Origin of the sequence: Streptomyces olivochromogenes, assembly GCF_001514115.1 — a bacterium.
Classification (GTDB): Bacteria; Actinomycetota; Actinomycetes; order Streptomycetales; family Streptomycetaceae; genus Streptomyces; species Streptomyces olivochromogenes.
The window spans coordinates 173015-229453 of sequence record NZ_KQ948463.1; the positions used below are offsets into that span (position 1 = coordinate 173015).

The 56439-nt window shown below is 71.7% G+C and carries 50 protein-coding genes (2 of these 50 only partly in view); 29 read left to right on the forward strand and 21 right to left on the reverse strand.

The genetic code is table 11. From position 1 onward, the window contains the following. On the forward strand, window positions 1-1844 hold the 3' portion of the coding sequence (locus AQJ27_RS31055) for an autotransporter (RefSeq protein WP_067375761.1). Its footprint begins 274 nt before the window's first position; the window shows 1844 of its 2118 coding nt (coding positions 275-2118); its start codon lies off the left edge, out of view; it ends in the stop codon at window positions 1842-1844. A gap of 20 nt (window positions 1845-1864) precedes the next feature. On the opposite strand, the gene AQJ27_RS31060 is transcribed toward AQJ27_RS31055, so the two are convergent. After that, window positions 1865-3664 (reverse strand): leucine-rich repeat domain-containing protein, encoded by a 1800-nt coding sequence (locus AQJ27_RS31060; protein WP_067375763.1) that lies wholly within the window; start codon window positions 3662-3664, stop codon window positions 1865-1867. Window positions 3665-3711: 47 nt separating this feature from the next. Further along, window positions 3712-4941 (reverse strand): aminoglycoside phosphotransferase, encoded by a 1230-nt coding sequence (locus AQJ27_RS31065; protein WP_067375765.1) that lies wholly within the window; start codon window positions 4939-4941, stop codon window positions 3712-3714. A gap of 78 nt (window positions 4942-5019) precedes the next feature. Between AQJ27_RS31065 and mmuM the strand changes: the two genes are divergently transcribed. The 3 genes from mmuM (at window position 5020) to AQJ27_RS31080 (ending at window position 8006) form a co-directional block, all read left to right on the forward strand. Beyond that, window positions 5020-5982, forward strand: coding sequence for a homocysteine S-methyltransferase (gene mmuM, locus AQJ27_RS31070; RefSeq protein ID WP_067375767.1), 963 nt, complete (start codon window positions 5020-5022; stop codon window positions 5980-5982). A 183-nt stretch (window positions 5983-6165) separates the two neighbouring features. Next, entirely contained in the window at window positions 6166-6450 is a 285-nt protein-coding gene (locus tag AQJ27_RS31075; RefSeq protein WP_133257668.1) for a hypothetical protein, read from the forward strand. Further along, entirely contained in the window at window positions 6447-8006 is a 1560-nt protein-coding gene (locus tag AQJ27_RS31080) for an amidase (protein ID WP_067375771.1), read from the forward strand. The genes AQJ27_RS31075 and AQJ27_RS31080 overlap by 4 nt, the downstream gene beginning before the upstream one ends. Here AQJ27_RS31080 and AQJ27_RS31085 read toward each other — a convergent pair. From AQJ27_RS31085 to AQJ27_RS31095, 3 genes are all read right to left on the reverse strand, one after another. Then, the gene (locus tag AQJ27_RS31085; protein WP_079065381.1) at window positions 7945-9582 is read right to left on the reverse strand and encodes a carboxylesterase/lipase family protein; all 1638 of its coding nucleotides are present in this window, start codon (window positions 9580-9582) and stop codon (window positions 7945-7947) included. The two genes, AQJ27_RS31080 and AQJ27_RS31085, sit on opposite strands and share 62 nt — an antisense overlap. A gap of 90 nt (window positions 9583-9672) precedes the next feature. Then, window positions 9673-11025 (reverse strand): NRAMP family divalent metal transporter, encoded by a 1353-nt coding sequence (locus AQJ27_RS31090; protein ID WP_235613797.1) that lies wholly within the window; start codon window positions 11023-11025, stop codon window positions 9673-9675. Next, window positions 11022-12368, reverse strand: a complete 1347-nt coding sequence (locus AQJ27_RS31095) for a magnesium transporter MgtE N-terminal domain-containing protein (RefSeq protein ID WP_067375773.1) — start codon at window positions 12366-12368, stop codon at window positions 11022-11024. Before AQJ27_RS31095 ends, AQJ27_RS31090 begins: the two co-directional genes overlap by 4 nt. Window positions 12369-12864: 496 nt before the next feature. On the opposite strand from AQJ27_RS31095, the gene AQJ27_RS31100 reads away from it, so the two are divergent. The 4 genes from AQJ27_RS31100 (at window position 12865) to AQJ27_RS31115 (ending at window position 18926) form a co-directional block, all read left to right on the forward strand. Then, window positions 12865-14202 (forward strand): acyltransferase family protein, encoded by a 1338-nt coding sequence (locus tag AQJ27_RS31100; protein ID WP_067375775.1) that lies wholly within the window; start codon window positions 12865-12867, stop codon window positions 14200-14202. A 149-nt stretch (window positions 14203-14351) separates the two neighbouring features. Beyond that, window positions 14352-16565, forward strand: coding sequence for a hypothetical protein (locus tag AQJ27_RS31105; protein ID WP_067375777.1), 2214 nt, complete (start codon window positions 14352-14354; stop codon window positions 16563-16565). 339 nt (window positions 16566-16904) lie between these two features. Next, entirely contained in the window at window positions 16905-17624 is a 720-nt protein-coding gene (locus AQJ27_RS31110; protein WP_067375779.1) for a hypothetical protein, read from the forward strand. A gap of 225 nt (window positions 17625-17849) precedes the next feature. Continuing rightward, window positions 17850-18926: a LacI family DNA-binding transcriptional regulator gene (locus AQJ27_RS31115; protein ID WP_067375781.1), complete on the forward strand. Its 1077-nt coding sequence runs from the start codon at window positions 17850-17852 to the stop codon at window positions 18924-18926. Here the strand turns inward: AQJ27_RS31115 and AQJ27_RS31120 are convergent. From AQJ27_RS31120 to AQJ27_RS31130, 3 genes are all read right to left on the reverse strand, one after another. Then, window positions 18904-19557 carry a ThuA domain-containing protein gene (locus tag AQJ27_RS31120; RefSeq protein ID WP_067375783.1) on the reverse strand — a complete coding sequence of 218 codons (654 nt, stop codon included), beginning with the start codon at window positions 19555-19557 and terminating at the stop codon, window positions 18904-18906. The genes AQJ27_RS31115 and AQJ27_RS31120 overlap by 23 nt on opposite strands. Before the next feature lie 100 nt (window positions 19558-19657). Beyond that, the gene (locus AQJ27_RS31125) at window positions 19658-20239 is read right to left on the reverse strand and encodes a hypothetical protein (RefSeq protein ID WP_235613798.1); all 582 of its coding nucleotides are present in this window, start codon (window positions 20237-20239) and stop codon (window positions 19658-19660) included. Between the two features lie 73 nt (window positions 20240-20312). Further along, complete coding sequence (locus AQJ27_RS31130; RefSeq protein WP_067375785.1) at window positions 20313-20714, reverse strand: DUF3592 domain-containing protein; 402 nt, start codon at window positions 20712-20714, stop codon at window positions 20313-20315. A 158-nt stretch (window positions 20715-20872) separates the two neighbouring features. On the opposite strand from AQJ27_RS31130, the gene AQJ27_RS31135 reads away from it, so the two are divergent. After that, complete coding sequence (locus AQJ27_RS31135) at window positions 20873-21277, forward strand: VOC family protein (RefSeq protein ID WP_067375786.1); 405 nt, start codon at window positions 20873-20875, stop codon at window positions 21275-21277. On the opposite strand, the gene AQJ27_RS31140 is transcribed toward AQJ27_RS31135, so the two are convergent. Together AQJ27_RS31140 and AQJ27_RS31145 are read right to left on the reverse strand one after the other, a co-directional pair. Then, window positions 21260-21946, reverse strand: a complete 687-nt coding sequence (locus tag AQJ27_RS31140) for a helix-turn-helix transcriptional regulator (RefSeq protein ID WP_067375789.1) — start codon at window positions 21944-21946, stop codon at window positions 21260-21262. The two genes, AQJ27_RS31135 and AQJ27_RS31140, sit on opposite strands and share 18 nt — an antisense overlap. Before the next feature lie 10 nt (window positions 21947-21956). Beyond that, window positions 21957-22892: an AraC family transcriptional regulator gene (locus AQJ27_RS31145; RefSeq protein WP_067375791.1), complete on the reverse strand. Its 936-nt coding sequence runs from the start codon at window positions 22890-22892 to the stop codon at window positions 21957-21959. Window positions 22893-22995: 103 nt separating this feature from the next. Between AQJ27_RS31145 and AQJ27_RS31150 the strand changes: the two genes are divergently transcribed. Then, entirely contained in the window at window positions 22996-23847 is an 852-nt protein-coding gene (locus tag AQJ27_RS31150) for an NAD(P)H-binding protein (RefSeq protein WP_067375793.1), read from the forward strand. 137 nt (window positions 23848-23984) lie between these two features. On the opposite strand, the gene AQJ27_RS31155 is transcribed toward AQJ27_RS31150, so the two are convergent. Further along, window positions 23985-25145 carry a YihY/virulence factor BrkB family protein gene (locus AQJ27_RS31155; RefSeq protein WP_079065382.1) on the reverse strand — a complete coding sequence of 387 codons (1161 nt, stop codon included), beginning with the start codon at window positions 25143-25145 and terminating at the stop codon, window positions 23985-23987. A gap of 17 nt (window positions 25146-25162) precedes the next feature. On the opposite strand from AQJ27_RS31155, the gene AQJ27_RS31160 reads away from it, so the two are divergent. The 15 genes from AQJ27_RS31160 (at window position 25163) to AQJ27_RS31225 (ending at window position 40706) form a co-directional block, all read left to right on the forward strand. Further along, a complete protein-coding gene (locus tag AQJ27_RS31160) occupies window positions 25163-26797 on the forward strand; it encodes an acyl-CoA dehydrogenase family protein (RefSeq protein ID WP_067375797.1) in 1635 nt (544 codons plus the stop codon). Between the two features lie 378 nt (window positions 26798-27175). Then, entirely contained in the window at window positions 27176-28582 is a 1407-nt protein-coding gene (locus AQJ27_RS31165) for a GAF domain-containing protein (RefSeq protein WP_235613799.1), read from the forward strand. 81 nt (window positions 28583-28663) lie between these two features. Then, window positions 28664-30043, forward strand: a complete 1380-nt coding sequence (locus AQJ27_RS31170) for a hypothetical protein (protein ID WP_067375798.1) — start codon at window positions 28664-28666, stop codon at window positions 30041-30043. A gap of 412 nt (window positions 30044-30455) precedes the next feature. Beyond that, a complete protein-coding gene (locus AQJ27_RS31175) occupies window positions 30456-31028 on the forward strand; it encodes a GNAT family N-acetyltransferase (RefSeq protein ID WP_067375800.1) in 573 nt (190 codons plus the stop codon). Window positions 31029-31200: 172 nt separating this feature from the next. After that, window positions 31201-31284, forward strand: a complete 84-nt coding sequence (locus AQJ27_RS60525; protein ID WP_309486338.1) for a putative leader peptide — start codon at window positions 31201-31203, stop codon at window positions 31282-31284. A 136-nt stretch (window positions 31285-31420) separates the two neighbouring features. After that, on the forward strand, window positions 31421-33115 hold the full coding sequence (locus AQJ27_RS31180; RefSeq protein ID WP_067375802.1) for a nitrite/sulfite reductase: 1695 nt from the start codon (window positions 31421-31423) through the stop codon (window positions 33113-33115). Then, window positions 33112-33291 carry a hypothetical protein gene (locus tag AQJ27_RS31185; RefSeq protein WP_067375804.1) on the forward strand — a complete coding sequence of 60 codons (180 nt, stop codon included), beginning with the start codon at window positions 33112-33114 and terminating at the stop codon, window positions 33289-33291. The genes AQJ27_RS31180 and AQJ27_RS31185 overlap by 4 nt, the downstream gene beginning before the upstream one ends. After that, window positions 33288-34016 (forward strand): phosphoadenylyl-sulfate reductase, encoded by a 729-nt coding sequence (locus tag AQJ27_RS31190; RefSeq protein WP_067375807.1) that lies wholly within the window; start codon window positions 33288-33290, stop codon window positions 34014-34016. The genes AQJ27_RS31185 and AQJ27_RS31190 overlap by 4 nt, the downstream gene beginning before the upstream one ends. Further along, on the forward strand, window positions 34013-34585 hold the full coding sequence (cysC, locus tag AQJ27_RS31195; protein WP_067375809.1) for an adenylyl-sulfate kinase: 573 nt from the start codon (window positions 34013-34015) through the stop codon (window positions 34583-34585). The genes AQJ27_RS31190 and cysC overlap by 4 nt, the downstream gene beginning before the upstream one ends. After that, window positions 34582-35520 (forward strand): sulfate adenylyltransferase subunit CysD, encoded by a 939-nt coding sequence (gene cysD, locus AQJ27_RS31200; RefSeq protein ID WP_067375810.1) that lies wholly within the window; start codon window positions 34582-34584, stop codon window positions 35518-35520. The genes cysC and cysD overlap by 4 nt, the downstream gene beginning before the upstream one ends. A gap of 2 nt (window positions 35521-35522) precedes the next feature. Further along, window positions 35523-36878, forward strand: coding sequence for a sulfate adenylyltransferase subunit 1 (locus tag AQJ27_RS31205; protein ID WP_067375812.1), 1356 nt, complete (start codon window positions 35523-35525; stop codon window positions 36876-36878). A 232-nt stretch (window positions 36879-37110) separates the two neighbouring features. Then, window positions 37111-38226, forward strand: a complete 1116-nt coding sequence (locus AQJ27_RS31210; RefSeq protein WP_067375813.1) for an aliphatic sulfonate ABC transporter substrate-binding protein — start codon at window positions 37111-37113, stop codon at window positions 38224-38226. Between the two features lie 36 nt (window positions 38227-38262). Next, window positions 38263-39051 (forward strand): ABC transporter ATP-binding protein, encoded by a 789-nt coding sequence (locus AQJ27_RS31215; protein ID WP_067376000.1) that lies wholly within the window; start codon window positions 38263-38265, stop codon window positions 39049-39051. Beyond that, on the forward strand, window positions 39038-39958 hold the full coding sequence (locus tag AQJ27_RS31220; RefSeq protein WP_067375815.1) for an ABC transporter permease: 921 nt from the start codon (window positions 39038-39040) through the stop codon (window positions 39956-39958). Before AQJ27_RS31215 ends, AQJ27_RS31220 begins: the two co-directional genes overlap by 14 nt. Before the next feature lie 7 nt (window positions 39959-39965). Further along, a complete protein-coding gene (locus AQJ27_RS31225) occupies window positions 39966-40706 on the forward strand; it encodes a sirohydrochlorin chelatase (RefSeq protein WP_067375817.1) in 741 nt (246 codons plus the stop codon). Window positions 40707-40710: 4 nt separating this feature from the next. Here the strand turns inward: AQJ27_RS31225 and AQJ27_RS31230 are convergent, their stop codons facing one another. The 3 genes from AQJ27_RS31230 to AQJ27_RS31240 all read right to left on the reverse strand — a co-directional run bounded on the left by AQJ27_RS31230 (window position 40711) and on the right by AQJ27_RS31240 (window position 45121). Next, the gene (locus AQJ27_RS31230; protein WP_235613800.1) at window positions 40711-43311 is read right to left on the reverse strand and encodes a fibronectin type III domain-containing protein; all 2601 of its coding nucleotides are present in this window, start codon (window positions 43309-43311) and stop codon (window positions 40711-40713) included. A gap of 135 nt (window positions 43312-43446) precedes the next feature. Next, window positions 43447-44073, reverse strand: coding sequence for a TIGR03086 family metal-binding protein (locus AQJ27_RS31235; RefSeq protein WP_067376003.1), 627 nt, complete (start codon window positions 44071-44073; stop codon window positions 43447-43449). Window positions 44074-44083: 10 nt separating this feature from the next. Further along, on the reverse strand, window positions 44084-45121 hold the full coding sequence (locus AQJ27_RS31240; protein ID WP_067375820.1) for a ketopantoate reductase family protein: 1038 nt from the start codon (window positions 45119-45121) through the stop codon (window positions 44084-44086). Window positions 45122-45160: 39 nt separating this feature from the next. On the opposite strand from AQJ27_RS31240, the gene AQJ27_RS31245 reads away from it, so the two are divergent. Together AQJ27_RS31245 and AQJ27_RS31250 are read left to right on the forward strand one after the other, a co-directional pair. Further along, window positions 45161-45991: an aldo/keto reductase gene (locus AQJ27_RS31245; protein WP_067375822.1), complete on the forward strand. Its 831-nt coding sequence runs from the start codon at window positions 45161-45163 to the stop codon at window positions 45989-45991. Window positions 45992-46025: 34 nt separating this feature from the next. Continuing rightward, a complete protein-coding gene (locus tag AQJ27_RS31250; protein ID WP_067375824.1) occupies window positions 46026-46892 on the forward strand; it encodes a transglutaminase-like domain-containing protein in 867 nt (288 codons plus the stop codon). Here AQJ27_RS31250 and AQJ27_RS31255 read toward each other — a convergent pair. Then, complete coding sequence (locus AQJ27_RS31255) at window positions 46873-47250, reverse strand: nuclear transport factor 2 family protein (RefSeq protein WP_067375826.1); 378 nt, start codon at window positions 47248-47250, stop codon at window positions 46873-46875. The genes AQJ27_RS31250 and AQJ27_RS31255 overlap by 20 nt on opposite strands. Next, entirely contained in the window at window positions 47243-47791 is a 549-nt protein-coding gene (locus AQJ27_RS31260) for a DUF1697 domain-containing protein (RefSeq protein WP_067375828.1), read from the reverse strand. Before AQJ27_RS31260 ends, AQJ27_RS31255 begins: the two co-directional genes overlap by 8 nt. 276 nt (window positions 47792-48067) lie before the next feature. On the opposite strand from AQJ27_RS31260, the gene AQJ27_RS31265 reads away from it, so the two are divergent. Beyond that, complete coding sequence (locus AQJ27_RS31265; protein ID WP_067375830.1) at window positions 48068-50332, forward strand: MMPL family transporter; 2265 nt, start codon at window positions 48068-48070, stop codon at window positions 50330-50332. 78 nt (window positions 50333-50410) lie between these two features. Here AQJ27_RS31265 and mgt read toward each other — a convergent pair whose 3' ends face one another. The 4 genes from mgt to AQJ27_RS31285 all read right to left on the reverse strand — a co-directional run bounded on the left by mgt (window position 50411) and on the right by AQJ27_RS31285 (window position 54831). Then, window positions 50411-51610 carry a macrolide-inactivating glycosyltransferase gene (gene mgt / locus AQJ27_RS31270; protein ID WP_067375832.1) on the reverse strand — a complete coding sequence of 400 codons (1200 nt, stop codon included), beginning with the start codon at window positions 51608-51610 and terminating at the stop codon, window positions 50411-50413. Between the two features lie 91 nt (window positions 51611-51701). Then, the gene (locus AQJ27_RS31275; protein WP_067376005.1) at window positions 51702-52961 is read right to left on the reverse strand and encodes an ABC transporter substrate-binding protein; all 1260 of its coding nucleotides are present in this window, start codon (window positions 52959-52961) and stop codon (window positions 51702-51704) included. 104 nt (window positions 52962-53065) lie between these two features. Then, on the reverse strand, window positions 53066-53899 hold the full coding sequence (locus AQJ27_RS31280; RefSeq protein WP_067375834.1) for a carbohydrate ABC transporter permease: 834 nt from the start codon (window positions 53897-53899) through the stop codon (window positions 53066-53068). Beyond that, window positions 53896-54831, reverse strand: coding sequence for a carbohydrate ABC transporter permease (locus AQJ27_RS31285; RefSeq protein WP_067375835.1), 936 nt, complete (start codon window positions 54829-54831; stop codon window positions 53896-53898). The genes AQJ27_RS31280 and AQJ27_RS31285 overlap by 4 nt, the downstream gene beginning before the upstream one ends. 215 nt (window positions 54832-55046) lie before the next feature. Between AQJ27_RS31285 and AQJ27_RS31290 the strand changes: the two genes are divergently transcribed. Beyond that, window positions 55047-55910 (forward strand): phosphotransferase enzyme family protein, encoded by an 864-nt coding sequence (locus AQJ27_RS31290; RefSeq protein ID WP_067375837.1) that lies wholly within the window; start codon window positions 55047-55049, stop codon window positions 55908-55910. Between the two features lies 1 nt (window position 55911). Here AQJ27_RS31290 and AQJ27_RS31295 read toward each other — a convergent pair whose 3' ends face one another. Further along, window positions 55912-56439: the 3' portion of a 3'-5' exonuclease gene (locus tag AQJ27_RS31295; protein ID WP_067375840.1), read on the reverse strand. 195 nt of this gene lie beyond the right edge of the window; only the last 528 of its 723 coding nucleotides appear in the window; its start codon lies off the right edge, out of view; it ends in the stop codon at window positions 55912-55914.

A 56439-nucleotide genomic window follows, 5' to 3' on the forward strand; every position in this document is an offset into this window, starting at 1 on the left:
AAGACAGCGACTTCACGCTCCCGGCGGCCCGGCAGCGGCAGAAGGTGACCACCCAGGGAGGCAACCACCCGTATACCACCGTGAGCAACCCGGACCCGCCCGCGATCACCGTCGAGCGGGGCGCCACCCTCCAGTACGGCACCGGCGGCGGCACCGGTCTGATCGGCCATTTCCCCTACAACACGCCCGGCTACCAGCTGAACCAGCTCAACGTGCGCGTCGACGGCACCCTGCGCCTCTCCCTCACCCGCACCTTCAACATCGGCACCATCAGCGGCTCGGGCCTGGTCACCCAGCCGCGCGACATGTGGGGCACCCTCGACCTGGCGGGCACCCACCCCTTCTCCGGAGTGATCGACAACGGCACCGGCATGGCGGTGGGCCGCCCCGAGTACCCGGTGGCGCTCCCGAACGCCCGCGCCATCCTCAACCAGGGCTCCTGGATCATCGACACCCCGCTTCACCAGACGATCACCCTGCGCCAGAACTTCTACCAGCGCGCGTACGGCAGTGACGTCAACGTCCACTCGCGGCCCGGCAGCAAGGTCGTGCTCACCGGCCAGTACGGCTACAGCGACCAGGGCGGCGACACCGACCCGTCGTTGAGCGACCCGGACATCAACTGGCGCCCCATTGCTCATCAGTTGAACAAGCGCGGCACCAACATCGAGGGTGCGGACGTCCAGTGGGGCGACGGGACCACCCACAAGATCTTCATGCCGGGGACGAAGGACACCGTCTACATCAACCTGCACATGGCGAGCGGCGTCCGGTCCCGGCTGACCTTCGCCTACGACGGTCCCGTCACCCTGGGCGCGCCCATCGGCGGCGGCCGGTACCACGACACACTCGCCGCGCCCGGCGCCGGGGACGTCGTGATCAAGGGGACGCCCGGCAACGACGTCACCTTCGCGGCGGAGCAGCACTACGACGGGTCGACGACCATCGAGAAGGGCGCCGTGCTGCGGCTGGGCTCGGGCGCGCGGGGCGGTGACGGCTCGCTGATGACCGGCACCGAGCGCAGACGGATCGTCGACGACGGCACGCTGATCGTGCGGAACGCCGCAACTCCCCTGTCACTGTCCCGAATTGACGGCACCGGCGGACTCACCCAGTCGGGCGCCGCGACGACGACCCTGACGGGCGGCGAGGTGTCGTACACGGGCCCGACGACGATCACCAAGGGCACGCTCGCCCTCGCCTCCGGCGCCACGCTCGCGCACAGCAAGGCGATCCGGCTCACCTCGGCCGGTGCACGCCTGGACGTGCGGACGACGGGACTTCGGGTGTCCACGTCCCTCAGCGGCAAGGGCACGGTACGGGGCGCGGTCGTCAACGACGGCGAGGTCGCCGGCGCCCTCACGGTAACCGGCGACTACACGCAGGGCGCGAAGGGCACGCTGGTCCTGCGCGACAAGCCCCTGAAGGTGACGGGTGCGGTCCGGCTGGCCGGGGACCTCGATCTGCCGGCCGCCGCGACCGGCCCCGCCCGCGAGATCAGGGTGCTCGACCACACCGGCCGCGCCAGGACGACCGGCGCCTTCTCCGGCCTGCGCGAGGGCGCCTCGGTCGAGCTCGCCGACACCACGTACCGGATCAGCTATCGCGGGGGCGACGGCAACGACGTCACCCTGAAGACCGTACCGAAGCACCGGACCTCGGCCCCGTCCCCCTCCGCGTCCGGCGCTCCGTCCGTGCGGAACTCCACCGCCGTCGGCGAGAGCGAGAACACGAGCTCGTGGTGGCCGCTGCTGCTCGCACCGCTGCTGGCCGCGCTCGCCGTGCCGGTGGTCCGGCGGGGCCGGTCACGGCGACGCGGCGGACGGCGGCACGCCTCCCGGTGAGTCATGGGGGGACGAGTGGGTCATGGGCGGGCGACGGTCACCCCGCGTTCCGCGAGCGCCGTCATGACGGGGTCGGGATCTCCTTGGTACTCGCGATACCACATGCGGTAGGGCATGGTGACGTGCTTCAGGGACGGCAGGTCGAGCAGGGGGCGGCAGTCCTCCAGGTCGCGGCAGTGGCCCAGGTTGATCTTCGTGAGTTCGGACAGTCCCGTCAGCGCGCCGAGGTCCCGCAGCTCGGACAGGCCCCGGACGTCGAGTTCGCGGAGGCTCGTGTGGCCGGCCAGGCGGGACACGTCCTTCCATTCCAGGCCGGACAGGCAGAGCGTCTCGATTCCCCCGGCGGGTATGCCCTGCGCCAGGGGGCAGCTGATCAGACTCAGACTCCGCAGGCCGGGGCACTCCTCCAGGGCACGCAGCGAGTCCAGGACGGGGTTGCGGGAGAAGACCACCTCGCGCAGCGGGGAGCCCGCCAGGCCGTCGCCGTCCGTGAGCAGGGGGCAGTCCAGGACGGTCAGCTTGCTCAGCGCGGGCAGGCCGCCGAGACCGTCGAGGTCGGTCAGGGACGGACAGTCCTGGACCCAGAGGGTGCTCAGCGCCGTCAGGCCGGAGAGTTCTCCGAAGGTGCGCAGGTTGCGGCAACGGATGACCGACAGGTCAGCCAGTCGGTCGTGGCCCACGAGGCCGAGTGGGGACAGATCGCGGAGCTGGTCCAGCCCGGTCATGGAGAGCCTTTCCAGCAACGGAAGGGCACCGAGCGCGGAGAAGTCCCGCAGGGACGGGCAGTCGAGGACGCCGACCGATTTCAGGAGGCGCAGTGACGCGACGTCCCGCAGGGAGGTGAGCCGTTCACTCCCCCGGACATACAGGCGGGTGAGGTTCGTCAGTGTCGACAGTCCGCTCAGGTCGGCCAGTTCGGGGCACCCGTGGATGCCGACCTTGGTCAAGCGGGGATGGACCCCGAATCCGTCGACGCTCTTCAGGCGGGGACATTCGTCGAGGGTCAGCTCGGTGAGGTCGGACAGCGCGTCGATGCCCCGCAGGTCGCGGAGTTGGCCGCAGCTGCGCAGGTCGAGGTGGGTGACGGCGGGCACGTCGCGCAGGCGGCTCAGGTCGCGGATGCCGGTCCAGCCGAGGTCGAGGTGGGTGAGCCGGCGCAGCCCGGACAGCTGACCGGCGTCCTTGAAGGCCCGGCAGCCGCGCAGCGTCAGGGTCTCCAGGGCGGGGAAGGCCGCTCCGAAGCCGGGTGTGGCACGCACCTTGGTCATGCTCAGGTCCAGCTCGCGCAGCCTGCCCAGGGCCAGCAGCGGGGTCGTGTCCGCGACGGCCCGGCAGCGGTGCAGATTGAGCCGGGTCAGCTCGGCGAGGCCGCCGAGGGGGGTGAGGTCCTCGATGCCCGCGCACCCGTTGAGATCGAGATCCCTCAGCTCGCCGAGTGCGCCGACCTCGGTGAGGTCCGTGATCTCCTTGAGGCGGTCGAGGTGGAGGCCGCGGAGCATGGTGAGGTGCCGCAGCCCCCGGAGCGAGGCGGTGCGCCGCAGCCGCAGCTCGGTGCGGCCCTCGCGGCGGAAGGCCGGGGCGAGCAGGGCCTCGCAGAAGCCGTCGGGGTCGGCGGCCGTCGGCCACAGCCGTAACAGCAGCTCCGAGGGGTAGTCGGCGATCCGGGCGAAGCGGACGGCCAGGTCGAGCGCCTCCCCGTCGTCGGCGAGCGTGACGAGTTCCCGGACGGCCTTGCGGGCCTGGGCCGGTTTGGCGCTCTCCAAGAGGGCGCGCAGCGAGTCGAGTCGGGGTGCGGCGCCGTCGCCGTGGTCCGAAGTCATGAACGGGACTGTAGGGGCAGGGTCCGACAACGCCCCCGCCCCCTTCGTCAACGGCCGGTCGGTGCCGGTGGGAAGCCCAGGAGCGGGGCGAGTTCACGCGCCTCGGCCGCCCAGCCGGCGAGGAAGACGAAGGCCGACCCCCGCTCCCGGTAACGCCGTTCGGCGGCCACCTCCCTCTTGCCGCCGTAGTCGAGCTGCCGCGCCTCGCCGGCGCGGGCGAGCATCAGGGGCGCGAGCCAGTCGTACTTCACCGCCGAGGCGCACATGCCCAGGCGTACGAGGCGTTCGTCGCCGCGCCAGCCGCTCTCGCGCAGCCCGTGCACATGGGCCCCGTACGCGGCCGCCGCCAGCTCGGGCAGTCGGGCCGCGGGCAGGAACAGGTCCCAGACGGTGTCGGGGATGTAGTTGCCGAGATCCTCGCCGAGCGCGCCGTCCCCGGCGAACGCCCAGTCGATGAGCGCGCTGTCCGGTCCGTGGGACACGACGCTGGCGGGCCACTGGTCGAGGTGGCTGAAGACGCGCGGCAGGGACTCCATGATCCCGAGGAACCACTCCCGGTCCTGCCTCAGCCGTACCATCGCCTCCCGCACCCCGGCCGGGAAGTGGTCGCGCACCAGCGGATGCCGCCACGCCGCGTCGTCGTCCAGCAGTTCCTGGCCGACGGTCCGCGCGGAGATGTAGTCACGGAGGAAGCGACGGGAGAGCCAGGGCCGGTCCCAGCCGGGGGCGGCGCCGTGGGTGCCGTGGATGCCGTCGGCGCCGTGGGTGTCATCCGCGCCGTGGGTGCCGTGCGCGCTGTCGGCGCCCTGTGTGAGCGCCGCTCCGTGCGCGGCGCCCAGGCGCCGCGCGTGCTCGGCGTGGCGGGCGATCGACCACGTTCTGCCGGACTCCCCCGGCACGTCCTCCAGCCACAGCGCGACGTCGCCGTCCGGGCGGTCGACGGAGGCGAGCAGCCGGGGGGCGGTGATGCCCCACGGCTGCCAGCTCCGGGCGAGCCCGGACTCGTACACATGGGCCTCGCGGCGCCAGAAGTTCCAGTGCCTGGGGTCGTCGGACGCGTCCCAGGAGCCGCCGGTGCCCTTGCCCCGGGTGAGCACCTTCAGGACGACGGAACGATCACCGGCCGTGACACGCCACACACCGCCGGTGACGCCGTTCTTGAGGTTGTGGACGAGTGGTTCGAAAACGGCCCGATCCGCCGGGGTCCCGAGGATCTCCCGCACTTCGACGCGGAGGATCTCACCACCTTCGGCGTCGAGTTGATCGACTTCACGCATGCCCCCAGGCTAGGGCCGGTTCTCCTCACCAGGTGGACATAACGGGTCGCGGCCGTCCCCATCGACTAGCGTCGTGACATGACCAGCGACACCCCCCGCAGCGCTTCCTCCCCCTCCCTTTCCCCGTCCCCCTCCCTCGCCGACGCCCTCGCCTCCGGAACGGTCGTCCTGGACGGCGGCATGTCCAACCAGCTGGAGTCGGCCGGGCACGACCTGAGCGACGAGCTGTGGTCGGCGCGGCTGCTCGCCGAGCGGCCCGAGGCGATCACCGAGGCACACCTCGCGTACTTCGAGGCGGGCGCGGACGTGGCGATCACCTCCAGCTACCAGGCCACCTTCGAGGGCTTCGCGAAGCGCGGCATCCCGCACGGACGGGCGGCCGAACTCCTCGGCCTCAGCGTGGAGCTGGCGCGGGAGGCGGCCCGCCGCGCGCACGCGAAGGGTGCGACCCGGCCGCTGTGGGTGGCCGCGTCGGTCGGCCCGTACGGGGCGATGCGCGCGGACGGCTCGGAGTACCGGGGGCGGTACGGGCTGAGCGTCGCCGAGCTGGAGCGGTTCCACCGCCCGCGCCTGGAGGTGCTGGCCGCCGCCGCGCCCGACGTACTGGCCCTGGAGACCGTGCCCGACGCCGACGAGGCCGAGGCACTGCTGCGGGCGGTACGCGGGCTCGGCGTACCGGCGTGGCTGTCGTACACCGTCGCCGGGGACCGTACGCGGGCCGGGCAGCCCCTGGAGGAAGCCTTCGCCCCGGCCGCCGACGCGGACGAGATCATCGCGGTCGGCGTGAACTGCTGCGCCCCCGAGGACGTGGACGGCGCGGTGGAGACGGCGGCGCGGGTGACCGGGAAGCCGGTGGTGGTGTATCCGAACAGCGGCGAGATGTGGGACGCCGAGGCGCGGGCCTGGAACGGGCTGTCGACCTTCACGGCCGAACAGGTGACCGGCTGGCGGCGGGGCGGGGCACGGCTGATCGGGGGGTGCTGCCGGGTGGGCCCGGGAGCGATCGCGGGGATCACCCGGGCGCTGACGCCGGTGCCGTGAGCGAGCGCCGACACCTGTGCGGTGATCGGGCACTGACGCCGGTGCGGTGACCGGGCGCTGACGTCCGTGCGGTGATCGGGTGCCGACGTCCGTGCAGTAACTCCCGCGAAGCACGCGCTCAACGAGGGCTTCACGGGCGGGTGATGGAGTCCCCGTACTCGTCAGCCGATCATGGAGGCCCTCTTGAGCGAGCCCACCACCGAGCAACTGGACGCCTACGTACGGACCCGCCTCGCGCTCGCGGGGTTCGACCTCTCCCTGCTGCCCGAGGTGTTCGACGCGGCGACGGGGGTGCCCACACGGGACCAGGTACTGGCCAACCTGCGGTCGTTCGTGGCCTCCACCCCCGGCGCGATATCCGGCTGGGCACCGCCCGCCGAGGGCCCCGCGTACGCGCAGCAGGCCTCGCCGCCCCTCATCTACCCCTCCATCACGGAGGCCTGGACGGGGAAGGCGGACGCCCGATGAGCAGAGCCCTCAACCGCCGGGTGTTCCTGGCGAGTTCGACGGCCGTGGCGAGCGGGGTCGCCCTGCGGACGGCCACCGCGGCGCGGGCCTCCACGACTCCCCGTGTCCCCGACATCCACGTACGCGAGGCGGCCCTGGACGACCCCACCGAGGCCACACTCACCGAGGCCGTCGTGCTGATGCGGCGCGGGAAGCTGACCTCGACGACCCTCACCGAGGCGTACCTCGACCGGATCGAGCGGTACGACGGGACGTATCAGGCGTACGCGGAGGTGACCGCGGACGCTGCGCTCGCGACGGCGCGCAAGGCGGACCGGGGGCAGGGAGCCCGGGGCGTACTGCGCGGGATCCCGCTCTGCATCAAGGACAACTACTTCACCCGGGGCGTGCCGACGCGCTGCAACTCCTCCCTCTTCGAGGACTTCGTGCCGGACGAGGACGCGACAGCCGTGGCCCGGCTGAAGGCGGCCGGCGGGATCGTGCTCGGCAAGGGGCAGATGGGGCCGCTGGCCACCACCCGGGCGACGAAGCCGAACGGGACGGTGACCACGGTCAACGCCTGGACGCCCGGGGACCCGGGCGTCGACCCGGGCGGCTCCTCGACCGGACCGGCCTGTTCGGTCGCCGGACGCATGGCGGCGTCCTCGATCGGCACCCAGACCGGCGGCTCCATCGTGCTGCCCTCCAACCAGCAGAACCTGACCGGTCTGAAGCCGACCATGGGCCGGGTGTCCATCCACGGCGTCATCCCGCTGTCCTTCACCCGCGACCACTCGGGGCCGCTCGCCCGCGACGCCATGGACGCGGCGCTCATGCTCCAGGTCATGGCCGGTCCCGACGCGAAGGACCCGCGCACGCTGGGACTTCCGGCCGTGCCCGATCTCGTACGGGCCGCCACGCCCGTTCTCTCGCGCGGCGGGGCGGTCCGGACGCGCCGGGCCACCCGGATCGGGGTGCCGTCGGACTTCCTGGCCGCGCAGAAGGAGTTGCGCACCGCCCTCCTGAACCAGCTGGACGCGATTGCCGGCGTCACCCTCGTCGACATCGCCTATCCCGCCGACTGGACCCTGCTGACCGGCGCCTTCAACGCGGCCCGGCTCGCCGAGCGCACCGAGCCGTTCCGGCACTGGCTGCGTGAGGACCCGGCCAAGTTCGGTGTCTCGCTGCTCAGTTGGCTCCAGGGGCTGATGCTCTCGGGCGACGAGTGGATCACCGCCCAGCGTGCCAAGAACCATCTGCTGCGAGAGGTCCTGGACGGGCTCATGAACCGCTGCGACGTGCTCCTGCAGACCGGGCCCGTCCCCTTCGACATCCTCGGGCTGCCCGAGATCGCCTTCCCCATCGGCTTCGACGCGGGCGGGGTGCCGGTGGGCGCGATCCTCGGCGGGCAGCCCTACGAGGAGGACCGGCTGCTGGAGGTCGCCGCCGCGTATCAGGCGGTCACCGACTGGCACACGCGCCGACCCGCCGACCCGGTCCCGGCCGCCGCGCGTCTCAGGGCCGCGATCGCCCGCCCCCGGCTCTCGGCGGAAGAGGTGGCCACGAGCTCGGCCTGACGGCCATGACCCGGCGGGGCCGGCGCGGGCGCGGCGAGGGGGCGGACTCCGGGGAGCTGAGCGGGGCACCGGGCCGCCCCGACTCGGCTTCCCACAGCGCCAGTTCACGGTCGCGCGGTCCGAGTACGGTGTGCGGTGCGCCCGCGCCGAAGATCCGGACCGGGTGCGAGGCGTCCCAGGGCTGCCAGCCCGGGTCGCCCTCGACCGCGAACCGCACCCACGCCGCGTGCATCGCGTCGGCCAGTTCCTGCGGGGCCCCCGGGCCCGCGAGCTGCGCCGCCTGGGGCACCTCCACGGTGTCGAAGACGAAGCCGAGCTCCAGGGCGTGGCAGGCGCCGAGGCCCGGCACGTTGGAGGGCCAGGCGAACTCGTAGACATACGCGGGTGTCCGCGATGGACGGGCATCGGCGAGCCGGTGCAGCGGCACCCGCAGCAGATGGTCGGTGACCATCTGCCCGACGAGGTCCGCGGTGCCCGCCCGCGGATGGATCGCGCGATAGCCGCGGGGCACCTCGTGGCCGCAGCGGCAGCGGGCCATGGCACCGGCCAGGGCGACGGGACCCAGCCGGTCGACACGCTCCAGCAGACCTCCCGGGGCCAGCCACAGCCGGTACTCCTCGCTGGTCCAGCCCAGCAGCAGTTCGACGCCGGGCGCGCCGCCCGCGCCGCCCGCGAGGAGTGCCTCCATGGGGTCGCGCGGGACGAGGTCGCCGTCGACGACGATCCCGAAGGCGGGCCCGCCGAGGACCGGGCTGCTGAGCCTGGCCACGTCGGCCTGGGCGCGCAGCAGCAGGGCGCGGTCCACGGCGGCGAACGCCCGCGCCGTCGCCGGGACCTTCAGCCGGGTGGCCATCCTGCGCACCATGCGCCGCACCTTGTCGCGCTCGCTCGCCTCAGGCGGTCCGCTCTGCAGGACGGCCCGCCGGAACAGCCCCTGGGCGCGCGGGCTTGCCAGCAGCGCCCCGATGCTGATGGCCCCGGCCGACTCACCGAACACGGTCACCCGGTCCGGGTCGCCGCCGAACCGCGCGATCGACTCCCGCACCCACTCCAGCGCGGCGAGCTGGTCGCGCAGCCCGGCGTTGGGCGGCGCGTCCGGGAAGAGCCCGTAACCCTCCACACCCAGCCGGTAGTTGATCGAGACGAGGACGACACCGTCGCGTGCGAAGCCGTGGCCGTCGTAGACGGGCACGGCCGACGAGCCGCGGGTCAGGGCGCCGCCGTGGATCCACACCATGACGGGCAGCCGGGCCCCGGGGCCGGGCTCCGGTGTCCAGACGTTCAGGTTGAGGCAGTCCTCGCCGGGCACCACGGGGTCGGCGAGGAGCCGCGCGAACGCCTCGGAGTACGGGGGCTTGGGCGGCGTCGGCCCGAACTCCCCCGCGTCCCGCACACCGTCCCAGGGCTCGGGCGGGACGGGTGGCCGGAAGCGGCGGGCGCCGAACGGCGGGGCCGCGTAGGGGATGCCGCGGAAGACGGCGACCCCGTCCTCGTACCGGCCGCGCACCGCTCCGTAGGGAGTGGTGACCACCGGGTCGTGCGTCCGTGAAACCGAGTCCACCGCGTCCACCGCCATCCGCCCACCAGCTCCTCACCCGGCACGTCGTGTCCTTCCACAGCAGAGCATCACACCGCCTGCGCCCATTCCCCGGCAGGCCACGGGTGATCAGGCGAGGCCCGACCAGCCCAGGACGGTCTGGACGAGGAGGACCGTGGACATGGCGGCCACGCCGACGACCACGGTGGTGGCGGCGACGCGGTGGCGCGGGCTGTTGGCCGCGGGGCCGAGCAGGGAGCGGCGGTTGGTGAGGACCAGCAGGTAGACGAGGACGACGGGGCTGATCAGGCCCTGGAGGACCTGGGTGCCGATCAGCAGCTGGATGACGTTGACGGGAGTGAGGGCGACGACGGCGCCGAGGGCGATCTGGGCGGTGAACAGGCCGAGGAACAGCGGGGCGTCGCGGAAGCTGCGGGAGACCGATCGTTCCACGCCCGCGGCCTCGCCGACGGCGTAGCTCGCGGACAGCGGGACCACGGCTCCGGCGAGGGCGGAGGCGCCGATCAGGCCGAGGGCGAAGAGCAGTTCGGCGCTCTGTCCCGCGACCGGTTCGAGGGCCTTGGCGGCCTCGGCGGCGGAGGTGAGCGGCCCGGCGCCGCCGATGGCCGAGGCGGTGGCGATGATGATGGTCAGGCTGATGACGCAGGCGAAGACCGCGCCGAGGACCGCGTCGGCCCGGATCAGGGGGTAGTCCTCGGGCTTGGCGCCGCGGTCGACGACGCCGGCAGCGGCGTAGAACTGCATGTAGGGGCTGACGGTGGTGCCGATCAGCGCGACCGCGAGCAGGATGAAGGCCTTGCCGCCCTCCATGTGGGGGATGACCAGGTGGGAGCCGACCTGGCCCCAGTGCGGGTGGCCGAGGATCATGGCGACGGGGTAGGTGAAGAAGGCCAGCGACATGATCAGGAAGATGCGTTCGGCCCAGCGGTAGGAGCCGAACAGGACGAGCGACCACAGCAGGATCGCGGCCGGGGGGATGACGGCCCACTTGGGGACGCCGAGGAGTTCGAACGCGGCGCCGATGCCCGCGAACTCGCTCACGACCAGGCCGGTGTTGGCCAGCAGCAGACAGCACACGGCGAGCGCGGTGAGGCGGAGGCTGAACTGTTCGCGGATCAGCGCGCCGAGGCCCTTGCCGGTGTACGCGCCGAGCCGTACCGCCATCTCCTGGACCATGACCAGGGCGACGGTCACCAGCACCATGAAGAACAGCGTGCCGTAGGCGAACTGGGAGCCCGCGGAGGCGTACGTGGCGATGCCCGCGGCGTCGTTGCCCGCGTTCGCGGCGACCAGACCGGGGCCCGCGACCGTGGCGACGACGGCCAGGCGTCGCAGGCCCTTGCGGCGGACAGGGGACCCGGCGACCGCCTCGACGGAGGCGGCGGCAGCGGCATCGACGGAGGCGGCGGCGGCGGCGGCACCGACGGGGACGGGGGCGGCGGCGTCGAGTTCGCGGGTCACTGCAGGAACCTCCGGAAGTGCAGCCGGCCGCGCTCGGGCAGCACGGCGTCGAGGATGTCGTCGGCCAGGATCCGGCCGAGCGGGCGCTCGGCGTCGTCCACGACGAGGAGCGAGGAGGCGCGGGCGGCGACGAGCTGGTCGGCGGCCTCGGCCAGGCGGGTGTCGGGGCGTACGACGGCGGGCGGCCCGAACTGGGCCAGCCAGACCACCAGATCGGCCACGGAGGCGGTGTCGTCGGCCACCGCCACGTCGAACAGGGAGATGTCACCGATCAGGCGGCCGTCGTCGTCGAGCACCGCGACCGCGTCGATCTCGGTGCGGTGCTCGGCCTCGGCGGCCAGATCCGCCCGCACCTGGGCGACGGTCCGGTCCTTCGTCGTGGTGACCAGCACGGTCGTCATCGCGCCGCCCGCGGTGCCCTCGCGGTGGGTCAGCAGTCCCCGCAGTTCGGCCGCCTCGGCGGTGGGCATGCGCGTGAGCAGGGTCTCGCGTTCGTCGGGGGTGAGGTCGCGCAGGGCGTCGGCGGCCTCGTCCGGTTCCATCTCGTCCACCAGCCGGGCGGCGTGCTCGGGGCGGGCCTCGCGCAGCAGGTTCTCCAGCTCGGCCGGTTCCATCTCCTCCAGGGCGTCGGCGGCCTGCTCCGGCTCCAGCCAGCCCAGCAGTTGCTGGCGCTCGCTGCGGCCGAGGTCCTCGAGGATGTCGGCGAGGTCGGCCGGGCGCAGGCGGTGCAGCGCGGAGCGGGAGGCGCGCAGCCGTACCTCGGCGGGGCCGTCGGTGGCCTGCTCGGCGAACGGCGCCACGGACTGCCAGTCCAGCACCCGTTCCGGGGTCGGCCGGGCCTGCCAGCGGCGCGGGCCCAGCCGCCGCAGCAGGGTCGGCAGGGAGACGTCCACACCGACCAGCACCACCTTGTCGACGAGCGGTGCGAGGTACAGGTCGGCGGCCCGGGTGACCTGCACGCCGTCCACGTCGACGAGTTGGTGGTCCAGTACGTCCCGGGCGAGCAGCACCTCACCGGGGCGGCGGGCGAAGTCGCGCAGGTCCACGCGCGCGGACCGCAGCCTTACATGACCGGCGTGCACCTTCTCCAGCGCGTCCGCGGGCAGGAACGCCCGCCGTCGGCCGATGCGGATGATCAGGCCGGTGACCGGCGGGTACGGCTCGGGTCCGTAGAGCCGGGCGACCACGTCCACGACGCGGCCGACCTCCTCGCCGGCCTGGTGGGTGACCGGGGCGCCGATCAGCCCGGCCAGGGAGACGAGGGAGGCGCGGACCGCCCTGGAGGCGGTGGCGCGGCGCTCCAGATGGACCCTGCGGTCGCGCAGGCGGGCCGTGGTGGACATGCGCCGAGTGTTGGCGGCCAAGGTGAACACCCCCTGGCCCCGGCATGGCGGGGCGGCAGGGCGGCACGGGACGGTACTCCCCCGGTGACCGGCATCGGACCGCACGCACAGACCACGACGTCCCGTTCGGCACAGGCCGGGCGGGTACGGCGGAGTGCCGCGTCAGCCGGACGGGGCGGGGAGGGGCTGTCCCGGGCCGCGGAAGGACGGCGAGAAAAGCGAGGACAACGCGGGCAGGGGCCGACTGTGGCCCGGACTACTGTCCATCACGCCTCCTCCCGGTCCTCACGCGTGCGGACGCCTCACCGAACGAGGTATCCGGTCAAGCCGCGGCAAGACTACGTCTCCCCCACCCCGGTCACCGGCTTCATGACCAGCCCTTGACCGCTTCCCTGTCGGGCTCCTACCTGCGGGGGATGTCGTACCGGGCACGAATTGGTTGCGGCCCGGGCTCCCGGCGGTGGCCGGTGGCGGCACTGCGGCAGCATGACGGCCCATGAGCAGAGACCGCTACGTCGACTTCCTGCGCGCGTGGGCGATCAGCCTGGTGGTGCTCGGCCACTGGCTGATCACCGCCCTCGTCCGGGAGCCCGGCGGGGAGATCCGCGCGCCGGAGCTGCTGGCGACCGTGCCCTGGACCCAGTGGCTGACGCTGGGGTTCCAGATCATGCCGCTGTTCTTCCTCGCCGGGGGCCATGCGGCGGGCGGCAGTTGGGCGCGGGCCCGGGCGGCGGGCGGTACGGCCGCCGGATGGGTCGGAGCGCGGGCGCTGCGGCTGCTGCTTCCGGCCGCCGTGTACAGCGGACTTGTGCTGTCCGCCGTAGGGATCTGCTCGGCGGTCGGCGTGGACCCGAACACCCTTGAACTGGTGGGCTGGGCGATGGCGATGCAGTTCTGGTTCCTTCCGGTGTATCTGCTCCTCAGCGCTCTGACCCCGCCGCTGCACGCGGCGCACCGGCGCTGGGGGCTCCTCGTCCCGGTGGCGATGGGCGCGGTCGCCCTCGTGGCCGACACCCTGGTGGTGACGGTGCACACGCCGTACGTCGGACTGCTCGACTACGTGCTCGTCTGGGGCGTGGCCTACCAACTGGGTTTCTGCTGGCGGGACGGCCTGCTGACGGAGCGCCGGCCGCTCCCGGCGGCGCTGGCGGCGGGCGGCGGGCTGGCCTTCACCGCGCTGATCACCCTCGGGCCGTTCCCGGTCAGTCTGATCCTGGTGACCGGGCAGACCCCGAGCAACACCGATCCGCCGTCGGCGGCAATGCTGGCGTGGGCGGTGGCCCAGGTCGGCCTGTGCCTGCTGGCCGCGCCCGCGGTACGACGGCTGCTGGACCGCGAGCGGGTGTGGCGGGCGGTGCGCCCCGTGGGCGGCGCCAGCATGACGCTGTATCTGTGGCACATGCTGCCGGTGCTGATCGTCGCCGCCGCGTTCTATCTGACCGGCCTCGCGCCCGAACCCACCCTCGGGTCCGCGGCCTGGTGGGGACTCCGGTTGCCGTGGCTCCTCGTGCTCGGCGTCGTCCTGACCGGTGTCGTGCGGGCGCTGCGTCCCCTGGAGCGCGGGCTGAGCCTCCTCTACGAACGGACGCGCCCGGACGCCGACTTCTCCCGCTCCTCCGGCTCCTCCCTCTCCTGGCTGCCCTGGCTCGGTCTGGCGGCGAGCGTCACCGCCCTGACCCGCTTCGCCACCCGGGGCTTCGCCCCCGACGGCCGGTTCCCCGTCCTGCCCTCGCTGGGCCTGCTGTTGGGCACGACGCTGCTGACCGCACGTCGCCGGACGACAACCGACCGGGACACCGGGGAGCCCAAGGAGGCTCTGAGAGAGGCCGCCTGACGCGACGTCGGGACCCGTCGGCGGGTCGGGCGGCAGACTGCGGCAGATCGGGCGGTCGGGCGGTCGGCAGATTTCAGGACTTTCCCCGTGTCGCCCATGGCTTCGTGGAAGGCTGATCGGTCCGGTCAGAGCCGTCCGAGGAGCTCTCTTTGGTGCACATCGCGAAGGAAGACGCCGAGATCATCCGACGGGGCTGCGGTCCCGGGGTCGTCGAGGAACTCATCGACTGGGCGCGGGAGGAGGGGCTGACGGCACTGTATGTGCGGCGCCCCCTGTGGAGTGTGCCCGGCAGAAGCTACACGGGCGCCTCGCTCCTCGCGGTGGAATGCGCGCCTCCGGCCCGGATGCTCATCGTCAAGGTCCTCCCCGCCGGCGCGTCCGCCCGCGAACCCGGGGCGCTGAGCGCGGCGCTGGACGCGGCCCCGGACTTCGCCCGGCGTCACCTGGTGGGACAGCCGTTCCCCGCCCGGGGCCTTCCGGACGGTCGGACCCTCATGTTCCAGGAAGCGGCGGGCGACAGCCTGCGGAACAGCACGCCGTTGGGTTCGCTCGACGGCGAGGAGGCCGACCACGTGCTCGCGGAGGTCGTGCGCGGGTTGCTGACCGAGTGGAACGGTCCCACCGAGGAGCGGGCACAGGCCGCCGTCCCCGAGCCGGTGACCGCCTCGGAGTTCCTGCGCGCCGAACTGGGCGACGCCTGGGAGGGCGGCGGTTCGGTCCGGGCCTGGGGTCGCGGCCTGGGCATCCTGGAACACTCGCCGCCCTGGGTCTACAGCGACGGACTGCGCCTGCCCAACCCCTACCTGATGGTGACCGGCGGCTCCACCGCGCTGCCCGATCCCTCCGTACGCGTGCTGCGCGGCCGCGCCCACGGCGATCTGCACCTGGACAACATCATCGTGTCCCGCCGGGAGAAGGAGATCCGCGCGGGCGAGTACCGCCTGATCGATCTGTGCACCTTCCGCGAACGGGCCTCGCTCGGCCGCGATCTCGCGACGCTGCTGCTGTCCGCCCTGGTCCCCCACATCCGGCACCCCCTGCCGCCGGACCAGCGCCACGCCCTTCTCCGGTTCGTGGTCGACCCGGCCGCCACGCATCGCGCCGAGATCGTGCCGAAGGCGGCGGCGCGGGTGGCCGCCGTCCGGGACACGGCGCTGCGGATCATGCGCGAGCGGCGCTGGAGCGACTCCTGGGAACTTCAGTTCCTGCTCTCGCTCCAGGCCCAGGCGCTGCTGTTCACCTCGTACACCGACCTCGGCGACACCGGTCGTACGTGGTGCGCGCGGCTCGCTGCGCACGCGGCCGGAGAACTGCTGGGGCGTACCGCCGTGGACGGGACGGCGGATCGGCCGCATGTGCGGGCCGCCAGGGATTCGTTCGAGATGCCCGGACTGACCGGGCCGCGCGCGCCGGCGGCCCCCGCCTTCGTACCGGACCAGGCGCCCCGCCGGAAGCTGTGGAGTGCGGAGTCGGGGGTGCGGGACAAGGAGGCCGTGGTCGGGTTCGGACCGGACCACACGGTCGTGGTCGTGGACGGGCGCGGAGGCGTCGGGCGGTGGACCGTCTCGGGTGAGGAACTGCCCGGCGTCGGGGGCCGGTCACCGGAGCTGCGGCTCGGGCACCAGGCCCTGGTGGCCTCCCTGACCCACAGCGTCGTCGCGGCCCGTCCGGAGGCACTGGACATCGCACACTTCCCCCGGGACGGCGGCGTGCGGCGCGCGGACCCGGTCCGCCTCGGTACCGATCACTTCCTGGTGACCAGCGGCGGCGACATCCTGGCGACGCACGACAAGAGGCGGCTGACGGTACGGAGGTTCGACGACGGGACGCCGATCGAGTCCGTCGTGTGCCCGCCGGCCCTGGCGGCGAGCGCTGTCAGCACCGACGGTTCCGTGATCGCCATGGCGAGTTCGAGGAGGGTCCACATTCACCGGAGGGGCGGCGAGCCACTGGTGAAGGAGACCGAGAACAGCCTGCCGTACGCCAGGAACCGGCTCCTGCGCGCGGCGCTGCCCGACCCCGGGTGCTGGCTGGCGGTCTCCCCGTCCGGCGGCCACGTGGGGTGCGTGACCTTCGCGGAGGTCGTGGTGTGGAGCGTCGACGACGACAAGGAGGTCTACCGCAGACCGCTGGGAGACCGGGAGAGCCTCGAAGGACTCGGTGCGGCACAGATGCGTCTGGTGTGTACGGACACGGGCACCCTGCTCTGGCTCAAGCGCGGCCGGCTCGTGTGCCCCACCGTCGGACCGGCCGGGACCCAGCTTCAACAGTCCGGCTACTACAACGACTTCGCCGCCACCCGTGACGGACGGCGGATCGCGACGCTCGACACCACGGGCCGGCTGGACGTGTGGGAGACCTGACGGCGACCGGGGCACGGAGACGTGCGGGAAAGGCCTCCGAAGGGGGCACCGGGGCGTGCGGGAACACCTTCCGAAGGGGGCGCGCGGTGGCACACATCCTCTCCAGCACGCGCCCCTTGTGAAACGCACTCCGATTGCCGGAGCGGAAGTGCCGAGCGTGCCCACACGCCGCCTTTCGGCTGACTAGCGTGACCGTCACATTTTGTGTCCGGGCGGGCCGACTTGGCCTGCCCGGACGCATGTCACCAGCACGCGAACCGGGACGCGACCGGTCCCGGCCGGTCCGTCGGTCCGTCAGTCCGCCGGTCCGCCGCTCCGCCGCTCCACAGAGGGACAACTGTGAATCTCGACAAGCAACAACGGGACGCCCCCGAGCCGCCGCCCGCTCCACGCCGTCAGCGGGGTATTCCGCGGTGGGTCGAACTGCTCGTCCTCGCCGCGACGGCCGTGGGCGGCTTCTTCGGCGGTCAGGTGGTCGTGATCAACAAGGATTCCGGCGGCGACGCGAAGCCGTCGGCCCAGGCCACCGTGACCGCGACCGTGACAGCCACCTCGACCGTCACGGCGAGCCCCTCCGAGACCACTCTCGCCGAGGGCGAGACACCCACCGACGACCCGAGCGCCCCCTCCGGGAGCCCCGCCCCGGGCCGACGGACCTTCCTCGCGGACCTGGGCGTGGTGGACGGCGGGGGCTCGGTGAACGCCTCCCCCGCCACGCTGCTCGGCCGGAGTTACCCGAAGGCCGTCCGGCTCAACTGTGACGAGGCCGGAAAGAGCGCCGTGTACAACGTCAGCGGCTACAAGACCCTCCAGGCCTCGGTGGGCATCGCCTCCGATTCGTACAACGCCATCGGGTCGGTCGGCTCCGTCTCCGTGACCAGCGCCTCCGGGAACCCGATCGGCCGCCCCGTGGAGACCCGTTCCAGCTCCGTCACGAAGCTCTCGGTCGACATCTCCGGGCAGGACCAGGTGAAGATCACCTGTGTCATGACGAAGACCGGCTCGGAGGGCATGTCCTACTTCACCACGGCACTGGGAGACGCCGTCCTGATCGCCTGACCGCGCCCGCTCGCACGGTCGGCACGACCCGGCGCACGTTCGGTATTTCGAGAGTTTCAGCCCGCGAGGAGTCCCCTGGACTTCCGTCAATCCTTTCCCCTTCACGTCGTATTGAGGCGGGCTTAGTGTAGAAAGCGTTTGCTACGCGGTCGCGGTGCGGTCGCGCGAGCAGTGCTGTTCGAAACTTTCGACGGGCCCTCGGGCGGGCCGGGGAGGCGGGCTCTCATGGTGCGTACGGGAAGCGTGGCCGGGCCGACGCTGGCGGTCGTCGCCCGTGCGGCGGGGGTCTCGGTGCCGACGGCGTCGAAGGTGGTCAACGGCCGGGAGGACGTCGCACCGGAGACCCGCCGCCGGGTCACCGAGGCGCTCGACCGGCTCGGCTACGTCCGCAGACCCCGCTTCGAGGCGGCAAAGCCGCCGGGGCTGGTCGACCTCGTGGTGCACTCGCTGGAGAGCTCCGCGTCGGGCGCGGTGCTGCACGGGGTGGAGGGCGCGGCGCACGACGCGGGCCTGGAGGTGGTCGTCTCGGCCGGCCTGCCCCGGACCGGGGGCGGGCGCCCGGAGCGCGACTGGCTGGACAAGCTCACCACGCGGGGCTCGGCGGGCGTGCTGTTCAACCTGGCCGAGCTCACCTCGTCCCAGTACGCCTGGCTGGAGCAGCACCGCATCCCGTTCGTGATGATCGACCCGGTGCTCGAACCGCCGCCCGGTGTGGTGTCGGTGGGTGCGGCCAACTGGCAGGGCGGGGTGCTGGCGACGGAACATCTCCTCTCCCTCGGCCACGAACGCATCGGCGTCATCGGTGGCTTCCGCCGCAGGATGTGGGGCGGCGCCCGGGTCGCGGGTCACCGCTCGGCCCTCGCCTCGGCCGGGATCGGGCACCGCCCCGAGTACGTCCGTTACGGCGGCTTCAGCGAGACCGGCGCCCACCGCCGCATGCGGGAACTCCTCGACCTCCCCGAGCCGCCCACCGCCGTCTTCGTCTGCTCCGACCGGATGGCTCTCGGCGCCTACCAGGCCTTGTCCGAGCGGGAGTTGCGCGTCCCGGACGACTTCAGCGTGGTCGGCTTCGACGACCTTCCCGAGTCGCGCTGGGCCACCCCGGCCCTCACCACCGTGCGCCAGCCGCTCTCCGAGATGGCCGCGACGGCACTGCGCCTGCTCGTGCGAATGATGGCGGGCGAGCAACCCGAGGGCACACGTACGGAGTTGTCGACGCGTCTGGTGGTACGGGCGAGTACGGGGCCGGTACCGAGCGGTCGGAGGGCGGCCGAATCCCTCAGAGGGCGGCCGCCCAGGTGATGCCGCCGAGCAGATGCGCACGGAAGTCGGGGTCCTCGTACGCCTCCGGGGCGTGCCCGAGCGCGGTGTAGAAGACCCGTCCCGCGCCTTGTTCCCTGCACCACACGAGGGGATGGTCCCGGCCCATGCCTCCGCCCTCGTACGAGGATTCGTCGGCGGAGGCGAGAACGCGGACCGCGTCGCGCGGGTTGGCGCGGAAGTCGTACCACTCGTCGGTGAACTCCCAGACGGTGGGCAGGTGTTGGGTCGCGGGATGTCCGCGGTCCTCGACGACGGCCTTGCCCGGCTGGTACTCCGGGTGCCGGTCGAAGCGCGCGCCGAGGAGTTCGCCGTAGTACGGCCAGTCGTACTCGGTGCAGGCGGCGGCGTGCACTCCGACGAACCCGCCGCCGCCCTCGACGTACGCCGCGAGCCGGGTCCGTCCGGGCGGGGTCAGCACGTCCCCGCTGGTGGAGAGGAAGACGACCGTCGCGTACGGGTCGAGGGGCGTCTCGAACGCGGCCGGGTCCTCGGTGGCGTCGACGTCGAAGCCGTGGGCCGCGCCCAGGGAGCGTACGGCGGCGACGGCAGCCGGGATGGAGTCGTGCCGGTAGTCGGCGGTGCGGGTGTAGACGAGAACACGGGTGGTCATGGGCGCGAGCCTAGGGCCGGGGATCGTCTTCGGCGTCGTTGTCGGGTGCCCCGTCCCCCCGTCGACGGCACGTCACCCGGTCCACGGGCGCCGTGGCTGTTCACGCCGGTGGCAGGACGGCTGCGAGTTCGGCGTCGCTCGGGCGGTGGGCGGCGTGGAGGGCGGAGCGCAGGACGGCCCGCGTCACCTTCGTCGCGTCACCGCTCACTTTCAGCACATGGCCCTTCTCGACGAGCGCGTACTCGTGCCGGCCCCCACCGGCGCGGTACCACGCGTCGCCGTCCCGCTCACACACCGTCCGCTCGCCCGCCATGCCGCCGACCGGCTGCTTCGGGCAGGACCGCGCCGTCATCGTGCCCCGTTCCACGGACAGTTGGATCTGGGCGTTGGTCTCCTTCGCCCAGTACACGCCGGAGAAGCCGTCGTCGCCGTACACGCCGACCGACTGCTGGGCGAGGGTGAAGCCGGGAGCCTTCGTGACGTACACGAGCTCCGGTGCGATCCCCAACGCACTCACACGCGCGTCGAGTTCGGCCCGGCTCGGCACGGCGACCGACGCCGACGCCGACGCCGACGAGTCCACCCCGGTCCCGGCCCCCGCCTTCTGCGTCCCACACCCTGTCAGCAGTACGGGAATCAGCAGCGCCACCGGGAGCAACAGCACGCGCACAGGTCGGATCATGGCGCCCATCCTGCCGCACTGGTGTTCCACAGGTGTGCGGCAGTGCGGATACACGTCAGTGCACGGCTGCACGTCAGTGCACGGCGATGAAGACGCCCACCGCGAGGAAGGCCGCTGCCGCGCACGCCATGACGACCACCGGTCCCGTCGTGTGCCGCCACATCCGCACCCTGGCCCGCTGCGGGTTGTGCGGCGGATAGATCACGGGCACGGTCAGCCCGGTGGCGAGCCCCATTCCGGATCCGCGCATCCGGGGCTTGAACTCCACTCGGTGACCCCGGTGGTCCAGGAACTCGATGACCGGCACCCATTCCGGCCCGTCCTCACTGCTGACGCGGACGTTGTCGACCACGACGCCGTGGGTGTGGTGCCCGTGACGGCGCAACCGGCGCATCTGGACGCCTTCCGAGAGCGCGCAGCCGAGGAGGAACACGCCGGCTCCCCCGCACATGACGGCCCCGAGTGTGCCCGACATGCCTTCGCCTTCCCTCCACACCGGTAACCCGTACTTGATCTGTCCCGGCCACAGGAGACGCGCTCTTTCGTGAGTTCGGTTCCCGTCCCTCCGCCCGCGGAGGGACTCTGTCCGATTCGTTCAAGACCCGTTTCCCGCGCCCTGCCTACGGTGTCCCCATGACTCCACGATTCGCCGTGATCGGCCTGGTCGCCTCCGACATGGCCGCCACGCTCGCCTTCTACCGCCGCCTCGGGCTCGTCTTCCCCGAGGGCGCCGAGGACCAGCCGCACGTCGAGGCCGAACTGCCCGGCGGGTCCCGGCTGGCGATCGACACCGAGGAGACGATCCGTTCGTTCCACGCGGGGTGGCGGCCGCCTGCCGACGGGGGCGGCCGGACGTCGCTCGCCTTCGGCTGCAACGCCCCGGCGGAGGTCGACTCCGTCTACGAGGACCTGGTCGGCGCCGGGTACCACGGCGAGCTCAAGCCGTGGGACGCCTTCTGGGGGATGCGGTACGCGGTCGTGCACGACCCGGACGGCAATGGTGTCGACCTGTTCGCGCCGCTACCCGCGCCCGAGTAGTTCTCCCAGCGGCATGCCCGCCAACTCCCTTACGTCCCGGGCCAGATGGGCCTGGTCGGCGAAGCCGGAGCGGGCCGCCGTCTCCGCGAAGGGGACCCCGGCGCGGGCGAGGGCGAGCGCCCGTTGCAGGCGCAGGACGCGGGCGAGGGTCTTGGGGCCGTAGCCGAAGGCGGTCAGTGAGCGGCGGTGCAACTGGCGTGCGCTCAGGCCGAGTCGGTCGGCCGTCGCCGCGATCGACCGGCCCGCGTCCAGGGCCGTCACGACCTCCCGCAGCAGCGGGTCGGGGGGACCGGTGGCGGCCGCCCGGTCCAGTGCCACCTGTTCCAGCGCGGTCACCGGGTCGGCGGCCGCGGCGACCCGCGCGGTGCGGCGCCGTACCTCCGAGGCCGGCCACAGGTCCGCCAAGTCGACGCGCAGGTCGCGGAGTTCGTGGGCGGGTACGCCGAGGAACGTCGGCCCCGTGCCGGGGTGGAAGCGGACGCCCGCCCAGTGTCCGGCCGCGCCCTCGGGAACGTACGCCCGGGTGTCGGGCCCGGCGACGAGCAGTCGCCCCTCGTGCCAGAGCAGGTCCATACAGCCGTCGGGAAGCACGGCCCCCACCGTGGAACCGGACGTTCCACGGGACCACACGACGGCGCCCGCCAACCGGGAAGGCCGCTCCACGTACATGTACGTCAGGCTACGCCGCCCGCGTCCGGTGCTCCTGCGGGCTGACCCCGTACACCCGTTTGAAGGCGCTGGACAGGGCGAAGGCGCTGCCGTAGCCGACGTGGCGGGCGATCGCCTCGAGGGTGTCGTCCGTTTCGCGCAGCCGGTCGGCGGCCAGGGCGAGGCGCCAGCCGGTGAGGTAGGTCATCGGGGGCTCGCCCACGAGTTCGCTGAAGCGGCGGGCCAGTGCGGCCCGGGACACCCCGGCCTTCGCGGCGAGCGTCGCCACGGTCCAGGGGTGTGCCGGGTCGTCCTGGACGAACCGCAGCACCCGGCCGACGACGGGGTCCGCGAGCGCCCGGTACCAGGCGGGGGCGGCCCCCTCCGGACGGGAGAACCAGGCGCGCAGCGCGGCGATCATGAGGAGATCGAGGAGCCGGTCCAGGACCACCTCCTGGCCGGGCTCGTCTCGGACGATCTCCTCGGTGAGGAGCGCGGTGAGCGGGCAGTCCCACACGTCCTGGGTCAGGGAGAGCAGCGGCGGCAGGGCGTCGAGCAGCCTGCCGTTGATCTCGCCCCGCATCATGTACGTCCCGATCAGCAGCACCGTGGAGCCTTCGAGCCGGTCGCCCCAGGTGCGGACGTCCAGGTCCCACCGGCCCTTCAGGGACCGCCCGTCGGGGTAGGTGCACTCGCCGCCCGGCAGGATCACCGCCTGCGGCGGGGTGCCCGGGTCGTCCGCGCAGGTGTACGGGTCAGGGCCGCGGGCGATCGCGAGGTCACCGGCCCGCAGGAACAGGCGCTCCCCCGCGTCCGGTACGACCCAGGCCTCGCCGCGCACCACGAGCATGATCGTGAGGGGGGCGCGGTCCTCGACGCGTACGCACCAGGGCGGGTCGAAGCACGCACGGATCATGAAGGCACCGCGTGCCCGGGGGCCCTCCAGCAGACCGGCGAGTGCGTCCATGGCGTCAGCGTAGACGTCTGAGGGGAAGGGACGTAGACGTCCGCTTATGGGAACAAGCCCCTCGGAGATGGGAGCCCTGCGCGGGCGGCGATTCACTGTCGGTATGACGCAGAACAGGGCACGCGAAGAGCACGTACGGGACATGACGGTGCTGGTGACGGGCGCCACGGGGCGTACCGGGCGGCGGGTGGCCGAGGCCGCGCGGGCGGCTGGGCTGAGGGTGCGGGCAGCGTCCCGTGGGGCGGGGTTCGACTGGACGGACCGCTCGACGTGGGCGGACACCCTGCGGGGTGCCGACGCGGCGTATCTCGTCCACCCCACGGACGTCGGCTCGCCCGACGCGGCCGAGATGGTCGGGGGTCTGGCGCGGGAGGCGGTCGGGCTGGGGGTGCGGCGGCTGGTGCTGCTGTCCTCGCGGGGTGAGGAGCGGGCGCGGCCGGCCGAGGAGGCGCTGAGGGCGTCGGGCGCGGACTGGACGGTCGTACGGGCCGCGTGGTTCGCGCAGAACTTCAGCGAGGGACCGTTGGTGGAGGGGCTGCTCCGCGGGGAACTGGTGTTTCCCGCCGGTGAGGTGCGGGAGCCGTTCATCGATGTGCGGGACATCGCGGACGTCGTGGTGGCCGTGCTCACGGGGGGCGACCGGTATGTCGGGCAGGAGCTCGCCGTCTCGGGGCCCCGGCTGCTGAGTTTTCGGGAGGCGGTGGGGGAGATCGCGGCGGCGACGGGGAGTGCGTTGACGTATCTCCCGGTGACGGCGCGCCAGTACGGCGATCAGCTGGCCGGGTTCGGGGTGCCGGCGCAGGAGGTCGAGTTCCTCGTCGAGCTCTTCGAGAGCCTGCTCGACGGGCGTAACTCCTACCTGTCGGAGGGTGTGCGGGAGGTTCTGGGGCGGGAGCCGTGCGATTTCACTGCGTTCGCTCGGGAGGCGGCGGGGGCGGGTGTCTGGAAGGGGTAGGTTCGGGCGGAAATGCGGGGTGCGTTCTTCGGGTGCGGGTGGTGGGGGCTGGGCGCGCAGTTCCCCGCGCCCCTCGGGCGGGGGCTTCGCCCCGCATCCTGCGCCCCTCGGGCTGGGGCTTCGCCCCGCATCCCGTGCTACTCGTCCGCGCTGTGCTCGTCGTTGCTCTTGCGGGGGTGGTGGGGGCTCTTGACGTGGGTGCGGAGGCGGGAGGTCACGTCCTCCGGGGGGAGGAAGCGGGACCAGCGTTCCGGGAACTCGGAGGGCATGTCCGGGTCGTCGGGGTCGGGGTCGGCGGCGCGGTGGGCGGCGGCGCGGGCGACGTACTCGGCGGCCTGCTCCTGACGCAGGCGCTCGTTCGCGGCGCGGGCCGCGGCCGTGGCGGCGGCCGGCCAGACCCGGTCGATGGCCGCGTTGACGGCGGCGCCGACGAGGACGGCGAACGCGGACACACCGATCCACAGGAGAACGGCCACGGGGGCGGCGAGTGAGCCGTAGATCGTCGGGCCCTCGACCGTGCTGGTCAGGTAGATGCGGAGCAGGAAGCTCCCGAAGACCCACATGGCGAGGGCGACCAGGGCGCCGGGCACGTCCTCCACCCAGGGTGAGCGGACGGGCACCGACACGTGGTACAGCGTGGTCAGGAAGACGACCGAGAGCACGATGACGACAGGCCAGTACAGGACCTGCACGAGCGTCGCCGACCACGGCACGATCTGCACCACCGCGTCCGGACCCGCGACCATCAGCGGCAGCGCGATCGAGCCGATCAGCAGCGCCACGATGAACAGCAGGAACGACATCACGCGGGTCGCCACGATCCCCCGGGTGCCGTCGAGGCCGTACATCACGGTGATGGTGTCGACGAAGACGTTCACCGCGCGCGAGCCCGACCACAGGGCGAAGAGGAAGCCGAGGGAGATGATGTCGGGCCGGCCGCCCTTCATCACGTCGTGAAGGATCGGTTCGGCGATCTGGTGGACGCCCTTGTCCGTGAGGACGGTGCGGGAAGCCTCCAGGATGTTGGACTCCAGGCTGGCGATCGAGTGCGCGCCGGTCCAGTCGTCCACGTAGCCGAGCAGTCCGATCATGCTCAGCAGCAGGGGCGGCACGGACAGGAGTGTGAAGAAGGCGGCCTCGGCCGCCAGCCCGAGGATCCGGTACTCCATGCAGGAGTTGACGGTGTCCTTGAGCAGCAGCCAGGCGGTCCTGCGCTTCGACACGTTCCTGTACAGCGCGCGAGCGCGGTGAAAGCGGCCCACGGGAGACCGTTCAGGTGTTTCTTTTGCCTGGTGCACCTCCTTACCGTATCCGTATGGCAGCCAGCACCCACACCGTGACCAACCAGGCTCCGCCCCTGGTCGGATATGACGTCTTTGCCGCCGACCGGGCCCTCGTGGAGGCGGTCGAGCGGCACCTGGATCCAGGACTTCTCGACGAGGCACACGAGGAGCTGTCGCTGCTCGGGCGTACGACGGGCTCCGCGCAGGTGCAGGAGTGGGGGGTGCTGGCCAACGAGAATCCGCCGAAGCTGCGCACCCACGACCGCTACGGCAACCGCGTCGACGAGGTCGATTTCCATCCCGCCTGGCACCGACTGCTCGGCAAGGGGGTCTCGGCGGGGCTGACGGCGGCCTGGAGCCGTCCCGGCGGTCACCTCAGGCGCGCGGCCGGCTTCGTCGTGTGGTCGCAGGCCGAGGCGGGCCACGGCTGCCCGCTGTCGATGACCCACGCGGCGGTGCCCGCCCTGCGCACCGACCCGGCGCTCGCCGCCCTCTGGGAACCACTGCTCACGTCCACCGTCTACGACCAGGGGCTGCGGCCCGCCTCCCAGAAGGCCGGTGTGCTCTTCGGGATGGGCATGACGGAGAAGCAGGGCGGCAGTGACGTACGGGCGAACAGGACCGAGGCGCGGCCGCTCGCCGAGGACGGGACGTATGAGCTCACAGGGCACAAATGGTTCTGTTCGGCGCCGATGTCGGACGGGTTCCTGGTGCTGGCGCAGGCGCCGGGCGGGCTCACCTGTTTTCTGGTGCCGAGGGTGCTGGAGGACGGGACCCGCAACGTGTTCCGCATCCAGCGGCTCAAGGACAAGCTCGGCAACAAGTCGAACGCGTCGAGCGAGGTCGAGTTCGACGGGACCTGGGCGCGCCGGGTCGGGGACGAGGGGCGCGGGGTGCGCACCATCATCGAGATGGTCGCGGTGACCCGGCTGGACTGTGTGCTCGGCGCCGCCGCCGTCATGCGGCAGTCCGTGGCGCAGGCCGTGCACCACTGCACCTACCGGGAGGCCTTCGGCGGCAAGCTGATCGACAAGCCGCTGATGCGCAACGTGCTGGCGGACCTGGCGCTGGAGTCGGAGGCGGCGACGACGCTGGCGATGCGTCTGGCGGCGGCGTACGACGACGGCGGCGAGGACGAGCGGGCCTTCCTGCGGCTCGCGGTGCCGGCCGCCAAGTACTGGGTGACCAAGCGCTGCACCCCGGTGGCGGTGGAGGCACTGGAGTGCCTGGGCGGCAACGGGTACGTCGAGGAGTCCGGCATGCCGAGGCTGCTGCGCGAGTCGCCGCTCAACTCCATCTGGGAGGGAGCGGGCAATGTGCAGGCCCTCGACCTGCTGCGCGCGATCCAGCGGGAGCCGCAGGCGCTGAACGCGTTCCTGCAGGAGGTGGGCCGGGCCCGCGGCGCCGACCACCGGCTCGACGGCGCGATCAAGAACCTGCTGGGCGAACTCGCCGACCTGGACGGTATCGAAGGCCGCGGGCGCAGGCTCGCGGAGCGGGTCGCGCTGGTGCTGCAGGGGTCGCTGCTCGTGCAGTACGCGCCCCCGGAGGTCGCCGACGCGTTCTGCGCCTCACGGCTGGGCGGCGACTGGGGCTCGGCCTTCGGCACCCTGCCGCACAGTCTCGATCTGGCCACGGTGGTGGAACGGGCCCGACCGGTTTCGTGAACTGATTCCTGCGCTGTTTCCCGAGCGGGTCTCCGCACCGGGCGCGGGGGTGGTGCTGCGCCGACACGGCACCACCCCCGCTCTCAGGCCCCGTTGTGAGGAGCGCGAACGCCGCACGGGCGGCGTTGCTCAAGTCTCCGACCCCGTACGGCTGTTCGCCAGGGTTGCAGGGGGTTGCAACTTTTCCGGCCTCTGTGGCCGGACTGTGTCCCTCCGTCGGCGCCGAGCGGCACTATGAGAACAGCAGTCAGTACGGGCCCGGGTGGCCGTGGCCGAAAAGGGCCGGGCAGTGGCGGGCCACAGGTGCCCCCGAACCCGTCGGTCCGTCGGCCGGTCGGTCCGTCGGCCCGTCCGTCCGGGGAGGATGGGGAGGATTCCGTGGCGCACTCACCGATCGACGTGACGCGGCTCGCCGCCCTGGATGCCGCCCAGGCGGCCCGTGTCCTGCGCGAGGTCCGCGACGCCACGCTCTCCGGACAGCCCGCCCGCCTCGCGCCACGCCCGGTGATCGAGCAGTCCTGGGAGCGCATGCTGCGCAGCGGAGTCGACCCCGACCACGACTTCCGGGCCGGGCTGCTGGTCCGTGACGAGGTCGAGCGGCGGCGCCAGACCTCACAGCTGCGGCATGTCCTGCCGGTGCTGCGCGAGGGACTGCTCGCGGTCGCGGACGTCGCGCACCACATCATGGTGGTCGCGGACGAGGAGGGCCGGGTGCTGTGGCGGGAGGGCAGCGCGTCCGTGCTGCGCAAGGCCGACGGGTTCGGCTTCGAACTCGGGGCGGACTGGCGCGAGGGCGTGGTCGGTACGAACGGCGTGGGCACCCCGCTGGTCGCCCGGCGCCCCGTCCAGGTCTTCTCCGCCGAGCACTTCGTGCGCACCCACCACTCGTGGACCTGCACCGGCGCCCCGATCACCGACCCCCGCGACGGCAGTCTGATCGGCGTCGTGGACGTGAGCGGGCCGCTGGACACCCTGCACCCGGCGACGCTCGCCCTGGTCGGCGCGGTGGCCAAACTCGCCGAGGCGCGCCTGCGCGAGCTGCACCTGACCTCGCTGGAGGGGCTGCGCGCGGTGGCGGCGCCGGTGCTCGCCCGGCTCGGCGGACGCGCCCTCGCCGTGGACCAGGACGGCTGGACGGCCGCGGTCACCGGGATGCCGTACACCGGACGGCTCGCGCTGCCCAAGGCGCTGGCTCCCGGGCGGAGTTGGCTGCCGACGCTCGGACTGTGCGTGGTGGAGCCGCTGCCCGGCGGTTGGCTGCTGCGGACCGCCGACGAGCCGGGGCCCCGGCGGGCCGCGCGGATCGTCCTGGACCTGGCGCACCCGCGGCGCTCCTCGGTGACCGTCTCGTCCGAAGCGGGCTCCTGGTGCCACGAACTGAGCCCCCGGCATGCCGAGTTGCTGTACCTGCTGGCCGTCCGACCCACCGGGCGCAGCGCCTCCGGGCTTGCCGACGACCTGTTCGACGACCCCGGTCGTACGGTGACGGTGCGGGCCGAGATGTCGCGCGTACGGCGGTATCTCGGGGCTTTTCTGGAACACCGGCCGTATCGTTTCTGCGAGGCCGCGGAGGTCGAGTTGGTGCTCCCGGAGGACCCCCGGGACCTGCTCCCCCACTCGACGGCGCCGGCGGTGCGCCGGGCGCGGAAACCCGGGCCCCCTTGTACCGCACCGGGGCCCGGCGCGTCACCCGACCGGCCGAATATGCCCCCTGCGAGAGGCAAGGAGCGTATTTCGGGACCGTCTTCCGGGGTCCTTGACCAGGCACGTGGCTCTCTGACGTAGCATCCCTCCACAGGCCACCCCACCCGTCTCTCCGTCAACGTTCTGATCATGAGGGGCAGTTGGCCTTCCTCGGGAGGACGCATGATGCACCGCGGCAGGCACCGTCGTAGGCGAAGGGGACAGGCGCTGCGCGCCACACTGGCCGGAACCGCCCTCGCGCTCACCGCGGCCGCCACGCTGATCAGCACCTCCCAGGCCACGGGCAGCAACAGTCCGGGCGCGCTGACCCCGCTCACCTCGGCCGCCGAGACCAGCAGGCTCCAGCTGCACGAGAACCTGGTGGCCGGGGACACTCTCAGCACGCTCAGCCGGAACATGGGCGGGAACGTCGGGGTCTCCGGCGTGCTGGCGAGCGCCGACCACACGATGCGCGACGAGGCCGACTGTTCCGGGACCGAGCGGGCCGCGCTGCCGCTCGAACCGGTCGCCACCCGTGCGTACTGCTGGGCCCCGGACGACGCGCGGACCCAGCAGTGGGCGCCCGCCTCCGTCACCACCTCCGGTGACGCCGACCAGGACGGCCGGTGGGGCGACCGGCGGGTCATCCTGGCGGGCTGGAACCACGACGACCGGGCCGCGGGCGCCTCCGCCACCGACCGGGGTCTGGCCCGGGTCGCCTTCATCGACGCGAGCGACCCGGCGGCGCTCAGGTACCGCTGGGTGCTGCTGGTCGCGCCGCGCGACGGCGGCAGGGACTTCGGCGCGGTCCGCTCCCGGCTGGGCGGCATGGTCTGGTACCAGGGCAAGCTGATCGTCACCGCGCAGAACGGCGCGGGGCAGGACGACTCCCTGCTCGTCTTCGACCTGCACCACCTCCTGAAGGCGGGCGTGGACAGCGGGGCGATCGGCAAGGTGCGCGGCGGCTACTCCGCGCACGGCTACCAGTACGTGCTGCCGGCCGTCGGCTCGTACAGCCCGGCGGGCGGCACGTGCGGCTCGGGCGAGGCCCGGGCGAACCCCTGTTTCGGTTCCCTGTCGCTGGACCGCACCTCGACGCCGGACAGCCTGGTCGCCACCGAGGCGGCGCCGGCCGACGGCACGGAGCGGACCCGGATCTGGCGGTACTCGTACAGCACCGTCGCCGACCGGGCGGGGTTGCTCGGCAGCGACTCCCTGGGGCGGGTCGACGCGCGCGAGGCCTACACGACCAAGGCCTCCGGGCTCTCGGGTGTCCTCTCCCATACGCCGGCCGGGGCGCGCAGGGCCGACTGGTACGTCGGCCACGCGCCCGCCAGCGGTGGCCGGCACGGCACGCTGTGGCGGCAGAGCGGTCATGCCGCCGAGGCGGTCCAGTGCACCGGTGACCAGTCCTACGCCTGTTGGGGCCAGCACACCGCCTCCCTGTCCTACTGGCAGGAGACCGGCGAACTGTGGACCCTCACCGGCGCCGCCCCGGACACGACACCGGAGCGCGTCCTGTACGCGGTCCCCTTGACCAAGGTGGACAAGTCCCTGGGCTAGGAGAGAACTGGGAGGGACCCGGGGGGGGTTCTCCGCCCCCGCCGCCCCTACCCGTCCCATCCCGACTTGGGGGCTCCGCCCCCAAACCCCCGATCGGCCTGAACGGCCTCGTCCTCAAACGCCGGACGGGCTGAAGATGCGCGCAGCGCCCCTTCAGGCGCGCGGGGAACCGCGCGACCAACCCCCACCGGCCCGCAGCCAAACGAATCGGCCGGACGGGGGATCCGGGGCGCAGCCCCGGCCTCAGGGGCGCGGGGAACTGCGCGACCAGCCCCTACCGGCCCGCAGCCGAAGAACACACGCGGGGGGTCTGGGGGCGGAGCCCTCAGGGATGGGACGGGTAGGGGCGGCGGGGGCGAAATCCTCGGTCCCGCTTTGGAGCGCAGCGCAACCCCGTGGTTCCCTGGCCCCCATGAGCAACGTCACTGTGACCACCTGGTCCCTGGAGCAGACCGCGTCGAGCGACCTGCTCCCCGCGATCACCCCCGACGGCGACGTCCGGATCGTGCGCTCCGAAGTCCCCTCCCCCGAGTTCAACCGCTTCCTGTACGCCTCCGTGGGCGGAGACGTCCGCTGGACCGACCGCCTGAGCTGGACGTACGCACAGTGGCAGGAGATCCTGGACCGCCCCGGCGTGGAGACCTGGGTCGCCTACGACCGGGGAACCCCCGCGGGCTATGTCGAGCTGGACCCGCAGGACGACGGCGTCGTCGAGGTCATGTACTTCGGACTGATACCCGCCTTCCGGGGCCGCCGGATCGGCGGGCACCTGCTCTCGTACGGGGTGGCGCGAGCCTGGGACCTGGCGGAGCGCTGGCCGGGACGGCCCGAGACGAAGCGTGTCTGGCTGCATACATGCAGCAAGGACGGGGAGCACGCGATGGACAACTACCTGCGCCGCGGCTTCAAGCTCTTCGACACCAAGGTGGAGGAGGAGCCGGAGGTCGCCACGCCCGGGCCCTGGCCGGGCGCGCGAGCGGTCTGACCTGCCCCGGACCGACCCTCGGCCTGCCATCAGGCGGTCACCGGGCCGCCGGATCGTCCATTCCTGCCCAGCCGTGTGACCGACAACACCTTTGTCTCGCCATTCGGGACAAGGGTGTCCACATGATGGATGACGGTGGACTGGCCCGAGATCCCCGTGACACGCTTCCGTCATGTCTGGAACTGGAATTGCCTTGGTGAGTCGGCGGCACGTCGACCTCGGCCGCATGTCCAGCGCCATCTGTCCGGCGAGCTGACAGCCCCGGCCCAGCCGACATTCTCCCTTTTGCCTCCCTCTGCGCAATGACGCGCGCGTACTTTCCGTATGCGCCCATATGCGCAGTTGAGAGCCGCTCTCCTTCCTGTCCCGCAGTCCCGAAGGACGTATCAACCATGGCCGCCACCCCGCAGAATCCCGCCGCCGCGCCCCGCCGCAAGGTGAGTCGTCACCGCGGCGAGGGTCAGTGGGCCGTGGGTCACTTCACCCCGCTCAACGGAAACGAACAGTTCAAGAAGGACGACGACGGTCTCAATGTGCGGACACGCATTGAGACGATCTACTCGAAGCGCGGCTTCGACTCGATCGACCCCAACGACCTTCGTGGACGTATGCGCTGGTGGGGGCTGTACACCCAGCGCAAGCCCGGGATCGACGGCGGCAAGACCGCGATCCTGGAGCCGGAGGAGCTGGACGACAAGTACTTCATGCTGCGCGTCCGCATCGACGGCGGCCGGCTGACCACCGAACAACTGCGCGTCATCGGCGAGATCTCGCAGGAGTTCGCGCGCGGCACCGCCGACCTCACCGACCGCCAGAACGTGCAGTACCACTGGATCCGTATCGAGGACGTCCCCGAGATCTGGAACCGGCTCGAAGCCGTCGGGCTGTCCACCACCGAGGCCTGCGGTGACACGCCCCGCGTCATCCTCGGCTCGCCCGTCGCCGGCATCGCCGAGGACGAGATCATCGACGGCACCCCGGCCATCGACGAGATCCACCGCCGGATCATCGGCAACAAGGACTTCTCGAACCTGCCCCGCAAGTTCAAGTCCGCGATCTCCGGCTCGCCGCTGCTCGACGTGGCGCACGAGATCAACGACATCGCCTTCGTCGGCGTGAACCACCCGGAGCACGGCCCCGGCTTCGACCTCTGGGTAGGCGGTGGCCTCTCCACCAACCCGAAGATCGGCCAGCGCCTCGGCGCCTGGGTCCCGCTGGACGAGGTCCCGGACGTCTACGAGGGCGTCATCTCGATCTTCCGCGACTACGGCTACCGGCGGCTGCGCACCCGCGCCCGTCTGAAGTTCCTGGTCGCCGACTGGGGCGTGGAGAAGTTCCGCCAGATCCTGGAGGACGAGTACCTCGAGCGGAAGCTCGTCGACGGCCCGGCCCCCGAGCAGCCGGTCGCCCGCTGGCGCGACCACGTCGGTGTGCACCGCCAGCAGGACGGCCGCTTCTACGTCGGCTTCGCGCCGCGCGTCGGCCGCGTGGACGGCACCACCCTCACGAAGATCGCCGAGCTGGCCGCGGCGCACGGCTCGGGCCGGCTGCGCACCACCGTCGAGCAGAAGATGGTCGTGCTCGACGTGACGCAGGACCAGGTCGACTCGCTGGTGGAGGGCCTCGAAGCCCTTGACCTGACCGTCAGGCCCTCCACCTTCCGACGCGGCACGATGGCCTGCACCGGCATCGAGTACTGCAAGCTCGCGATCGTCGAGACCAAGGCGCGCGGTGCTTCCCTGATCGACGAACTCGAGCGCCGCATCCCCGAGTTCGAAGAGCCCATCACCATCAACATCAACGGCTGCCCGAACGCCTGCGCCCGTATCCAGGTCGCGGACATCGGTCTCAAGGGCCAGCTGGTCCTGAACGACCAGGGTGAGCAGGTCGAGGGCTTCCAGGTGCACCTGGGCGGCGCGCTCGGCCTGGAGGCCGGCTTCGGCCGCAAGGTCCGTGGCCTGAAGGTCACCTCGGACGAACTGCCCGACTACATCGAGCGGGTCCTCAAGCGCTTCCAGGCGGAGCGCGAGGACGACGAGCGCTTCGCCACCTGGGCCGCCCGTGCGAGCGAGGAGTCGCTGTCGTGAGCGAGCGAGCGGCTCCCTTCTACTGCCCCTACTGCGGCGACGAAGACCTCCGTCCGAGCGAGCAGGGCCACGGGGCGTGGGAATGCGCGGCGTGCAACCGGGCCTTCCAGTTGAAGTTCCTCGGGCTGCTCGCCCGTGGGGTTCAGCGCAACGAAGGTGGAGGGGACGAGACATGACGACCATTCAGAAAGATCGGGAAGGTCAGGAAGGCCGTACGGCCGAGGACCTGAAGCGCCTCGCCGAGCAGGCGGGGCGCGACCTCGAGGACGCCTCGGCCCTGGAGATCCTCCAGTGGGCCGTCGAGACCTTCGGCAAGACGTTCTGCGTGACCTCCTCCATGGAGGACGCGGTCGTCGCCCACCTGGCCTCCCGCGCCCAGCCAGGGGTCGACGTCGTCTTCCTCGACACCGGCTACCACTTCCCCGAGACCATCGGCACCCGGGACGCGGTCGAGGCCGTGATGGACGTCAACGTCATCACCCTCACCCCGCGTCGGACCGTCGCCGAGCAGGACGCCGAGTACGGACCCAAGCTGCACGACCGCGACCCCGACCTGTGCTGCGCCCTGCGCAAGGTCAAGCCCCTGGAAGAGGGCCTGACCAGGTACGACGCCTGGGCGACCGGACTGCGCCGCGACGAGTCCCCGACCCGGGCCAACACCCCGGTCGTCGGCTGGGACGAGAAGCGGCAGAAGGTCAAGATCTCGCCGATCGCCCGCTGGACGCAGGACGACGTGGACGCGTACGTCGCCGAGCACGGCGTCCTCACCAACCCGCTGCTGATGGACGGCTACGCCTCCGTCGGCTGCGCGCCCTGCACCCGTCGTGTGCTGGAGGGCGAGGACGCCCGCGCCGGACGCTGGGCCGGACGGTCCAAGACCGAGTGCGGGCTGCACGGATGACCACGACCACCCAGATCTCCCAGGAGCAGCAAGTGACGACCGGAGCCACCATCTGGCTCACGGGTCTGCCGAGCGCCGGCAAGACCACCATCGCGTACGAGCTGGCCGGCCGGCTGCGCGACGAGGGCCACCGCGTCGAGGTGCTCGACGGCGACGAGATCCGCGAGTTCCTCTCGTCGGGCCTCGGCTTCTCACGCGCGGACCGCGACACGAACGTGCGGCGGATCGGTTTCCTCGCCGAGCTGCTCTCCCGCAACGGCGTCAAGGCGCTCGTCCCGGTGATCGCGCCGTACGCCGACAGCCGCGAGGCGGTCCGGGAGCGTCACCAGAGCGGCGGTACCCCGTACCTGGAGGTGCACGTGGCGACGCCGGTCGAGGTCTGCTCCGTACGCGATGTGAAGGGGCTGTACGCCAAGCAGGCCGCGGGAGAGATCTCGGGGCTGACCGGCGTCGACGACCCGTACGAGGAGCCCGCGTCGCCCGATCTGCGCATCGAGTCGCACACCCAGTCCGTGCAGGAGTCCGCGGCCGCGCTCCATGCGCTGCTCACCGAAAGGGGTCTCGCATGACGACCGTCGCCAGTGTCTCCGAGGAGACGGACAGCAGCCCGTACGCGCTCTCGCACCTGGACGCCCTGGAGTCCGAGGCCGTCCACATCTTCCGTGAGGTCGCGGGCGAGTTCGAACGGCCGGTGATCCTCTTCTCCGGCGGCAAGGACTCCATCGTCATGCTGCACCTCGCCCTGAAGGCCTTCGCCCCCGCCGCGATCCCCTTCACCCTGCTGCACGTCGACACCGGACACAACTTCCCCGAAGTCCTCGCCTACCGCGACCGGACCGTCGAAGAGCACGGACTGCGGCTGCACATCGCCTCCGTACAGGACTACATCGACCGCGGAGTCCTGCGCGAACGCCCCGACGGCACCCGCAACCCCCTGCAGACCGTGCCCCTCACCGAGAAGATCCAGTCCGAACGCTTCGACGCCGTCTTCGGCGGCGGACGCCGCGACGAGGAAAAGGCCCGCGCGAAAGAACGCGTGTTCTCGCTGCGCGACGAGTTCTCCCAGTGGGACCCCCGACGCCAGCGCCCCGAACTGTGGCAGCTCTACAACGGCCGCCACGCACCCGGCGAACACGTCCGCGTCTTCCCCCTCTCCAACTGGACCGAGCTGGACGTCTGGCAGTACATCGCCCGCGAAGGCATCGAACTGCCCGAGATCTACTTCGCGCACGAGCGCGAGGTCTTCCAGCGGTCGAACATGTGGCTGACCGCCGGTGAGTGGGGCGGCCCGAAGGACGGCGAGACGGTCGAGAAGCGGCTCGTCCGCTACCGGACCGTCGGCGACATGTCCTGCACGGGCGCCGTCGACTCCGAAGCGACCACGCTGGACGCCGTGATCACCGAGATCGCCGCCTCCCGGCTCACCGAGCGGGGCGCCACCCGCGCCGACGACAAGATGTCCGAGGCCGCGATGGAAGACCGCAAGCGCGAGGGGTACTTCTAGACATGACCAGCACCACCGAACCCACCGAGCCGCTGTCGGTCGAGCAGTTGTCGGCGACCACGCTCCTGCGCTTCGCGACCGCCGGTTCCGTCGACGACGGCAAGTCCACGCTGGTCGGACGACTGCTGCACGACTCCAAGTCGGTCCTGACGGACCAGCTGGAGGCTGTGGAGCGCGTCTCGGCGAGCCGTGGCCAGGACGCCCCCGACCTCGCCCTCCTCACCGACGGCCTGCGCGCCGAACGCGAGCAGGGCATCACCATCGACGTCGCCTACCGCTACTTCGCGACGGCGCGCCGCCGGTTCATCCTCGCCGATACCCCCGGGCATGTGCAGTACACCCGGAACATGGTCACCGGCGCCTCGACCGCCGACCTGGCCGTCGTCCTCGTCGACGCCCGCAACGGCGTCATCGAGCAGACCCGCCGGCACGCGGCCGTCGCCGCGCTGCTGCGTGTCCCGCACGTGGTCCTCGCCGTCAACAAGATGGACCTCGTCGAGTACAAGGAGTCCGTCTTCGCGGCGATCGCCGAGGAGTTCACGGCGTACGCCTCCGAGCTGGGCGTTCCCGAGATCACCGCGATCCCGATCTCGGCGCTCGCCGGTGACAACGTGGTGGACGCCTCCGCGAACATGGACTGGTACGGCGGCCCGACGGTCCTGGAACACCTGGAGACGGTCCCGGTCAGCCACGACCTGGGGCACTGCCACGCCCGTCTGCCCGTGCAGTACGTGATCCGCCCGCAGACCGCCGAGCACCCCGACTACCGGGGGTACGCCGGCCAGATCGCCGCCGGTAGCTTCCGGGTCGGCGAGAGCGTGACCGTGCTGCCCTCCGGGCGCACCACGAAGGTCGCCGGGATCGATCTGCTGGGCAAGCCGGTCGACGTGGCGTGGACCCCGCAGTCGGTGACCCTCCTGCTGGAGGACGACATCGACGTCTCGCGCGGCGACCTGATCGTGCCGAGCAAGGACGCGCCCCCGACCACGCAGGACGTCGAGGCGACCATCTGCCACGTGGCCGACCAGCCGCTCACCGTCGGCCACCGGGTGCTGCTCAAGCACGGCACCCGCACGGTGAAGGCGATCGTCAAGGACATCCCGTCCCGCCTGACGCTCGACGACCTGTCGCTGCACCCGCACCCGGGTCAGCTGGTCGCCAACGACATAGGCCGCGTCAAGATCCGTGCCGCCGAACCGCTTCCGCTCGACTCGTACGCCGACTCCCGGCGCACCGGCGCGTTCATCCTCATCGACCCGGCGGACGGCACCACGCTGACCGCGGGCATGGTCGGCGAGTCGTTCGCCGCGCCGCAGCCGGTCAAGGACGAGGGCGACGACGACGGGTGGGACTTCTGACATGACGTCCACCGACTTCTACTCCACGTTCGCCAAGGAGGGCGGCCGCGTCGGCAGCGGCGCCCTCGGCAGCGGGCAGGGCGGAGTGGCGCGATGTGCGGAATGACGTACGCGCACTGCCTGCGCGCCCTGTCCCCCCACCCGACGTCCCGGATGCGACGACGAAGACCTGCCGACCTCCCGGCCACGACCTGAAAACGTGACCGCCGGGCCAACGAGAGGAACACCTCCCGTGCCTGCCATCCGCTCGAACCTTGTACGCCGTGGCATAGCCGCCGCCGTCGCACTCCCCCTGCTCGCGCTCGCCGCGTGCAGCTACGGCTCCGACTCCAAGGACTCCTCGTCCTCGAAGGAGAAGGTCGCCGCCGGTTCCTCGAAGATCGACGGTGTCGACACCGTGAAGATCGGCTACTTCGGCAACCTCACGCACGCGACCGCGCTGGTCGGCCGCCAGGAAGGCCTCTTCCAGAAGGCGCTGGGCGGCACGAAGGCGGAGTACTCCATCTTCAACGCGGGCCCCTCCGAGATCGAGGCCCTGAACTCGGGCTCGATCGACATCGGTTGGATCGGCCCCTCGCCGGCGATCAACGGCTTCACCAAGTCCCAGGGCAAGAGCCTGCGCATCATCGGCGGCTCGGCGTCCGGTGGCGTGAAGCTCGTGGTGAACCCGAAGAAGATCAAGTCCCTGAAGGACGTCAAGGGCAAGAAGATCGCGACCCCGCAGCTCGGCAACACCCAGGACGTGGCGTTCCTCAACTGGATCGCGGACCAGGGCTGGAAGGTCGACGCGCAGAGCGGCAAGGGCGACGTCTCGGTCGTCCGTACGGACAACAAGATCACCCCGGACGCCTACAAGTCCGGCTCCATCGACGGCGCCTGGGTGCCGGAGCCGACCGCGTCCAAGCTGGTGGCCGAGGGCGGCAAGGTCCTGCTCGACGAGGCCTCGCTGTGGCCCGACAAGAAGTTCGTGATCACGAACATCATCGTGTCGCAGAAGTTCCTCAAGGAGCACCCGAAGGTCGTCGAGGCCGTGCTGAAGGGCTCGGTCGACACCAACAAGTGGATCAACGCCAACCCCGACCAGGCGAAGGCCGCGGCCAACGCCCAGCTGAAGGTCGACTCCGGCAAGGAGCTCCCGGCGAACGTGCTCGACCCGGCCTGGAAGTCCATCCAGATCACCAATGACCCGCTGGCCTCCACCCTCAGCACCGAGGCGGATCACGCGGTCAAGGCGGGCCTGCTGGAGAAGCCGGACCTGAACGGGATCTACGACCTCACGCTCCTGAACAAGGTCCTGGGGGCCGCGGGCGAGAGCACGGTCGCCGACGCCGGTCTCGGCGTCAAGTAAGGACCCACACCGATGAGTTCCCAGGAGGTGACGACCATGGCCACGACCCTCGCCAAGGCCGCCGACGGCGCCGAAGTGGTGGAGCACGCCGCCCGGATCGAGCATGTCTCGAAGTCCTTCGCCGGACCGGCGGGGCCCCAGCTCGTCCTCGACGACATCACCCTCGATGTCGCGCCGGGCGAGTTCGTCACCCTCCTGGGGGCCTCGGGGTGTGGAAAGTCGACGCTGCTCAACCTGGTCGCGGGCCTCGACGCCCCGACCGCGGGCAACATCACGACCAACGGGCGTCCGGCCCTGATGTTCCAGGAGCACGCCCTCTTCCCGTGGCTGACCGCGGGCAAGAACATCGAGCTCGCCCTTCGGCTGCGCGGCGTCGCGAAGTCCGAGCGCCGCGACCGTGCGGAGGAGCTGCTCGAACTCGTCCGGCTGAAGGGCGCGTACGGGAAGCGGGTGCACGAGCTGTCCGGCGGTATGCGCCAGCGCGTCGCGCTGGCCCGCGCGCTCGCCCAGGACAGCCAGATCCTGCTGATGGACGAGCCGTTCGCGGCGCTGGACGCCATCACACGGGACGTCCTGCACGACGAACTGACCCGGATCTGGCGCGAGACCCAGCTGTCCGTCCTCTTCGTCACCCACAACGTGCGTGAGGCGGTGCGGCTGGCCGAGCGGGTCGTCCTGCTGTCCTCGCGCCCCGGCCGGGTGGCCCACGAGTGGCGGGTCGACATCCCGCAGCCGCGTCGCATCGAGGACGCGGCCGTGGCGGAGCTGTCCGTCGAGATCACCGAACAACTGCGTGGGGAGATCCGCCGCCATGGCCAGCACTGAGACGAAGGCCGACGCGGCCGACCAGCCCGTCAAGGACAGCACCGGCGGCGACATGGCGGGCCTGGAAGCGGGCCTCGACGCCCTGGAGACGACCGCGCATTCGGGCCGGCCGGGCTTCCGTCAGACCTTCGTCGAGAAGATACTGCCGCCGCTCGTCGCCATCGCCCTGGTGCTGGTGGTGTGGCAGGCGCTGATCTCGTTCAAGGTCGTCACCGACCCGAGCAAGCTGCCCTCCCCCTCCGACGTCTGGGGCGAGGTCAAGAACGCCTGGCTCGAGGGCACGCTGCTCGGCTACATCTGGACGAGTGTCTCGCGCGGTCTGGTCGGGTTCCTGTTCGCCCTGGTGATCGGTACCCCGCTGGGTCTGCTGGTGGCCCGGGTGAAGTTCGTCCGCGCCGCGATCGGTCCGATCCTCTCCGGGCTCCAGTCGCTGCCCTCCGTGGCCTGGGTGCCGCCGGCCGTCATCTGGCTGGGCCTGAACAACTCGATGATGTTCGCGGTGATCCTGCTCGGTGCCGTCCCCTCCATCGCCAACGGCCTGGTGTCGGGCGTGGACCAGGTGCCGCCGCTGTTCCTGCGGGCGGGCCGCACGATGGGCGCGACGGGCCTGCGCGGGACCTGGCACATCGTGATGCCGGCCGCGCTGCCCGGCTATCTCGCCGGTCTGAAGCAGGGCTGGGCGTTCTCCTGGCGCTCCCTGATGGCGGCGGAGATCATCGCCTCCTCCCCCGACCTGGGCATCGGCCTCGGTCAGCTGCTGGAGAACGGCCGCACCGCCAGTTCCATGTCGATGGTCTTCCTCGCCATCTTCCTCATCCTGTTCGTCGGTATCGCCATCGACCTGCTGATCTTCAGCCCGCTGGAGCGGTGGGTGCTGCGCAGCCGCGGTCTCCTGGTGAAGAGCTGAGCCCGTCATGACGAGTCGTCCGGTCCTCCTGGTCATCGCCCACGGCAGCCGCGATCCGCGTCATGCCGCGACGGTGCACGCCCTCGTACGGCGTGTGCGGGCCCGGCGTCCGGGCCTGCGCGTGGAGACCGGCTTCCTCGACTTCAACATCCCCTCGGTGCCGGCGGTGCTGGAGTCCCTGGCGGCGGAGGGCGTACGCGATGTGGTCGCCCTCCCTCTCCTGCTCACCCGTGCCTTCCACGCGAAGGCGGACATCCCTGCGGTCCTGCGGGAGGCCCCGGCGCGGCTGCGCATCCGCCAGGCAGAGGTGCTCGGCCCTTCCCCGCTGCTGACGGCGGCGCTCGAACGCCGGCTGTACGAGGCGGGGCTGACCCCCGCCGACAAGTCCTCGACGGGGGTCGTACTGGCCTCCGCGGGGTCCACCGACCCGGAGGCGATCGCGGTGATCGCAGAAATCGCGCGGGAGTGGCGGCACACCGGTTGGTGCGCCGTGCGGCCCGCGTTCGCCTCCGCATCCCTTCCGCGCACCGAGGACGCGGTGCGCGAACTGCGCGCCCTCGGCTGCGCACGTGTCGCCGTCGCCCCCTACGTCCTCGCGCCCGGCTTCCTCCCGGACCGCATCGCCCGGGGCGCCGCCGAGGCGGACGTACTGGCCGACGTGCTGGGCCCGGCGCCGGAGGTGGCGCGGGTCCTGCTGGAGCGCTACGACGAGGTACGCGTCCCGGTGCTGACGGCACTCGGCGCCTGAACTCTCACGCCTTGGTGGTGGCCGTCACGGTGGCCGCCGGTCCCGTGCCCGCCGCCGTCACCGTCGCGATCGTGACGGTGTACGAGGTGGCAGGGTTGAGGCCTCCGATCACCCGGAACATGCCCTTCGCGGAGGGCTGGCCGACCAGCACGTCCCGGCCCGTGACGTCGATCGGGGCGCGGCCGTCGGAGACTGTGACGCGGTAGCCGACGACCCTGGCGTCGCCGGTCGCCGTCGGCGGGGTCCAGGCCACGGTGGCCGCGGTGGACGCCGTACGCAGCTTGGGGCCGGTCGGTGCGCCCGGCAGCGCGGTCACGGTGGTCGGGGTCAGCGGGAGCGAGGCGAGCGACGGGGCGCTGGTGCCGTGGGCGTTGCTCGCGGTGACGGTGACCGTGAGGGGGCCGGCCGACGCGGGCAGTCCACCGATCCGTACGACCGCCGTGCGCTTGAACTCTGCCGCGCCGACGGCCTGTTCGCCCATCTGGCGTCCGGACGCGTCGTACGCCCGCGCCGTGTAGCCGGTCACCGGTGAACCGCCGTCCACGAAGCTCGGGTTGAAGGTGACGTACAAGGCGTCGGCGCCCGCCGTGCTCGTACCGACGCGCGAGGGTGCCTCCGGGGTGGAGACGGCGCCGACGCGGCGGTTCAGCAGTCCGCGATGGGCGGGTTCGAGTCCCGCGTTGCCGATGATCTGCGACGGTACGTCGGACGGGGCCGTCATGATCTTGTTGCCGGTCGTCACCAGGCCCTTGTTGTCGCCGTCGGCGGTTCCCTCCTCCCACCAGTTGTCCTTGACGAGGGTCGGGTCGTTGTTGCCGAGGGTGTCGCGGTAGTCGGTGTGGCGGGAGGCGACGTTGGCGTAGGAGGCGTTGTAGAGGACGTTGCCCTCGACCGTCTCGTAGGTGCAGCCGTTGTCGGTGTAGACGTTCTTGCCCAGGCCCCACTGGTCGTGGATGACGTTGCCGGTGACCTTCTCGCCGTCGGCCAGGGAGGTGCCCGTCAGTCCCTGGGTGTAGATGCCGCCGCCGTCGTCGAGCATCTGCATGTAGTCGAAGATCAGGTTGTCGCGGACCGTGTTGTCGTGGCTGGGGTTGGGGGTCGCCGGGTCGCCGATCTTGTCGGGCCAGCCGCCCCAGCCGAGGGAGACGGCGCTGTAGCCGACGTGGTCGATCTGGTTGTGGGCGATCGTGGTGCTCTGGGTCCAGCCGTTGAGGATCGCCACGCCGCCGTGGAACTCGCGGGGCAGGCCGTAGAGGTGATTGTCCGTCACCTGGACTCCGGAGGCGGGGGTCTGTCCGTCCACTCCGCCGATCTCCAGTCCGTTGCCGGAGATGTCGGTGAAGACGCTGCCGCTGACCGTGGAGTCCTTCGAGCCGATGCCCAGGTCGAGGCCGGAGGCGCCGAGATGGGCGAAGACGTCGTCGCCGAACGCGATGCGCTGCCCGTGGGCGAAGGAGACGTTGCCCGGCATCTTCGTCCAGGACGCGAAGGGGCAGGTGCCGCCCTCGACGTACTGGCACAGGCCCTGGGTCGCCCAGCCCTTCTCGCCGGTGATGGTGTAGCCCGCCTGGATCTCGGAGAAGCCCTCGGGCCCCGAGGGGGTGAGCCAGGTGGCGTAGCTGAACTGCAGGCCGCGGAAGGCGAGGTCGTGGACGGGCGCGGCGGCGGTGCCCCGTCCGTCGATCAGCTTCTCGGCCTGTGCCGCCTCGACGTCGGCGCGCGCGAGGTTCTCGCCCTTGCGGGGCAGGTAGTAGACCCGGTGCGCGGTGCGGTCGAGGTACCACTCGCCGGGCTGGTCCAGGAGTTCGTAGGCGTTCTCGATGTACGTCGCCCTGCCGCCGTTGGTGAGGTGGCCGGGCCCGACCATGCTGACCGTGCGGCCGGGGATGTCCGGGAACTCGACACGCTTGTTGGAGTTGTCCCAGCACGGCTGGACCATCGTGATCGTGGTGCCCTCGGCGGCGGCGACGCGGCAGCGCGGCTCGGTCCACTGGCCCAGGCCGTTGCGCTCGACGTTCCACAGGGACTCGCCGCTGGTGTAGACGAACTCGGCGTCGGAGGGGTGCTTCCAGTGCGCGAGGGTGTCGGAGGACGCCGTGTATCCGGTGGCGGTCTGGGTGAGGGTCACCGGCACGGCCCCGCGGGCGCGCTGGGCGCGCACCCCGTCGACGTACAACTGCCGGGTGTCGGTGAGCCCTTGGGGAGCGGGCGCGGACCACAGGCCCGGACTCCCGGTGACCGGGCGCCAGCCCTGGACCTGCCGGCCACCGCTGACGACGGTGTTCCCGGTGCCCTGCCAGATCACCTGGTGGCCGCCGGTGCCCGAGTCCCGGGCGTCGAGGGTGAGGGGTGCGGTCCGTCGGTAGGTACCCGAGGCGAGGTGGACCGTCAGGTCGCCCTTCATCCCCGTGACGCGCTCGCGGACGAGGTCGCGGGCGCGTTCCAGGGTGCGTACGGGGTGGCGGGCGGTGCCGTTCGCATGGTCGTTCCCGCTCGGGGAGACGTAGAGGTCGGAGGTCGCGGGCTGGGCGGAGGACACGGCGCCCGGGATTCCGAGGGCCAGGACCGTGGAGATCAGGGTGACTAGGGCGGCTCTTCGGCGCATGGGCATGTTCCCCTCCCGTGGGATCAGCCTGTACCAACGCCGAGAAAGGTAGGATCTATGACGCGTCACCGTCAATGAATGCGACAGGAACGGCGTAACTCCCTTCTGCCGGACACCTATTCATCCGAGCGGCGTTCATGTCCCAGACTGCTGTTCAGCCGATGGACGTCGGGCCTGCCGCGGATCCCGGCCGCTGTGCGCCAGGGCCCGGTCGAACAGGGGTGCGTCGTCGGGAACCGGCACCGGGTCGGCGAAGCCGTCGTACCGGCGGTAGAGGTCGGCGTGCGTGTCGACGACGTCCAGAACGAACCGGGCCGCGCCGTCCGAGATCCGCAGCTCCTGGCCGGTGGCCGTCGCGACGTCCCAGCCGTGCACCGCCATCTCCTTGACGATCATCGAGGCGATGTCGGCGGCGGGCATCTTCGCCGTCCCGAGCTCGACCTCGCCCTCCCACACCGCGGGGTCGTCCCAGGCGGCCACGGCACGGTCGAGCTGCTCGGCGTACGCCCGCGCCCAGCCGGGATCCGCCGTGAAGTCGCGGCCGGTCAGCTCCTCGGAGAGCTGCTTGCGCAGCGCACGGTGCTCCAGGCCGTGCGAGGTGTAGAGGACCCAGTGGTTCACCAGGGTGCGCAGGTCCCAGTCCGGGCAGTGCGTGGGACCTGGCTCCGCCAGCTGCGCCGCCGTGACACCGCCGGCCACCCGGGCGGCCTCGGCGGCGCATTCCACCATGTACGGGTGCACGTTCTTGTACGGATTGCTCATGCGCTCCACGCTAGGGACGCGGCGCGCGCTCCTCTTGAACAAACGCGACAGCCTCGTCGGCCAGGCGTACGAGCTCCGCGACCGGCAGCGACCCCGCCGCCCTGCGCTCGCGCGCGAAGGTGTTCGCGAGCCGCTGGAGCAGCTCGTTGAGCGGGGTCGGCACACCGTGCAGCCGGCCGAGGAGGACGATCTCGCCGTTGAGGTAGTCGGCCTCGATGGTGCCGGTGCCGCGGTCGAGGGACTGCCAGGAGGAGCCGCCGCCGCGTTCGGAGCCGTCGAAGGGCTCGAACCTGATCTTGTTGCCGCGGGCCTTCTTCTGCTCCTCCTCGCCGGTGTACGCGATGTCGGCGGCCGCCAGCACCGCCTCGCCCTCCGCGCGCACCCGCGCGAAGAGCGCCAGGCCCTCCTCGCTGGTCAGGACGCCGCTGACCGCCTCGATCGCGTTGGCGAGATTGCCGAGCAGCTTGGCGTACTGCCAGCGCGCCACGTCCGGCACGACCGGTGCCTCGAAGTGGGCCTTCTCCAGGTCGGCGGCGATGCGGCGGGCCGTCTCGTCCGTGCCGTGCGGATGACGGCCCAGGTGCAGGATTCCGGTGAGCGGGGCGCCCGCCGCCGACACCGCACCCGGCTCGACGAGGGTCGCGGGCAGCCAGACGCAGACGCCGTACACCCGGCGGAAGCGGCGCAGCGCGATCCGGGGGCTCTCCACCCCGTTCTGCGCGCAGACCAGCGGCAGCCGTTCGGCGGCCGTGCCACCGCCCGCCACGGGGGCCGGGCCCCACGCCTCCAGGGCCGCCTCGCTGTCCTGCGTCTTCACCGCCAGGACCAGTACGTCGTCGGGGCGCAGCTCTCCGAGCGCCGCGGGCCCGTCGACCGTGGGCAGCCGGTGCGTACGTGTCCCCTCCGAGGTCATGAGCCGCAGCCCGTGTGTGCGCAGCGCCTCGTAGTGCGCTCCCCGCGCGACCAGTGCCACCTCGTGGCCCGCCTCGGCCAGCCGGCCGCCGATGGCCCCGCCGACCGCTCCCGCTCCGATGATGATGTAGCGCATGGGGACGAGCCTCGCACAGTCGTGTGTACCCTCCATTAAATGGTTTCGGAAAGCTTCCCCCTCGGCGGTCGGTCGCCGGTGCGGCGGCTCGGCTACGGCACCGCCCAGTTGACCGGTCCCGGCTACTGGGGGTCGCGCGGGGACGCCCGGGACGCGGTGGCCGTGCTGCGGCGGGCCGTCGGACGCGGGGTCACCCTCGTCGACACCGCGGACAACTACGGTCCCTCGATCGCCGAGAAGCTGGTCGCCGAGGCCCTGTACCCGTACGCCGAGGGCCTGTTGATCGCGACCAAGGGCGGCGTCGTGCGCACCGGCGACCGTGCCTGGCACGTCGACGGGCGGCCCGGGCGGTTGCGGGCGATGTGCGAGGCGAGTCTGCGGCGGCTGCGGCTGGAGGCGATCGACCTGTATCAGTTGCACCGGCTCGACCCGGCCGTGCCGATGGCCGAACAGCTGGGCGCGCTCGACGAGTTGCGCGCGGAGGGCAAGATCCGGCACATCGGTCTCGACTCCGTCACCGCCGAACAGCTGGAAGAGGCGCTGGAGTTGACGGACATCGCCTCGGTCCAGAACCGCTTCAACCTGCTCGACCGCGCATCGGAGCCGCTGCTGAAGCTGTGCGAGGCGCGCGGCATCGCCTTCCTGCCCTGGTTCCCGCTGGGCAACGGCTCCCTCACCGCCGACCCCGAGTGCGCCCGGATCGCCGCCGCGCACGGGGCGACACCGGGGCAGATCGCCCTGGCCTGGCTGCTGCACCGCTCCCCGGTGCTGTGCCCGACCCCGGGCACGGGATCCCTCGCCCATCTGGAGGAGAACCTCGACGCGGGCGCGGTGCGGCTCACCGCCGAGGACATGGCGGCGCTGGGTTGACCCTGCCCCTGGGGCAAGGACGAGGATCCCGGGCATGGACCAGTACCTGAAACAGACGCCGTACAGCGATCCGGGCGACGCCCTGGACCTCGGCGGACTGCCCCGTGACCCGGGGCAACTCGCCCATGTCGTCAGAGATCTGATCATCCATCGGGGCGAGGGCCCGCGCTTCGACTACGCCATCCCCGAGGAACGGGTGCACGAGGACGCGGAGTCGCGTTACGCGACGGAGGTGCTGCGGATCCTCGCGGAGCGCGGGGACGCGCCGCTCACCGAACGGCGGGCGCCCGCGGAGCGGTTCGTGGGCACGTGCCGGGACTTCGCGCTGCTGCACTGCTCCCTGCTGCGGGCCACGGGGACGGCCGCCCGGCTCCGCTGTGGCTTCGCCCGGTACTTCGACGCGTACTACGCCGACCACTGGGTCACCGAGTACCGCCTGCCGGACGGCAGTTGGCGGCTGGCCGACCCGCAGGTCCACCACGAGTACGACGTCGGCTTCGACCCGATGGACGTGCCGCGCGACCAGTTCCTGGTGGCCACGGACGCCTGGCGGACGTGCCGCGAGGGAGGAGCCGACCCCCGGAGGTTCGGCGTGTTCGACCTCAACGGGATCGAGGGCCTGTCGTATCACGGCCTGTGGTTCGTCCGCGCCGACGTCCTGCGCGACCTGGCCGCCCTCAACGGCGTCGAGCTACTGCCCTGGGACGCCTGGGGCCCGGAGATCCTCGACGACGCCGCGCTCGACGCGGACGAGCTCGCCCTGATCGACTCCGTCGCCGCCGCCGGCAGCGAGGAGGAGCTCCGGCGCCTGTACCGGGACCCGAGGCTGACGGTCCCGGACGAGATCGTCTCGTACACCACCTATGGCGGCGTACGAAAGGTCACTCTGGGTCGGACCTGAACGGTGTGCCCTGGTGGAAGTACAGGCGCCAGCCGTCCTCCGTCCGCCGCCACAGCGAACTCCGGTGCACCCGGCGGCCGTTGTCCTCCTCCGTGTCGAAGGTGAGGTGGACCAGGTCGGGTGCGAGCTGGACGCCCTTCATCCGTGAGGCGGTGAGGGGCCGCGACCCGGGCGCGGCGTTGCCGGTCAGTTCGGCGAGGACGGAGGCGCGGTCCCACAGCCGCCCGGAGCTGCCGAACTCGTAGAAGTCGGGGTGGAGCAGTGCTCCGAGCCGCTCCGGGGAGCGGCGGACCTCCGCGTCGAGCAGCCTCAGTTCGCCCATGATGGCGGCCTCCACGGCGGGGTTGTGCTCAGACACCGGTCAGCTCCTCGAGTTTGACGACCGTGTTCCAGTTGCGGGTGGTGGCGGTGATGCCCTTGAGGAGCCGCGGCCTCGACAGGGCCTCGGCGAGCTTGGAGCGTCCCAGGCCGTCGGGTGCGTACAGATAGAGCGCCCGGTCGCCGAGGCGGAACTCCTCCGGCAGGAACACCGCCGGGTCGACCGAGGCGAAGCGCTCGGGGTCGACAGCGTCCGAGAAGTAGGTGACGTGCAGCTGCTTGGCCTCCAGTTCGGCGGCCGGGAACGGGCACGCCTCCCGTACGGCCCTCAGATAGGCGTGGTCACGGACCAGTACGCCGACGCCGAAGCCGAAGTGCTTCTCTATTGCCTCGGCCAACTCGGCCGCCAGGGAGTCCTCGTCACCGCGGTCGGCGGAGAAGACGGCGTTGCCGCTCTGGAGATACGTCTGTACGTCGCCGTGGCCGAGTTCCCCGAGCAGTGTGCGGAGCTCGGCCATCGGCACCTTTTTGTTGCCGCCCACGTTGATCCCGCGCAGCAGTGCCGCATACGTCGTCGTCATCCGCACACCATAGGACGGTCGTCGGGCCCAGGTGGATCAACACCCGCACCCCGGTCCCGATCGGCGGCCGCACCCTGATCCGGATCCCCGAGAGGCCCGGATAGGTGTAGGGGGCCTCTGTCCTCCCCAGTGCGGAGGCGACGGGGTCCGCGGGGAGGAGCCGGGGGTCCCGGGGTTCATCGGGCAGTACGAGGAGACGTTCTTATACGGCCCCTACCTTCATAAGCAGAGGTGACGGCAGGGGGCTGTCACCGTGCACAAGGGGGCTGGCCCGTCATGGGGAACGGAGACATACGGGTGCGGGGCATCGCCGCGCGGGCAGGCGGCTGGAGCGCCCGGCACCGATGGGCCGCCGTGGGTATCTGGGTGCTGTTCGTCGTCCTGGCGATGGGGCTCGGCTCGGCGGCGGGCCGCGTCGACGTCAAGGAGAGCGATCAGCTCAAGGGCGAGACCCACACCGCCGCGAAGATCATCGAGGACTCGGGGATCAAGGCCCCGGCCGGTGAGAGCGTCCTGATCCAGGGGAAGGACGCGAGCGTCAAGGCGACGGACGCCGACTTCCGCGCCGCCGTCACCGCCGTCGTCAAGGCCGTCGAGGGGACCGGCAAGGTCACGGACGTGACCTCCCCGTACGACACCAAGACGATCTCCCGGGACGGGCGCAGCGCGCTCGTGCAGTTCGACATGCGGGGCGACGCGGAGACCGCGGGCGACCGCGTCGAGCCGGTGCTGAACGCCGTCAAGGACGTCCAGAAGGACCATGCGGGGCTGCGGATCGAGGAGATCGGCGGCGCCAGCATGCAGAAGACCTTCTCCGACGCGTTCGGCGACGACTTCAAGAAGGCCGAGTACTCCGCGGTGCCGGTGGCCCTCGGTATTCTGCTGATCGCCTTCGGCGCCCTGGTGGCGGCGCTGCTCCCGGTGGCGCTCGCGGTCACCGCGATCATGGCGACGATGGGCCTGATGGGCATCGTCAGCCACCTCCAGCCGATGAGCGACACCGCCAACTCCGTGATGCTCCTGGTGGGTCTGGCCGTCGGCGTCGACTACTGCCTGTTCTATCTGCGCCGTGAGCGCGAGGAGCGCGAGGCCGGCCGGGACGCCGGTGCCGCGCTGCGGATCGCCGCCGCCACCAGTGGCCGCGCCATCGTCGTCTCCGGTGTCACGGTGTGCGTGGCGATGGCCGGCATGCTCTTCACCGGGCTCGCCGAGTTCGAGGCGATGGGGCTGGCCTCGCTGATGGTCGTGGCGGTCGCCATGGTCGGCTCGGTCACCGTGCTGCCCGCGCTGCTCTCGCTGCTCGGCGAGCGGGTCGAGAAGGGCCGCCTGCCGTTCCTGCACCCGGACAAGCGGCGCGCCAGGGGCAAGCGCGTCCGGTCCGCCGAGGAGGGCAGCCGGTTCTGGAGCGCGGTACTGCGGGTCGTGCTCGCCAAGCCCGCCGTCTCGCTGGTCGTCGCGGCCGGTGCGCTGCTGGCCATCGCCGCTCCCGCCCTCGGCATGAAGACGCAACAGCTGACGCTGGACAAGGAGTTCGGCAACTCGCTGCCGATCGTGGGGACGTACAACCGGGTCAACGACGCCTTCCCGGGCGGCTCCGAGCCGGCCGAGGTGGTCGTCAAGGCGCACGACATCGACGCCGCCGACGTGAAGGCCGCGCTCGCCGACTTCCGTACACAGGCCATCAGTTCGGGCGCCTCGCTCGGCCCGGTCGACATCAAGGTGCACGAGGCGCAGAACGTCGCCTTCGTGTACGTGCCCCTCGTGGGCGGCTCCGACCAGGACAAGGCGGAGAAGAGCCTTCAGCTGCTGCGCGACAAGGTGCGGCCCGACACGCTCGGCAAGGTCGACGGCGTCCAGGCGCCGATCACCGGACAGGTCGCCGGATCGCACGACTTCAGTGACCAGTTGCTGGGCTCGGTGGCCCCGGTCTTCGCGTTCGTGGTCGTCTTCGCCTTCCTGCTGATGCTGCTCTCGTTCCGCTCGCTGACGATCGCGATCACCTCGATCGTGCTCAACCTCCTGTCGGTCGCGGCGGCCTACGGCATCCTGGTCGCCGTCTTCCAGCACGGCTGGGGCGCCTCGCTGGTGGGCGCGGAGGGTGTGGGCGCCATCATCACCTGGCTGCCGCTGTTCCTCTTCGTGATCCTGTTCGGGCTCTCGATGGACTACCACGTGTTCGTGGTCTCGCGGATCCGTGAGGCGCGGCTGCGGGGCCGGGACACCAAGGACGCGATCCGGCACGGGGTGGTCACCACGGCCGGTGTCGTCACCAGTGCCGCCGTCATCATGGTCGCCGTCTTCGCGATCTTCGGGACGCTGTCCATGCAGTCCATGAAGCAGATGGGTGTGGGCCTGGCGGCCGCGGTGCTCATCGACGCGACGATCATCCGCGGGGTGCTGCTGCCGGCCGTGATGGCGCTGCTCGGCGAGCGCAACTGGTATCTGCCGAAGTGGCTGAACCGGCTGCCGGACTTCACCCACGACGAGTCGCCGGAGGCCGTGCTCCCGCCGGCCCGGGAGGGCGAGCGGGCCGGGGTGTGACCCCGTGACCGCCTAGGCATCAGGGCCTGTTGGTTCCTCAGGGGACCAACAGGCCCTTTGTCCATGCGCCCCTCTCGCCTACGCGCCCGCCGACAGCTCGGCCTCGATGAGGTCGGCCGCCCGCCCGGTGCCGCCCTCTCCCGCCAGGCGCTCCTGGATCTCCCGCAGGCGACGCGCCACCGCAGGGTCCTCGACCAGGGCGAGGACCGCCTCCCGCAGGGTCTCGGCCGTGACCTCCGCCATCGGCAGGTGGCGGGCCACGCCCAGCGCCTGGAGCAGGTCGGCGTTGCCGAACTGGTCGACGGCCTGCGGTACGGCGACCATCGGGGTGCCGGTGGCCAGCCCCTCCTGGCTGCCGCCCGCACCGGCGTGTGTGATGAACGCGTCGGCCTGGCGGAGGATCGCGAGCTGCGGCACCCACGGGTGGACCTCCACGTTGCCGGGCACCTCTCCCAGCTCCGCGGGGTCGACGAAGCGGCCGATCTGCAGCACGACGTGCCAGCCCGGCAGCCCGCCGAAGGCCTCGACGCACGTGCGGTAGAAGGCGGGCTGCTTGGTGAAGGTGGAACCCAGCGACACGAGCAGCACCTTCTCGGCGTCCGCGGGCCGCCGCCAGTCCCCCTGCGCGGCGCGGTCGCCCTGACAGGCGCCGACGAAGGTGTACCGCTTCTCGTCGACGCGGTCGGCGTTCGGCTGGAGGGCCTCGGGGATGAGGACGAGGCACCGGTCGGGGCGGCCCATGAAGTCCTCGACGCTCAGGTCCATGCCGTTCTCCGCGATCCAGCGCGCGAAGGTGTCGTAGAACGCCTTTCCGCGCGGGGTCCGCTTGAGCGGCTCGAACAGCGGCTTGCCGACCTCCTCGTCGTACCCCTCCCAGGCGACGAGGTTCGGTGAGAGCTGCACGATCGGGACGCCCCAGCGGTGGGCGAGCACCCGGGCCGGGTACGCGGTGATGTCGTACAGCACGAGGTCCGGTTCGTCACCCTCGTAGGCCGCCGCGAGTTGCGGCTCGGCCTGCAGGGCGTCCGTCAGGAACGGCTCGATGTTGTCGATCAGCTCGGTCCCCCATGCCTCCGGGTCGTCGTCCGTGGGCAGGGTCGAGTGCCACAGCCTCGGCTCGGCCCCCGTCTCGGCGACCTTCTCGGCGAAGGCGGGCGGAATCGCGTACGTCACACGGTGATCGCGCGCCACGAGCTCGCGGATCACCTCGATGCTCGGGTTCACGTGCCCGTGGGCGGCGATGGAGAACATGGCGATGTGGGCGGGGCGAGTGGTCATGCGAGGACCCTAGGCAAGACGAGACGTCTCGTCCAACCTGTTTTCGCTCGTGCCGACGGCCACCCGCCACCTCGGGACCAGCCCTGACCACTCACCTCTGGTAGCGGGCCAGCACCAGGTTCCCGTCCCTCACCAGCCGCTTTCTCAGCTCGGCGAGCCCGATCGCCCCGCTGTAGTACTCCTGGAACGCGGGGGTCGCCACCTTGTCCTTCCACTCGGGATAGCCGCGCACGGACTGGGCGGGGGCCGGGCGGAGGTGGGAGGCGAGGGCGGCGCCGGTCGCCCAGCCGTCCTTGGCGGTGTGCAGGGCGGGGTCCTTGAGTGCCTCGGTCCCGGTCGGCAGCATCCAGTCGCCGAGGGCGAGGCGGACCATGTTCTCGGGCCGGAGCAGGAAGTCGATGAACGCGGCGGCCTCCTTCTTGTGCGGGCTGTCGGCGGCGATGGACAGGGTCTGCGGGCTGACGCCCTGGGTGAGCCCGTCCGCGCCGGCCGGGGCGGGCAGCACCTGCCAGTCGAAGCCCTTCGGCGCCTGCTGCACGATCTGCTGGCGGTAGGAGAACCCGAGTGGCACCATCGCGTACTTCCCGCCGAAGAAGCCGGGCAGTGTGTCGGAGCCGCCCATGCCGAGCGTGGCACCGGAGGCGCTGGCGTCGGTGTTCACCTCGTCGTGCACGGTCCTCGGCACCACCGCGTCGGCCGTGTCGAAGCGGACGGTCACCTTGCCGTCGGCACCCCGGTGAAACAGCTGACCGCCGGTGGAGAGGGAGAGGTTGAGCGTCGCCGAGACGGGTTCCCTGAGCGGCCAGGCGACGCCGTACCTGCCCTTGCCGCTCAGCCGCTTAGCGACCGCACGGAACTCGCCCCAGGTCCAAGGCCGTTCGGGCGTCGGAATGCGGACGCCCGACGCCCTCAGCCATCCCGCGTTGGCGATCAGGACGCGTGGCTCCTGGAGGAAGGGCACGCCGTAGACGCCGCCCCCGAAGGTCGCGGTGTCCCAACTGTGCTGCGGGATGTCGGACTTGAGCCGCTCGGGCAGCAGGGTGCGCAGATCGGCGAGATAACCGCCGTAGGCGAAGTCCGCCAGGTCGTCCGAGGCGTCGTGGATGATGTCCGGCGCCTCACCGCCCTCGAAGGAGGTGAGCAGCTGGTCGTGGACGCTGTCCCAACTGCCCTGGACGTACTCGACCTTGACGTCCGGATGGGTGGCGTTCCACTCCTTCACCAGCGCCTTGTTCGCGGCGACGGACTCCGCCTGCCAGGCCAGGGACTGGAAGCGCAGGGTGATCCGGCCGCCCTGCGATCCGCTGCCGCCACCGGAGCAGGCCGTGCCCAGCAGGAGCAGCAGCCCCATGACCAGCGCGACGCGACCCCTCGCGCGCACCGGCTTCAGACGTATCGACCTCCCGCGCATCGACCTCCCGCGCTTCGGCTTCTCGCGCATCCGCTCCCCGCGCATCAGCTCTTCACCGCCCCGGCGAGCATGCCGCCCGTGATCCGCTTCTGGATGATCGCGAAGACGACCAGGGACGGCAGGGTCGCGAGGGTCGCCGCCGCGGCGAGCGGGCCGAGGTCCGCGACCCCCTCCGCCCCGATGAAGTGCGTGAGGACGACCGGGAGGGTCTGCTTCTCGGGGGTCTTGAGCAGCACGAGCGCGAAGAAGAACTCGTTCCACGCGCTGATGAACGCGAACAGCGCCGTCGCCACGATGCCGGGCGCGAGCAGCGGAGCGGTGACGGAGAGGAGCGTCCGCGTCCTTCCCGCGCCGTCGACCGCCGCGGCCTCCTCCAACTCGGCGGGCACGGCCCGTACGTACCCCACCAGCATCCACAGCGCGAACGGCAGCGCCCACACCACGTACACCATGATCAACCCGAGTAGTGAGTCGATCAGCCGCAGGTTCTTCAGGACCAGGAACAGCGGGATGATCACGAGCACGAACGGGAACGCCTGGCTGACCACGACCCATCCCGTGGCGGCCTTCGCGAGCGGGGTGCGGTGGCGCGCCATGACGTAGGCCATGGGGGTCGCGATCAGTACGGCGACGACCGCCGCGCCGAGGGCCGCGAGCAGGGAGTTGAGCGCGGCGTGCAGCAGCGGCTGCTCGCCGAAGGCCTGGCGGAAGTTGGCGAGGGTGGGGCTCCGGGGGATCCAGGTGGGGTGGAGACTGGCCAGCTCCCGGGCCGGTTTGAACGCGGTGGAGATCAGCCAGAGGAAGGGGAAGGCCAGGAAGACGAGATAGGCGAGCAGGGCGAGGTACTGGCCCGCGCGGGCCCCTTTGCGGGTCTTCACGCGTCCTCGTCTCCCTTCAGCCGGCCTGCCAGCCGGATCGCGAGCAGCACCGAGATCACCGCGACCATCACGCAGCCCATGGCCGCCGCGTAGCCGAACTGCCCGTAGCGGAAGGCCTCTTCGTAGGCGAAGAGCATGGGGAGCCGGGTCCGGCCGCCGGGTCCGCCGTTGGTCAGCACATAGACCAGGGCGAAGGAATTGAAGTTCCAGATAAAATTCAGCGCCGTGATGGCGAGGGCGATCGGTCTCAGGGCGGGCCAGGTGACGGTCAGAAAGCGGCGCCAGGCGCCCGCGCCGTCCATCGCGGCCGCCTCGTGGAGTTCGCGCGGCGTGTTCTGCAGCCCTGCGAGCAGCGCGACCGTGGTCTGCGGCATGCCCGCCCAGACGCCGACGACGATCACCGCGGGCAGGGCGGTGCCGAGACCGCTCAGCCAGTCGTGGCCCTCGCCGAGGCCGAGGTCGCGCAGGGTCTCGTTGAGGATGCCCGCGTCGGGGTTGTAGACGAGCCGCCACATGATGCCGACGACGACCTCGGGCATGGCCCAGGGAATGATCGCGAGGGCGCGGGCGAGCGGGCGCAGGCGGAGGTCCTGGTCGAGAAGAAGCGCGAGGCCCAGGGCGAGGAGGAACTGCGGCACGGTCACCCCGACCGCCCACAGCAGTCCGATCCGGAACGAGTCCCAGAACAGGGTGTCGTGCAGCAGGTCCTGGAAGTTGAGCGCCCCGATCCACTGTGTGGGCGCGGTCCGGCCCGACTGCGCGTCGGTGAACGCCAGCGCGATCCCGTAGAGCAGCGGTCCGACGCTGAGCACCAGGATCGGGATCAGTGCGGGCAGCACCAGGAACCAGGCCCCGTGGTCGACGGGGCGCCGCCTCCCGCCCGTATCGGGCATGCGCGTCGCCGGCCGCCTGGTCGCGCTCGCCAATGTCATGGAATCGGCTCCTTTGCGCGACTCATGGCGGTCTGGCCGTCCCGGCGGCCCCCGTCATGGTCCTGACGGAGGCGGAGGTCGTCAAGACTCCTCGCACGCGGTCCGACCTGTGCGAATGCGACACTGGCCGACGGATGGCGGGAACGTGACGCCTTACCCGAAGGTCGTACACGAGGGTCGTGCACGGGCTGTGCGCGAGGACACGGAGGCGAAGGATGGACGAGGCACGGGCGCGGGACGTCCTGGCCGCGGCTGAGGTGCTGCCCGGGCCGGCGTGGGACGCGACGCTCCTCGCTCTGGGCGAGAACGCGGTGTTCGCCGCCGGTGACCTGGTGGTCAAGGTGGGGCGCGATGCCGAACTCCTCGACCGCGCCCGGCGGGAACTGGACATCGCCGCGTGGCTCGCCGAGGCGGGCGTTCCCGCGGTGCGGGCGGCCGAGACCGAGGCTGTGCTGGTGGACGGCCACCCGGTGACGGTGTGGCACCGGCTGCCCGATCCCGTACGCCCCGCCGAGCCACGGGATTTGGCCGAACTGCTACGGGTGGTGCACGCACTGCCCTCCCCCTCCTTCCCCCTGCCGCCGCGCGAGCTGCTGGGCGGGGTGGAGCGCTGGCTGCGGCTCGCGGGCGAGGCGATCGACCCCGCGGACGCGGCATATCTGCGGGCGCGGCGCGACGGCTTCGCGGACGCCGCGGCCGCGCTCACCCCGCATCTCGCGCCCGGCCCGATCCATGGCGACGCGTTGCCCCGCAATGTGCACGTGGGCCCCGACGGCCCGGTCCTGGTCGACCTGGAGACCTTCTCCGCCGATCTGCGCGAGCACGACCTGGTGGTCATGGCGCTCTCCCGCGACCGCTACGGGCTGCCCGCCGAGGCCTACGACTCCTTCACCGAGGTCTACGGCTGGGATGTGCGCGCATGGGAGGGCTGCTCCGTGCTCCGGGGCGCCCGCGAGACCGCCAGCTGCGCCTGGGTGGCCCAGCACGCGCCGAGCAACCCGAAGGCCCTGGCCGAGTTCGAACGACGGGTGGCGTCGCTGCGGGACGGGGACGAGACCGTGCGCTGGTACCCCTTCTGACCTAGACCTTCTGGTCCGCCAGGTCCCGCATCGGCCATGTCCCGTCGACCACCGCGTCCGTCTCCCCCTTGCGGCGCAGGAAGCTCTGGAAGTCGGCCGCCCACTCGGCGTACCACTCGATCTGGCGGCGGTGCAGCTCCGCCGGGCCGAGGGCCGCGACCTTCGGGTGGCGGTCGGCTATCGCACGGGCGAGCCGGGCCGCGGCGAGGGCGTCGGCCGAGGCGTCGTGGGCGGAGTCCAGCGACACGCCGTACTCCGTGCAGACCGCTTCGAGGTTGCGCTTGCCCCGGCGGTAGCGGTCGACGGAGCGGTCGATCGTGTACGGGTCGACGACCGGTGCGGGGTCGCTCCCGCCGAGCCGCTCACGCAACGACGGCAGCCCGTACCTGCGCAGTTCGGCGGAGAGCAGGGTCAGGTCGAAGGCCGCGTTGTACGCCACGACCGGGACGCCGCTCTTCCAGTACCCGGTGAGGACGCCGGCGATCGCGTCGGCGACCTGGTCGGCGGGCCTGCCCTCCGCTGCCGCCCG

Bases quoted from the DNA above. Each gene is read 5' to 3' on its own strand.
- AQJ27_RS31160 (WP_067375797.1), top strand. From the start codon at position 25,163: ATGGCAGCCAGCACCCACACCGTGACCAACCAGGCTCCGCCCCTGGTC.
- AQJ27_RS31115 (WP_067375781.1), top strand. From the start codon at position 17,850: ATGGTGCGTACGGGAAGCGTGGCCGGGCCGACGCTGGCGGTCGTCGCC.
- cysC (WP_067375809.1), top strand. From the start codon at position 34,013: ATGACCACGACCACCCAGATCTCCCAGGAGCAGCAAGTGACGACCGGA.
- AQJ27_RS31230 (WP_235613800.1), bottom strand. From the start codon at position 43,311: ATGCGCCGAAGAGCCGCCCTAGTCACCCTGATCTCCACGGTCCTGGCC.
- AQJ27_RS31175 (WP_067375800.1), top strand. From the start codon at position 30,456: ATGAGCAACGTCACTGTGACCACCTGGTCCCTGGAGCAGACCGCGTCG.
- AQJ27_RS31245 (WP_067375822.1), top strand. From the start codon at position 45,161: ATGGTTTCGGAAAGCTTCCCCCTCGGCGGTCGGTCGCCGGTGCGGCGG.
- AQJ27_RS31100 (WP_067375775.1), top strand. From the start codon at position 12,865: ATGAGCAGAGACCGCTACGTCGACTTCCTGCGCGCGTGGGCGATCAGC.
- AQJ27_RS31170 (WP_067375798.1), top strand. From the start codon at position 28,664: ATGATGCACCGCGGCAGGCACCGTCGTAGGCGAAGGGGACAGGCGCTG.
- AQJ27_RS31120 (WP_067375783.1), bottom strand. From the start codon at position 19,557: ATGACCACCCGTGTTCTCGTCTACACCCGCACCGCCGACTACCGGCAC.
- AQJ27_RS31095 (WP_067375773.1), bottom strand. From the start codon at position 12,368: ATGTCCACCACGGCCCGCCTGCGCGACCGCAGGGTCCATCTGGAGCGC.
- AQJ27_RS31180 (WP_067375802.1), top strand. From the start codon at position 31,421: ATGGCCGCCACCCCGCAGAATCCCGCCGCCGCGCCCCGCCGCAAGGTG.
- AQJ27_RS60525 (WP_309486338.1), top strand. From the start codon at position 31,201: ATGTCTGGAACTGGAATTGCCTTGGTGAGTCGGCGGCACGTCGACCTC.
- AQJ27_RS31140 (WP_067375789.1), bottom strand. From the start codon at position 21,946: ATGTACGTGGAGCGGCCTTCCCGGTTGGCGGGCGCCGTCGTGTGGTCC.
- AQJ27_RS31260 (WP_067375828.1), bottom strand. From the start codon at position 47,791: ATGACGACGACGTATGCGGCACTGCTGCGCGGGATCAACGTGGGCGGC.
- AQJ27_RS31275 (WP_067376005.1), bottom strand. From the start codon at position 52,961: ATGGGGCTGCTGCTCCTGCTGGGCACGGCCTGCTCCGGTGGCGGCAGC.
- AQJ27_RS31290 (WP_067375837.1), top strand. From the start codon at position 55,047: ATGGACGAGGCACGGGCGCGGGACGTCCTGGCCGCGGCTGAGGTGCTG.
- AQJ27_RS31085 (WP_079065381.1), bottom strand. From the start codon at position 9,582: ATGGCGGTGGACGCGGTGGACTCGGTTTCACGGACGCACGACCCGGTG.
- cysD (WP_067375810.1), top strand. From the start codon at position 34,582: ATGACGACCGTCGCCAGTGTCTCCGAGGAGACGGACAGCAGCCCGTAC.
- AQJ27_RS31235 (WP_067376003.1), bottom strand. From the start codon at position 44,073: ATGAGCAATCCGTACAAGAACGTGCACCCGTACATGGTGGAATGCGCC.
- AQJ27_RS31215 (WP_067376000.1), top strand. From the start codon at position 38,263: ATGGCCACGACCCTCGCCAAGGCCGCCGACGGCGCCGAAGTGGTGGAG.
- AQJ27_RS31265 (WP_067375830.1), top strand. From the start codon at position 48,068: ATGGGGAACGGAGACATACGGGTGCGGGGCATCGCCGCGCGGGCAGGC.
- AQJ27_RS31130 (WP_067375785.1), bottom strand. From the start codon at position 20,714: ATGTCGGGCACACTCGGGGCCGTCATGTGCGGGGGAGCCGGCGTGTTC.
- AQJ27_RS31225 (WP_067375817.1), top strand. From the start codon at position 39,966: ATGACGAGTCGTCCGGTCCTCCTGGTCATCGCCCACGGCAGCCGCGAT.
- AQJ27_RS31220 (WP_067375815.1), top strand. From the start codon at position 39,038: ATGGCCAGCACTGAGACGAAGGCCGACGCGGCCGACCAGCCCGTCAAG.
- AQJ27_RS31150 (WP_067375793.1), top strand. From the start codon at position 22,996: ATGACGCAGAACAGGGCACGCGAAGAGCACGTACGGGACATGACGGTG.
- AQJ27_RS31135 (WP_067375786.1), top strand. From the start codon at position 20,873: ATGACTCCACGATTCGCCGTGATCGGCCTGGTCGCCTCCGACATGGCC.
- mgt (WP_067375832.1), bottom strand. From the start codon at position 51,610: ATGACCACTCGCCCCGCCCACATCGCCATGTTCTCCATCGCCGCCCAC.
- AQJ27_RS31145 (WP_067375791.1), bottom strand. From the start codon at position 22,892: ATGGACGCACTCGCCGGTCTGCTGGAGGGCCCCCGGGCACGCGGTGCC.
- AQJ27_RS31065 (WP_067375765.1), bottom strand. From the start codon at position 4,941: ATGCGTGAAGTCGATCAACTCGACGCCGAAGGTGGTGAGATCCTCCGC.
- AQJ27_RS31080 (WP_067375771.1), top strand. From the start codon at position 6,447: ATGAGCAGAGCCCTCAACCGCCGGGTGTTCCTGGCGAGTTCGACGGCC.
- AQJ27_RS31250 (WP_067375824.1), top strand. From the start codon at position 46,026: ATGGACCAGTACCTGAAACAGACGCCGTACAGCGATCCGGGCGACGCC.
- AQJ27_RS31205 (WP_067375812.1), top strand. From the start codon at position 35,523: ATGACCAGCACCACCGAACCCACCGAGCCGCTGTCGGTCGAGCAGTTG.
- AQJ27_RS31190 (WP_067375807.1), top strand. From the start codon at position 33,288: ATGACGACCATTCAGAAAGATCGGGAAGGTCAGGAAGGCCGTACGGCC.
- AQJ27_RS31285 (WP_067375835.1), bottom strand. From the start codon at position 54,831: ATGACATTGGCGAGCGCGACCAGGCGGCCGGCGACGCGCATGCCCGAT.
- AQJ27_RS31060 (WP_067375763.1), bottom strand. From the start codon at position 3,664: ATGACTTCGGACCACGGCGACGGCGCCGCACCCCGACTCGACTCGCTG.
- mmuM (WP_067375767.1), top strand. From the start codon at position 5,020: ATGACCAGCGACACCCCCCGCAGCGCTTCCTCCCCCTCCCTTTCCCCG.
- AQJ27_RS31125 (WP_235613798.1), bottom strand. From the start codon at position 20,239: ATGATCCGACCTGTGCGCGTGCTGTTGCTCCCGGTGGCGCTGCTGATT.
- AQJ27_RS31240 (WP_067375820.1), bottom strand. From the start codon at position 45,121: ATGCGCTACATCATCATCGGAGCGGGAGCGGTCGGCGGGGCCATCGGC.